Below are 57,671 nucleotides of genomic sequence, written 5' to 3'. Positions count from 1 at the left end.
TGCCGGCCGGGTCGCATTTGGATTCGGCGTAACTCCGAAAGTCTCACCCAAATGCACTGGCGCGGTTGAAGCCTTCACGGTATTAGTTTGCGCCGGCATGGCTGCGGTCAGCGCCGCTTTGGGCTGGGGAGCGAGGATGATGGAGGGCTTCGCAGCCTTAATCTGAGGAGTACTCAGCTTGGTTTCCATCTCCAGCGGCTTCAGTGCCGGTTTCGGCTCGATCTTCGGCATGTTGATCTTGGGCTGCTCCATTTGCAGCTCAAGCTTCGGCTTGGGCAGATCGGGAAGCTTGGGTGGAGGAGGAGACTTGAACTTCGGCTGCGGGGGCGGTGTCGTAGGAAAGATCAGTTCGGTCTGCTCGAACTTGTGTTCCTGAATGACGCGCTTGGCCGTCATGCCGACATAGATCATCAGGCTCAGAATGATCACATTAACGGTCACGCTGGTGACAAACGGCGCGGACCGGCCTTCTGGCTCCGGAAGCAAGCCAAACGTCGTACGACCTGGATAACCACTCATCTGCATCTTCATACCTCGGGGTTCGCCTCGGAGAGGGCACTTTCAGTCTGAAGAGAAGAACCAGGCAAAACACTGTTGAGGAGGGATGCCGGGAAACGACTCGATATTGCCATTTCGCCCCCAACCTCTTCAGGGCATGCAGAACGCATTTTCAGTTGCCGCAAGCGATCCTCGCTGATGGCGGCAACTGGCTGATTCCAAAAAGAAAAGCTTTGCGTGCTATACGGTGCTCGAAGGCAGGGGATGAAAGCGCCTATCAAACCCGCGTGCTGTGTCTGACGCTGCCCCCTGCCGTTCGGGACAAAAGGTGCGCGAAAGTCTCCCACTATGCTATCGGAAATGGAGTCAAGAGCGCTAGCCTGATTCCTTTTCGCCTCAAAAGTGCGCGAACCGTCCATAGACCCGATTTTGCGAACACGACCCGAACCCATCCGACCACTCCCCGGTAATACCAAATGCATCGAAACTCAAGTTGCAGATTCTCGTTTCGGAGAGAGGGGCAAAAAGGAACTGCCATCAGCAGATGTACCCATCCGCAAACCCCAAATGTGAAAACTTGTCGCGTTCACATTTTGCGTAGTTTGGGCAAGCCGCCTTACAGACGGTCTTTAGGTTGAACGGTGCAAACCGCTCCTGCTTGCCTGCTGTAATAGACTCACGGTAACCCAATCCGCTCTGGAAGGACAGTATTTTTGTGAGAACTTTGGTTACCGGCGGTGCCGGTTATGTCGGTGGAACTGTTGCAGCTCTGCTCGCCTCCATGGGTCACAAACCGACGGTCTTTGATAACCTTTGCCACGCTCGTCGCGAGATGGTTCCTGCGGGGATAGATTTCATCGAGGGCGATCTTGCAGACCGGGCTCTTGTTGCGAATATCTTCAAGGTAGCCAAGGACGACGGAAGCCCTTTTGAGGCAGTGCTGCACTTCGCCGCGCTGATCGAAGCCGGCGAATCGATGGTGCATCCTGAACTCTACTTTCGTAACAATACGGCCTCCACGCTGGCGCTCCTTGAAGCCGTGATTGCCGAGGGACCGCGCCGCGTTGTGTTTTCGTCTACGGCGGCTGTCTATGGAGAGCCGGAATCCGTGCCCATCCCGGAGGACGCGCGGCTGAAGCCGACCAACGTTTATGGGGAATCAAAACTCCTTGTGGAAACCATGCTCAACTGGTTCCACGCAATTCACGGGCTGCGCTCCGTTTCGCTGCGCTACTTCAATGTGGCGGGCGCGCCGGAAGGCCCCAACGGCATTGTTCGCGGCGAAGATCACGAACCTGAATCGCACCTGATTCCGCTGATCCTCGACGTTGCGCTGGGACGGCGAAAATCGATCAGGATATACGGCGATGATTACCAGACGCCCGACGGCACCTGCATTCGCGACTACATCCATGTTTCGGATCTGGCGGATGCGCACCTGCTGGCGCTGAAGGCGCTCGAGAGCGAGGCCGCGGCAAAATCGCGCCTGATTTTCAACCTTGGGAACGGCAAGGGCTTCAGCGTGCGCGAGGTAATCGAGTCGGCGCGGCGTGTGACGGGGCATCCGATTCCGGCGGAACTGCACCCGCGCCGGGCGGGCGATCCTGCGGTGTTGGTGGCTAGCTCAGAGAAGGCGATTCGGGAATTGGGCTGGAAGGCGCGTTACACGCAACTCGACGACATTGTGCGGACGGCCTGGGTGTGGCACCAGAAGCGGTATGCGGCCAAGGCCTGAGCGTTGAATTCGATATGAATTCACAGACAGAAACAGGTTCGCATGAAGCAGCGACCCACCGTTCCTTGAGCGGTGCAGAGATCAACCGATTTGTTGAGGAAGGTTTCGTTCGCATTGACGAGGCTTTCTCCTCTGAGACTGCGGCGGAAGCACGCGAAATTCTCTGGCGCGAGACGGGTTGCGACCCCAATGACCGCTCTACCTGGAAACAGCCGGTGATCCGTCTGGCCGATCTGGCGCAAGAGCCGTTTCGCCGTGCCGCGAAAACGCCTGTGCTGCATCGGGCGTTTGATCAACTGGTGGGCGAAGCAAGGTGGATGCCACGCGAGAGTCTGGGAATGTTTCTTGTCCGCTTTCCACATCGCGACGATCCTGGGGACGCAGGCTGGCACGTCGATTCAAGCTTTCCGCCCGATCCGCCAGTAGCGGATTACATGCAATGGCGCATCAACGTGCGTTCCAAAGGGCGTTCGTTGCTGATGCTGTTTCTGTTTTCGGATGTCGGGGATCCGGATGCACCCACACGCATCCGCATTGGATCGCATCTGACGGTGGCGAGAATTCTGGCTCCTGCGGGCGAACAGGGAATGTCGACGATCGAGCTGGCGAACAAGGCGACTCCCGCCACGAAGGGAATGAAGGAGTGCCTTGCGACGGGAAAGGCCGGCACGGTGTATCTGTGCCATCCGTTCCTGGTGCATGCGTCGCAGCCCAATCGCGTGGGAGCGCCGCGATTTATGGCGCAGCCGCCGCTGATGCCGCGCGTGCCGTTCGAATTGGCGCGATCCGACGGTGCATACTCGCCTGTGGAAACTGCGATTCGGATGGGGCTGAACCTGCGCTGATTGCTACGGAGGGCGCGGCGCTGCGAACTGAGCTGGGACCACGCTATACGCAACTTGATGACATCGTGCGCACAGCGTGGGTCCGGGATCAGAAGAGGCACAAAAACTGACTATTGCTTGTCGTACACAAGCTTCATTGTCATGGGCTTTCCATCGGCACCCACGCCCGACGCCGTGGTGGTCATGGTCTTGCCATCGCCGGAAATCACTACGCGTCCACTAGCGCGATATTTGGTTTTTGAGTTCTTAGCTTCGTAGGTGAAGGTGTTGGCGTCCCCCTGCTTGACCGACATGCTGTCATAGGGCGAGCCTTCGCCTGTCACTTCTGACGACGAGCCATCGTACTTGGCGGTATAGCTGGAGTTGATCGCCGAACCATCGGTGCGGGTGCCCGTATTGGTCACCTTGACGCCGCCAGGAGCCGCTTCGCGCGTGACAGTGAGGTCTTTCACCGGCCACGGTGCGGGCGTGTACTTACACTTCGCAACGTTAGCCTTCCAGGTTCCGAGGGAGTGGTCTGGACCAGCGGCCGACAAAGTTAATGTTGTAGCCAGAGCAAACAACGCAACGCAGAGTATCTTTCGCATATCATTTCTCCTTGTTCCTTTTGGGAATGTGCTGTCGCCAGCCGGGAGCGAGCATTTGAAGCGCCAAAGCCCGCTGGAAGCACTAACTGACGCCGGCAGAGCGAAATGAAGCCTCTGTCGGTAGCGGGGGAGAAGCTTATCACAGGGTTCTTGAAACTGAACAATCCTCGACAGGGAAGGTCGTCGATAATCAAGGTACGCCAAGTGATGGTGATTTGCCTGATGGTGCGGATGTTTGTGCGATGAATTCGCTTGACTCCCATGCCCGTTAGCCAGCAGAGTTGACGTTGAAGTCCGGTGCGCGCCCCCTGCTGATGACCCGGACACTTCGCGAGGTCGATCAGCGAATGTCTTCTCTGGCCGCAGGCAGCACAGGCTTTGCCGCACCCAAGGGCCTCGCCAAAATCATCCTCGGTGCGTCGACCGGGACGCTCATCGAGTGGTACGACTTCTACATTTTCGGCTCGCTCACATCGGTTTTGGCCGTCAAGTTTTACCCGCCCGGTAATGACACATTCGCGCTAATCGCTTATCTCGCAACATTTGCTATGGGGTTTCTCGTTCGTCCCTTTGGCGCTCTGTTCTTCGGTTGCGTGGGCGATCTGATGGGCCGCCGGATTGCCTTCATTGCCACCCTCGGCATTATGGGAACTGCAACTGCATCCATTGGCCTTCTGCCGACCTATCAGACAGCCGGCTGGTTTTCGCCCGTCGCGCTCATCGTGATCCGGATGTTGCAGGGCCTGGCCATCGGAGGGGAGTATGGCGGAGCAGCCGTCTATGTTGCCGAACATGTGCCCGACAACCGGCGCGGTTTCTACACCAGCTTTCTGCAGATGACTGCCGGACTGGGACTGGTGGTTTCGCTTGGCGTCATTCTTACCACTGAGCACTTTATGACTGCCGCAAGCTTTCAGCAGTGGGGATGGCGTTTACCGTTTCTGATTTCCATCGCGCTTGTGGGCATCTCACTCTACATTCGTTTCCGCATGAAAGAGTCGCCGATCTTCTCGCACATGAAGGCATCAGGGACCGGATGTAAAACGCCGATCAGGGACGCCTTCGGAAAATGGGTGAATCTCAAACAGGTGCTTATCTCGCTCTTCGGCGCGGCTGCAGGCCAGTCTGTTGTCTCTTACACGGGAATGTTTTTCGCGCTCTTCTACCTGCAGAACATCGTGCGCGTAAATGCCCACACCTCGAATGTCATTGTCGCCGTCGCCATCATTGCCGCCCAACCGCTCTATCCCATGGTTGGAGCACTCTCTGACCGCATCGGCCGCAAGAAGATCATGATGGCCGGAATGCTGCTGTTTGTTGTCTGTGTATTCCCGGTGTACAAAGCGATGCAGCGGGCTGCGGGCAACAACGTCGTGACGGTGGGCTCAACCAAGGACAGAGTGACCGGCGACATCCACCTCACGCCACTGATGCCCGACCCCTCTAGCGGCACACTCGTTCCAGCATCCGAGGCGTCCCATCCCAATGAGGCGGCGCTTATCTTTCTCATCTGGCTGCAGACGGTGTTTTCGATCCTGACGTACGCTCCCATTGCCGCATATCTTGTAGAAGCCTTCCCGGCAAGAGTCCGCTACACCTCTGTCTCTTTGCCCTATCACATTGGCAATGGAGTCTTCGGTGGTTTGCTGCCGATGATCGGCGTGAGTCTGTGCGCTTCAACGGGCAACATCTACGCGGGGCTCTTCTACCCGGTTGCCGTCACTTCGCTCAGCTTCGTGGTGGGAATGATTTTCCTGAAAGAGAGCCGCGGGACCTTGATCTGGAACGAAATGTTGACGGAAAGGAAGGAGTCCTGGCAGATTCCTGCGCCCGTGCCTGCTCCGGTAGCTGCCGAGTAGACGGCGAGCTAGCGGAGACAATCTAAAGAAATTAACTTGACATTCAAATTGCCGCGCCAGCAGAGTGGGCTGCGGACTCTTCAAAAAAACCAAGTGCCGCAGAACCGCGCTGATCTTTCATCGGACTTGAGCCACGCGGATTGTTTGAGGTCGAGAACGAATGGCATCGTCGGCATCTTCGCGCTCTGCGGCGGCAACACCCGTTTTCCTGGCTCAAATCATCCTGGGCGCGGCCACCGGAACCCTGATTGAGTGGTACGATTTTTTTATCTTCGGCTCGCTAACGACGATTCTGGCCCTCAAGTTTTATCCACCCGGCAACGACACATTCGCTCTGGTCGCCTACCTCGCAACATTTGCCGTTGGTTTTCTGGTGCGGCCCTTCGGGGCGCTTTTCTTCGGAAGCATTGGAGACCTGTTCGGCAGACGGATCGCTTTCATTATTACGCTCAGCATTATGGGCGCATCTACGGCTTCCATCGGACTGCTGCCGACTTTCAAGACCGCCGGATGGCTGTCGCCGATTGCTCTCATCGTGATCCGCATCCTGCAGGGGCTGGCGCTGGGAGGTGAATACGGTGGCGCGGCGGTCTATGTGGCGGAGCATGTTCCGGACAACCGGCGTGGTTTCTATACCAGCTTCATCCAGACCACAGCGTCTGCCGGCCTTTTGATGTCTCTTGGCGCCATCCTCGCTACCCAGCAGGGCATGAGCGCGGCATCGTTTCAACGATGGGGCTGGCGGCTTCCGTTTCTTCTTTCACTCGTGCTGGTGAGCGTTTCGCTATACATCCGCATCCGCATGAAAGAGTCGCCCATCTTCTCGCAAATTAAATCTGCGGGCATGCACTCCACCCAGCCGCTGAAGGACGCGTTGACGCATTGGTCAAACCTGAAACAGATTCTGATCTCGTTGTTCGGAGCGACCGCCGGGCAGGGAGTCGTTTGGTATACAGGATCGTTCTACGCACTCTTCTACCTGCAGACAGTTCTAAGGCTCAATCCGAGGACCGCAAATATTGTTGTGGTGTTTGCACTCATGGCCGGAATTCCGTTCTACGTCGTCTTTGGCGCACTCTCTGACCGCATCGGACGAAAGAAACTGATGATGACCGCCCTGGTGCTCACGGTCTTCACCCTCATTCCCATTTACAAAGGCATGCGATCCGCCGCAGGCAACAATGTAGTCACAGTCAGCTCAGTGAAAGACCGGGTTACCGGAGCCATCAGGCTCACGCCGCTCACTGTGGATTCGGCAACCGGCAAGCTGGTCCCGGCGCAAGAGGCGGTCAACGCCAATCTTCCCATGCTCAGCCTGTTGATCTGGCTTCAGGTTATCTTTGGCTGCATGCTCTATGGTCCTATCGCCGCATATTTGGTTGAAGCCTTTCCAGCGAAGGTTCGCTACACCTCCATCTCGCTCCCCTATCACCTTGGCAATGGCGTTTTCGGAGGCATGCTCCCACTCATCGGCTTGACCCTCTGCGCCTCGACTGGCAATATCTTTGCCGGCCTCTATTACCCCATCGGAGTTTCCGCTCTTTGCTTTGTCGTGGAATCGTCTTCCTAAGGGAAACGCATGGCACGCTGATTTGGGAGGAAGTTTCACTGGAAAAGAATGCGCTCGGGCCGCCCGGGGCACCAATTCCGTCCGTCACTGCTGGGGAATAGTCCCAAGAGCGACCATTTCTGCGTGCGCTACTTTCCTTGCCTGGTGGTGCCGAGGACAGGTTCTTCGTCGGTTGGTTGGCTTGCCGTCCCTGCCCCTGCCTCGATAAAGTGGCTTCCACAAGCAATATGCGCAGCCGCCGCGATCCAAATTGCGCCGGCCCGATATTGCGGCTTTGCTTTCTTCCTTGAAGGGACTTAATTTCATGTCTTCCGCGCACGTTCCCGCAGATCCCAAATCAGTCTCATCCCTCTCCAGCCAGGATCTCGAGTCGACTCTTCGCGAAAATCGCGTCTTTCCTCCGCCGGAGGAGTTTGCGAAGCACGCCCATATCCAGAGCCTTGAGCAGTACGAGGCCATGTACAAGAAATCGATCGAAGATCCTGAAGCTTTCTGGGCCGGGATCGCGGAAGAACTCCACTGGTTCAAACCATGGGACAAAGTGCTCGAGTGGAATCTGCCGTCGGCCAAGTGGTTCGTCGGCGGCAAAATGAACCTGAGCTACAACTGCCTCGATCGCCACGTGCACAGCGAGCGCGCGGGAAAGACTGCCATCATCTGGGAGGGTGAGCCGGGTGAGACTCGTCGGCTGACCTATGCCGAGTTGCACGCAGAAGTGCAGCGCTTCGCCAACGGCCTCAAGGCCCTCGGCATCAAGAAGGGCGATCGCATCGCCGTGTATATGGGCATGACGCCGGAACTGGCTATTGCCGTGCTGGCCTGTGCGCGTATTGGTGCCATTCATTCGGTAATTTTCGGCGGATTCGCCGCCAATGCCATCGCCGACCGCGTGAATGACTGCGGCTGCGTGGCCATCATTACGCAGGACACGAGCTATCGCCGCGGGAACGAGGTCCAGCTTAAGCGCACCGTGGACGAGGCGATGCCCGCCTGCCACACCGTCAACCATGTCATTGTCTACAAGCGCAGTGGCTCGCCGGTAAACATGGTTACGGGCCGCGACTGGTGGTGGCATGACATCGTTGCCGATGCGCCCGCAGAGTGCCTGGCAGAGCCGATGGATTCCGAGGATCCGTTGTACATCCTCTACACATCAGGCACGACAGGGAAGCCGAAGGGTCTTGTCCATACCACTGGCGGCTACGCGGTGCAGACCTACATCACGTCGAAGTATGTCTTCGATTTGCACGATGACGATATCTACTGGTGCTCGGCTGACATCGGCTGGGTGACCGGTCACTCGTATGTTGTTTACGGGCCGCTCCAGAATGGCGCCACTGTCCTGATGTACGAGGGCGCTCCGAACTGGCCTGACTTTTCGCGCTTCTGGAAGATCATCGACGATCATTGTGTCACTATCTTCTACACCGCACCGACGGCGATACGCGCTTTCATGAAATGGGGCGACCAGTACGTTGACAAGCACAAGCTCGACTCGCTTCGACTTATTGGAACCGTAGGGGAACCGATCAATCCCGAAGCGTGGATGTGGTATCGCGAACGGATCGGACACAATCGCTGCCCTATCGTCGATACGTGGTGGCAGACTGAAACCGGCTCCATCATGATCGCGCCCATTCCCGGCGCGGTACCCACCAAGCCCGGATCAGCGACGCGGCCATTCTTCGGCATTCAGCCCGAAGTCGTGACGAAGCCTGACGCGCAAGGGAATTTTCACGCTGTTCCTGCGGGCTCGGGCGGATTGCTGATCATCCGCAAGCCGTGGCCATCGATGGCACGCACCGTCTATGGCGATCCCGAGCGCTTTCAGAAGACCTACTGGTCCGACGTTCCCGGTTGTTATTTCACCGGCGATGGCGCGCGCATGGATGCCGATGGCTATTTCTGGCTGATGGGGCGCGTCGACGACGTGATCAATGTGAGCGGACACCGCCTCGGCACCATGGAAGTGGAGTCGGCGCTGGTCGCGCACCCCAAGGTCGCAGAAGCTGCCGTTGTTGGCCGCCCCGATGATTTGAAGGGCCAGGCCATCTCAGCCTTTGTTTCGCTTGAGAGCGGCAACCAACCCAGCGAAGCGTTGAAGGACGAGCTGCGCAAATGGGTCGCGAAGGAAATCGGAGCGCTGGCAAGGCCTGACGACATTCGCTTCACCGAGTCTCTGCCCAAAACCCGCAGCGGCAAAATCATGCGGCGCCTGCTGCGCGAACTGGCCACACACGGCGAAATCAAGGGCGACACGACGACGCTGGAAGACTTCACGGTGATTGCGAAGCTGCGGGAAGCGGAAGAGGGCTGAGCGAGAAGGAAACTGGGTGCCCCAGGTCTCGATGATGAGACCTGGGGATTTCCGACGATCTTCGTAGCCCTTCACTTCCTGAACCCAGCGGGTGCGTCCCCTCATCCTATTCATATCTGCTGAACAGGGAGAACCCATGGGTCGACGTTTCGCGGAGCTTGCCTTTACGCCGTTGGTGAAGGAAGAGCAGAGAGTGCATGGCAGCCGCCACCTCTACGAGCGCGTTGAGCAGTCACCTGATCCCGGCGACCGGCTTGGACCCGACGAGCAGGCGTTCATTCATGAGCGCGACGGCTTCTACATGGCGTCAGTCACAGAAACGGGCTGGCCCTACATTCAGTTTCGCGGCGGCCCAATAGGCTTCATCCATGTGCTCGACGACCGGACGCTTGGCTTTGCAGACCTGCGCGGCAACCGGCAATACATCAGCACCGCAAATCTGAAGCACGACGATCGCGTCGCACTGTTCTTCATGGACTATCCCACGCAGAGTCGGTTGAAGGTCCTGGGGCGGGCGACGATTCACGAGGGAGACGCCGAAGCGGAGAAACTCATCGAGTCGTTTCGCGTCGCCGAAGAGAAGACGCCACCCGAGCGCGCCGTCGTCATTCATGTCGAGGCTTTCGACTGGAACTGCCAGCAGCACATCACGCCACGCTACTCCGGGGTCGAATTGGAGACAATCCTGGCACCGATGCGCCGGCGGCTCGAAGCGCTTGAGGCCGAGAACAAACGCTTGAAAAGCGAGAGCTAGCGTCGACATTTGCACTCTACCTCCCGCTTTCCACCCATGGTTGCGCGCTAGCCTCTCACGAAGACCGGATTCGCGCGTCAATCAGAACAATGAAAGCGAGAAACCAGCAATACCGGCGCCAATTTCTCAGGTCTCTTGCGGCTTTTAGCCTTGTTGGAGGCGCAACCGCGTTTTCGTCTTCGCCCGAGGACGGCAGCCGATCCTCATCAGATCATGTGGCCTGGGTGGGCGAATCGTTGAAGCGCATGCTGACCGTCGAACCGGGAAGGAACCGCGAACAACTTATGCGCGTTTTCACTACGGAGGGTGGCATTTCTACGGCCCTACAGCGCACTTTTGTGAGCCGTGACTGTCCATTCTTCAAGGTCGATGTCACCTTGCGTCGAGCAGCAGGTTTCGATGCGAATGCTTCTCAAGATCAATGGATTCAGGAGCGAGATGACGATGTAATCGTCAGCATTTCGCGTCCCTACCTGCAGTTCAGCATCATGGATTGACGTCGCGTCGCAAGAAATAACCCGTTTTGCTAGACTGGTCGCCAACCATGCAGAAGAAGTTGTTTGTTCTCGTTTTGATGTTGGCCGGTGCGTGTCCGGCGGCCCTGGCAGGTTCCGACCAATGGACCGAAGTCAGCAGCAGCCATTTTAAAGTGGTGACGAACGCCAGCGAAAAGCAGGCCCGGCATATTCTCGATCAGTTCGAACGGATGCGGTGGGTCTTCCAGACTCTTTTCCCGAAGCTCAACGTCGATCCGCCGACGCCGATCATGGTGTTCGCGGCGAAGAACGGGAAGACGTTTCAGTCGGTAGAGCCGCAGGCTTACCTCGCCAAAGGACAGCTATCACTGGCTGGATATTTCCTTACCGCGCAAGACAAGAATTACATTCTCGTTCGCCTTGATGCGGAGCAGGAACATGCCTATGCGACCGTGTATCACGAGTACACGCACCTGCAGTTCCGGAGCGCCGGATCGTGGATGCCGCTGTGGCTCAACGAGGGGTTGGCGGAGTTCTTCCAGAACACCGATATTCACGAAAAGGATGTGATTCTCGGGCAGGCCAGCGTCGATGAGCTTATGTTTCTGCGCCAGCAGAGCCTGATCCCATTGCCCGTGCTGTTCAAGGTCGACGCCAGTTCGCCGTACTATCACGAGGAGCAGAAAGGCAGCATATTTTATGCCGAAGCCTGGGCGCTCACGCACTTCCTGATGATTACGGATCGGGAAAACAAGACCGACAGGCTCACCACCTATTTGAACCTGATGTCGCACCATGAGGATTCGGTAGCTGCCGCGGAGAAAGCCTTCGGCGATCTCAAACGGCTGCAGGCCGGCCTCGAGAACTATATTCACGCGAGCCAATACAAGCAGTTCATCATGCAAAGCGCCGCCGCGCCGATTGATGAAGCTTCATTCACGGTGAAGTCCCTCACGCAGGTGGATGCCGATGCCGACCGGGCAGAGATTCTCGCCCTGGTCCAGCGCGAAAAGGAAGCCCGCGAGATTATCGACGCGATTTTGAAGACCGATCCCAACAATGTTCGCGCGATGGAAACGATGGGCGGCATCGAGCTCCATTCCGGCAATTCCGCGGGGGCGCGCAAGTGGTACGGTGAGGCCGTCAAGCTTGACTCCAAAAGTTACCTGGCGAACTATTACTTCGCAACCATCTCCATGCGAAGTGGGGGGAATGGCGACGACGAGGCAATTGAATCGAGCTTCAGGGCAGCGATCCAACTAAATCCGAAGTTCGGGCCGGCGTATGACGGACTTGAGGCATTCCTTGTCATGCGTCATACGAAACTCGATGAGGCTTCCTCGCTGGCCAACAACGCAGTGAGGCTCGATCCCGGCAACCTGTACTTCCGAATGAATGCAGCCAACGTTGCCAGCAGCATGGGCCACTATACCGACGCGATTGCGATACTGCAGATCGCGTCGAAGCTGGCGCGCAATCGCAGTCAGGCCGATCTGGTGCAGATGCGCATCGATCAACTTAACCAGGTGCAGCAGGCGCAGGCTGAACGAGCGCCGCGCGATTCCGGAGGGCCGGGCCCGGGCCGGCCGGTTACAGAGGTCGTCGATGTGCCAAACACGCCAAAGCATCCCGCCGACGCCAATGGGCTGAAACACAGCTTCGTTGGCGTCTTGCGCCAGGTTACGTGCAGCTATCCCTCCGTGATGGAGTTTCAGGTCGAAGGCGCGAAGAGCGTGGTCAAGGTGTACAGCAACGACTTTACGAAGATCGACTTTACCGTTGTTGGACTCACGTTTAATGGATCCATGAATCCATGCAAGGACCTCAACGGAATGAAGGCGAAGGTGCAGTATGCCGAAACTACCGACAAGAGCGTTGACGGCCAGGTGATCGCGATTGAATTGAGGAAATAGGCGAGGATCTGGCGGTATTGTTTTTGAGGAATTTATGCGTCAGCTTGTTTATAGCGTGGCCACGAGCCTCGACGGCTTTATCGCCGGTCCGAAGGGAGAGTACGACTGGATCATCCAGGACCCCACCATGGAATTTGGCGAAATCTTCGGCCATTTCGACACGATCGTGATGGGGCGGAACTGTTACGAATTCATATTGCGCGAAGGCCGTTCGCCGAAGGAATTCGGCATGAGAGTCTTTGTCGCTTCCACAGCGCTTGACCCGGCGCAGCATCGCGATGTGACAATCCTGAATTCTAACCTGGCCGCCACGGTGGCGGAATTGAAGCGCGCATCCGGCAAAGACATCTGGCTCTTCGGGGGCGGCACGACCTTTCGCAGCCTTCTTGATTCCGGCGTGGTTGACCGTGCCGAACTCTCCGTCATTCCAGTGCTGCTGGGCGGCGGCGTTCCTCTCGTTCGCGAAGGAAGGCGCTGGCCGCTCCAGTTCAAGGACTCGCGAACTTTTCCCAGCGGCATCGTATCACTCACTTACCGTGTCGGGCCTGAACCAGTCATCTGACTCGACGCGCACATCCGCGCAGCAAAAAGGCGGAGGCCGTAGCCTCCGCCTTTTCGTTTTCCAATATCGAGGACGAATCAGAAGTGGTACACCACTCCGATGCCCGCGCGCGCATTCCAGCGCATATGCGGCGAGTCGCCTGGCTGGAAGGGAACCAGCGTGAACGATGATCCAATGTCATCCCCGTAGGCCCGGATCGACCAGCGCGCATTCTTGTTGTAGTCCACGCCCATGCCAAAGCCGCCCGCGAAGGATACTTTCGGTTGAATGGTGACGCCGCCCGTGTGCGCTCCGCCCAATAGGACTTCGGCGTAGGCGCTCCATTTTTCAAAGAGATTTGCATGGGCTACAGGGCCGGCTAGAAATAGATCCACGGTTGGACTTCCGACATTCGTAGCTGTCACGGCCCATGCATAGTGGCTACCGTCGACCTTCACGCCAAAGTGCTCGCCCAAGTCGCGCATGACCGAGCCGGTCACGCCCTGCAGGCCGCTGCGCGACTGGTTCACCTGATTCAAACTTGTATAGCCATAGCCGACGTAGGCCTCGTACTTGTAATCCGGCCCTGTCAAATCCTTGGGTGCGCGTTCAGGGGCGACCTGGCCTGCAGCAGAGAATGGAATAACAATGGCCGAAGCGGCGGCCAAAAAGGAAAGTAACCTCTTACTCATCAATGCGGATTCTCCTCAACACCATGGTGAGCCCCATCAGCCATTGCTGGCTTCCGCCCTCAGGTGCCGTCCATCAAAAGGTACCCTCATAGACTACCTGCTTACACCCGAATTTCCGAAACCTGTCTGTTTCCGAAACGCATCAAGGCGTCTCGACTGTCACCGGTGAAGCCAAACGAATCAGCGCGCCTGATTTCTCTGATACTGTGACGCTTGTCCCGCCGGGAAGGTAGCGGGCCATCGCATCGGGACTGGTCCAATCGATCTCCCAGCCATCCTCGATGGCGACCAAGGTGTACTGACCCGGGGCGACATTCTGTAGAGCGAAGCTTCCATCGGAGTCCGATTGATCGCGGCGCGTCAGCGCCTGCCAGAGCGCCGGACTCCGAGGCAGCAGCACGATCATCGCCCCGGCGAGTCCCTTTCCATTTTTCCGCGCGAAACCCTCGATGCGCGTCTCCGCGTCGCTGAGGGTTATGACAAGATCAGACCCGCGTTCGCGCAGAGTTGCGACATTTCCAGCTCTCTGCATGCCTCCGGCCGATACCGAAACCACAGGGATAAGTGTGCCGGTCCCGGTCGCCATTACCGCCCACTGGCCCGGCGGAACTGCGTCAAATGTGAATTGGCCCCGGTGTGCCTGCGTAGCGTACACGGGCTGCCCCGCTGCGCCATCCATGCGCGCGAGAGTAATGGTCGGATCTCCAGGCACCGGCGACCCTGACGCCATGCGCAGCCGGCCCGTCACCGTAAGCGCAGCGCTGCCCGCGTTGGGATCCACCTGCAGACTCGACAAAAGATCAAGGTCCACGATGCGCTGCGGATCGCCTTGCGTCAGTTCGTAATGGCCCGGTGCGATGCCCGAAATCTCCATCGTGCCGTGCAGCCCGTCCTCCGAAATGCTTCCGTCCAACCCTGCCGGCAAGCCAAAGACCGTTTGTTGCAAATTCGGTCCGACCATGCCGTGATCGGGCCTGCCCGGTGAATCCACGCGGATACGCAATGCCGGAACTGCGTGCATGCTGATGTTCGCTTCCTCACGGCTTCCGCCTGCCAGCACGAGCGGCGTCGCCGATCCTTCTTCGGTTGTCGAGTCAAAGTAGGTTACCGGATAGGCCACATCGAGCGCTGGGTTTCGTTTTGCGGGAGAGCCCTCGTGCACGGCGTACCATGGCTCCGCCATCACTGCTAACAGATACTCCCCTGCGGCAAGATCGCCAAACTCGTAGGCGCCGGTATCGTCTGTCACAGTTGCATCGACCTGCATCGTTCGCGCGCCGTCACTCGGATGCTTTGGTCTTTGAAACAACATCACACGCGCACTTGCTACTGGTTCGCCGTCATCGCCGGTCACCGCGCCATGCAATACCGCGCGGGGCATCAGCTTGAATCGTAGTTGCGTGGTTTCCTGATCGGGGCCGGTCACAATAGCAGTCGAAAACTGGTCGTGCTCGTCGTAAAAGGCGGTGCGAAATCCGCGCTTCGACGCCGTCAGTTGGTATTTCGCCGCGGTCAGACCTGTCAGCGCGAAATGCCCTTCGCTATCGGTGATGCATGAGGCCACGGCGCGACTGTCAGCTTCCTTCAGTGCTTCGACGGTCGCCCGCCGCACTGGCTCGTCTGTTTTCGCATTCACCAGGACGCCGGCAATCCGGTAAGAACCTGACGTTGCTTCGCCCGACACGACGCCTCTCGATTGGCTTTGCGAGTTCTGCGCGATGGCGTGTGGGGAACCGCAAGCCAAAACTCCGCCGAGTACGCAAGTCGCGGTGCGCAATGACAACCTTCTGGCCCTCATCGCTGCGGCACCTCAACAGTAAGTTCCGAGTCGGCGCCTGGTGCGAGCGTTACCGCTTGCCCCGGTAACGACGCCAGCACCACCGGATCGCGGTATGCAAGCGCAACCGGCCGGTCGAAGGTGTACACGTGATAATTGCCGGGGGTGAGTCCCGTCAGCTTGATTCTGCCGCCGGTGGAGGGCCGCAGCGTTTGCGGCACCACATCCTCCGTCGAGTCGAAGTCGGGGACCACGTACACGGTGTAGAAGGGCTCCTCTCCGGCAGCGAGGCCCACCGAGTCGGGCAGGGAGAGCGTGAGCCCGGCGCATTCATCCCTTAGCGTAAGCACCAGCGGAGCGGTCGTTCCCCCTTCGGTAATCACCAGCGGCTCGCGCACAAGACTTGCGCCGCCCTCCGTAAATGAACCCTCGCACACCGATTTCGAGCCGATGGCGGTGTGCACCCAGTATGAACCCGGCAGCGGCTGCTGCGTCTGCAAAGGGGTCAGACCGGAACCCTCCGCAAAGCTGCCGACCATCCCATCGCCCAACCATCCGCCGGGCTGGGTGAGTGTGACAAAGATGTGCGGATCATCTGTCTGCGCGCTTCCATTCGGATTCCGGGTCATAATCACCTGAATCGAATTGCCGGCCAATTCTGACATTGGCATTTGTAATCCGGAGACGGCGCGGCCAGCGACTGTGATGCTGACTTCGCCCCTGACGAGACGAGGAGAAAAGGAGGCCTGGTTTTCGGCTTCTCCGTTCCGGACAGACAGGACATGCGGGAAATTCGGTTGCAGACTCGCCAGAAACGTATAAGCCCCATCGGGCAGCGCCGCCTGCACCATATGGGTCGCGGGGTCATATTGGGCCGGGTAGGGCAGGAAGTGTCCTTGTGCATCGGTCACCTGCACCACAACATCGCCCGCCGCGCTGGAACTTATTTTCGGCATCGTTGCTGTTGCGGCCACTGAGTGAAAGGGCTCGAGCGCGAGACTGATGTTTGCCTGTGCCTTCTCGCCACCAGCCACACGGATCTTCGCAGCCCCATTGAGGTCCCGCGCATCGGGGTAGAAAGTGCTTGCGTATCCCTGGCGCTCCACCTGGTTTCCACTGCCGGTTTCGACGAGATTGGTGGCTGCGATGCTGTCCATCGTGGGCTCGGTGTAGACCGCATACAATCCGTCAGGAAGCTCACCGAAGCGATAGACGCCGTTGATGTTGGTCTTTGCGCTCGTCTCCATTTGCCATACCACGCGTCCATCCTGCACAGTGCGCCGCAGCAGGGCAAGCATGATCCCTTCGGCCAGGTCGCCGGTGGAGAGCTGAATCGTTCCCTCAATGGAATTCAACGGCACCATCGTGAACACCACATCGCCCATTTGGGAAACAACGATGACGTTGTGCCCATAGCCGTGCACATTGCGTGCGTCACTGTCCGCCGCGGTTTCTACCTGGTCCATGAACCCCGGCTTGATGATCGTGAACTCCTGCGGGCCTGAGGGAACGTCAGAAATCTCAAACCGCCCATCGCTATCGGTCAGCACGCCGGTCGAAGCGTCGCCATTGATGCGGACCAGCGCGCGCGGCAGCGGTTCGCCGGATGAGCCATTGCGCACCACGCCGTGAACGGTAGTCGGTAGCCCAGGGGACACGCTCGGGTTTTCAACCTGGCCTGGAGGCTGCTGATCCTGGCACCAGGCAGTTCCGCCCGCAATCGCAATGAGACACGGAAAACCTGCGAGCCAGAATCGCAGCGGCAGGCGGGTGCGACATTTCCTGTCGCTCATGCGTTCAGATGTTGTGCTGGATACCACTCTTCATTCTGACGGTTTTAGCCGGGGAAGGGAATCGGCATCACACGAAGAACCGGTCGATTGCGTTCTCGAAGCGCATCATCCCCGCTCAAGATACCAGGGGATATTGATGACGATAATCCGCCGGGTGCCGCGAATGAGGAGGATGGCCTTGAGCAGATCGGCACGGCGGTTGTGCAGCAGATTCTCCCACCAGTGCCTTACAACAAGCTCGGGCACAAGGACGCAAACCTTGCGGACCTCGGACTCTCTCTCCGTCTTCAGAATGTAGTCGACCATCGGCTGCAGCACGTATCGATAGGGTGAGCGCAGGATTTCGAGCTTCGGTACGCATTTGCCAGCCACTTTCAAGGGATCGGCGATGTAGCGGTCCCATTGCACGCAGATGTCGTCCGGTTCGTCGGCAACCTGCACATGCAGGCAGCGAATGTCATTCGACATGGAGAGAGCGAACGACAAGGCCTTCTCGGTGATGCGGCTCCAGCGATCGATCGGTACCACAACAATGGGCTCGCTCAGTTCGGCCGGCACAATGGGCCTGTCGAGAAAGACCTCCCGATCGACGCGCACATAGTGGCGCTTTACCATGTGCATGAACACGATCATCAGGGCGACGAGCAGGGCCGTGATCCAGGCGCCTTCCACAAACTTCGCGACCAGCACTACGATTGCAGTAATGCCGGTAGACACGGCGCCCAATCCGTTGGCAAACATCCGAAACGGGTGCCCGCCCTCGCGCTTCCAGTGCATCACCATGCCGGCTTGCGAGAGTGTGAACGCCAGGAAGGCGCCAATTGCATACAGCGGAATCAAGCGATCTGTGACGCCGCGAAAGACGATGAGCAGAGTCGCCGTGAGCGCTACCAGTACGTAGATACCCCACGAGTAAAGCAGCCTGCGCCCACGCAGCATGAAGACATGCGGCATGTAGTCGTCGATCGCGATGGCGCGCGTGAGCCTTGGGAAATCTGCAAATGCCGTATTCGCCGATAGCGCCAGCACCAGCAACACCGACCCGATAGTGATGTAGTAGAACCATCCGTGGCCCATGACCGCGCGCGTAAGCATGGAAAGCACGCTTTCGTAGTGCGATCCATACGGATCGGTCGCGCCGATTCCGTATGCGCGGCACAGAACCGCAATCCCGATGAGAAGTACCATCAGCAGCGCGATGATGATGGTGAGGGTGATCTTTGCGTTCCTGCGCGTGTCGTCGCGAAAGGCCATCACGCCGTTGCTTACAGCCTCGACGCCCGTCATCGCGGTGCAGCCCGACGAGAAGACTTTCAGCAACAGCCATGCGGTAACCGCAGCCGTCGCCGGAGGCAATGCAGGCAAGGATGTAACTGGTTGCGGATGCCCGCCGCTAGCCAGCGCATGGAACATACCCACAGCGATCACAACGAGCAGCGTGCCCGTAAACAGGTAGGTCGGAATCATGAACACGACGCCGGTGTCGTGTACGCCGCGCATGTTCACGATGGTGAGAATGACGAGCACGCCGAGACAAAGCTGCAGAGTATGCGGCTGCAGAGTCGGCACTGCGGAAATCAGCGCGCCCACGCCGGCTGAAATGCCCACCGCCGCGGTGAGGATGTAGTCGATCATGAGCGCTGCAGCCGCCAGCAGGCCCGCGCCTTCGCCCAGATTTTGTGAGGCCACGGTATACGACCCGCCACCCCTTTGATACGCATCGATCGTCTGCCGGTAGCTGACGTAGACAATCGCGAGCAAGATCACGATCGCGATACTGACCGGTACGATGTACTTGACGCCCAGCAGGCTCAGCGGCAGCAGCAGTGTGAGCGCAGCTTCAGGACCATAGGCGGCGGAACTGAGGGCATCGAGACCAAAGATAGGAATGCCCGCAATTGGGCCGATGTGTTCGGCGCGTTCCTCGCTGGTTGCGAGAGGACGCCCAAGCAGCAGGGTGATCAGGTTCCTGGAGACATTCATAGAAGAGTCGTGCGGCTGTCAGAGTTAGATGCGGGGAACACCGTCGAGCGCATTGTCTCACGTCGATGATGAACAATGCGTAACGCGCAGTTTTCCCGAAACCCTATGCCGCGGCCGATTGCTCTCAGCGTGCCACGAGATCTCCGAGCAGCCAGATGACGCCGATTGCGGTGGCTAGTGCGGAGCCGGCCATCTGGATCCAGCGTGAATATGAACGCGAAACCAGCGTAGCCTGGATCAACGGTGTGGGGTTGTCCTTGTCGCCGAACAAGGTGATGGGCCCGCTGGTCGATTTTGCCGTGGTCACCTGCGACTCGATGCGGGATAGCTCGACGTAAGGCCGCAGACCACGCCGATACCATCCTTTGATGGTGACCTGCTCGCCGATATAACGATCGACATTGGAGATTGCGAACCACAGGCGGCCGAAGGGAATCGATGACCTGTAGAGCACGAACATCAGCCCCGTTTTGTCGCGGATCACGAGGTCAGGGCTCCAGAAGGCACCCGGAACGCCGTTGCCCACGATCTCGCCTTGCAGCTCGACGGCGCGGGTGCGCATCTGCGAGACGGCCATGTCTTCCAACAGTTCTTCCACCTGGATCGATTTGAATTCGCCGTGATAGCGATAGGCAATGCGCACCATCCATGTGACGCCCATGACCAGAAAAAGCACGGGAGCGAAGTGTGGCGGAAAATGGAAACCGAGTTTTGCCAGTGGCCGTCCGATCCAGAGCCAGCTGAAGAGCAGAAATCCGCAGACCAGCGGAGCGGCCCAAACCGCAAACTCCACGGGAAAGCCGGCCCAGCGCATCCGCGCATCCAGCGGCAGGGCGTACATCACGTTCTGTCCCTGTGCCTGCGCTTCGCGGTTGAGCGCGCACAAACGCATCGCAGTGAGCGGGTGTGTCGAACTCAGTTCGTAGAAGCGGGCCCATGGATTCACGAGGTCCCAGCGCATCACGCGCGCGGCCGCTTCGGGGCTCGATTCGCCTAGTGCAATCGCATTTGCATTGCTCGCTCCCATGATGCCCATCAGGCCAAGCGCACGCCCCAACTGAGTTGCCTTGCGCGCATCCTTCTTTTCGTCTTTACTGCCTTGCTTGGCGAGGCGCGCCATTTCGCCGTTCTGCTTCACCATGCCATAGGCAATCTTCACCAGCGCTGATGAAAGCGCATTGGGCGCATGGGCTTCGCAGGCAGAGAAGTGATCGGCGCCAAACTCCCGCTGGCGATTGAGCGCCAGGACCATGAACTGCCCGACCAGGTAGCAAATGTAAGCGGCGTAACTCACAATGCGGGTGTTGTTGTTGCCGCGCGTCCACACATAGAGTTGGTAAAGCAGCAGCGGCGCCATGGCGGCCACTGCCATCACGGCGAAGTCGTAGTGCGCAATGTGTCCCACCTCATGCGCAACCACGGCTTCGGCTTCTTCTTCGGTGAGCAGGTCAAGCAGTCCGCGCGTGACTACGAGGCGCGCATCGCTGCGCAGTCTTCCAAAGGCAAACGCATTCGGCGTCCCGCTCTCGATGATGCCGATCTTCGGCATCGGCAACCCGCGCTGCTTGCAAAGCTGCTCAATGTAGAGGCGCAGGCGTGCCGGGATATCGTCTTCATACCAGGTGATATCGAAGCACCACTCGATAAACCACGGCGAAAGCAGGTACTGTAGTCCGACGATGCCGACCGCAAACGCAATCCCCACCCAGATCGGCGCTCCACCATGTAACAGGTAGGCATCACCAACCGCGAACACAAGGCCATACAGCGCAAACAACAACAGCAACGAGCGACTAACGAATCCCATGGGCCCGACCCCCTGCTGAAAGTGCCGCCAGAATACACAACAAACCGCTTCCACTCAATCGGAATCGCGCCGATCAGGGCTCTTTAGCGCATGTTCTTTGGTTACTTGCTGCCCGATTACCGGCTAAAGCAGCCTGCGGAAGAACGGGCAAATCGTTCGAAAGATCTTTCCTCAGCGGCTAAAGCCGACGAAGACTCTATGCCATTTACGGCACGGTCGAAACCGTGCCCTTTCTAAATAGGTGTTTTTCCGCGGTCTATAAAGCAACGCACGGATGCAGGTCGTCTCACATCCCGCCCCAGTCAGGCTTGTTCAAGAAGCTTAAGGAGCCTTTTTGGCGCAGTTTGCATGTAGCTGCCATGCACTAGCTCTTTGACTTCAGACCAATCGACGGTCGGCCGGTCGAGGCGCAGCCCGACCCATCCGCGAGGGCCGATGTAGGCCGGCATGTAGAACTTTCGGGGATTGGAGGCAATCAGGCGTTCGTTGTCGCCGGGCAGCGCCTTGCAGCAGATGCTGACGATGCCATCGCTATGGTGATCGTTCAGATAGTAAGCGAAGACCTTCTTCGCAACCCTGAAGCTCGCATGAGATCCCTGGTCTTCGCGCACAGCCTCGGGAAGCGCGAGGCAAACCACGGATAACTTCTTCAGCCGCTCTATGTCTCGAGTTGCATCCGTCATACGCATCTCCATTGAGGGCTGTGCGGACCATCTGTGGACTCAACTGGGGCCGACGTAACTCAGGAATTCGGCAGCTTGCAGCAATCGCCGGCAGAGGCAGGCTCGTTGGCGCCGGCATCGAGCACCACCTTCCAGTTCCCGTCTTTCTCTCTGCGCCACACTGTCATGTACCGTCCCGAGGTCGTCAGCGGGTTGCCGGCGGCATCCTTGCTGTGGCCTTCAAAGTGTCCCCACGTATAACCCATGTCGCCAGAGGGGCCCATCTGCGCATCGGTGGGAGTCCAGGTCAACTGGTAGACCTTCGGATCCCAGATCGCCCCCTTCACGATCGCAACCCGACCAATCAACGGCGCCTGCCCGTTGTTCAGGGCTACGCCATCTTCCGCAAACCAGTCGGCAAATGCCGCGCCGCCGCGCTCGCGTACATCCTTGGCGAACCGTGCCTCAAGGTCGAACAGCACGACTTTTCCGGGTTTGGCGGTAGGGTCGGTCAGAGGATTCGGCGCCGTCGGCTGTTCTCCTCCCAGGGGCAGCTGTCCCCAACTGGCACATGTACCAGCACATGCCAAAAGCCCCGCGATGACTATTCCGCACAGAAATCCTCGACTTGTTTCTCTTGCAACCTGCAACACCTTCATCGGCCCACCTGTCTTCATCCAAGATCGTACACAATCGGGCTGGATCGTGCTCCATGCCAACTGCCGTTTTGTCCCATCAAAGCAATACCTTAGAGCTGAAAATAGCGTCTAATACCACAACGCCGGAAACTGCCCCATTGGTATACTCTTGGTTGGCAAAGCTGGCTTCTAGAGCGGTAGCCCGGTCAGGGCTGATTGCCACGAACGCCCGGCTTTACCCGGGGGAAGGGTGAACATGGGAGCATTGCTTGAGACGATTCATTCGCCTGCGGACCTCAAGCGCCTCAACCCCGCCCAGATGACAGAACTGGCCGAGGAAATTCGCGCGTTCCTCATCCAGACGCTTTCGAAAACAGGCGGCCATCTCGGGCCAAATCTCGGTGTTGTCGAGCTGACACTCGCACTCCACTCTGTCTTCGATACTCCCTCTGACCGCATCCTTTTCGACGTCAGCCACCAGGCATACATTCACAAGATTCTTACCGGCCGCCTCGATCGCTTCGCGACGATCCGCCAGCCCGGCGGACTCAACGGATTCATGCTCCGCACTGAAAGCGAGCACGACTGTTACGGCGCTGGCCACGCGGGCACAGCGCTCTCCGCTGCGCTGGGCATGGCTGTTGGGCGCGATCTCGCTGGCGGCAACGAACATGTAATTGCCGTCGCTGGAGACGCCGCCTTTACCAACGGCATTTCGTTCGAAGCGCTCAACAACATCGCTGACCAGACCAAGCGCCTCATCGTCGTGCTCAACGATAACGAGTGGTCCATCGATCGCAACGTGGGCGCCATCGCGCGCTACTTCCACCGGATCGTCACCAACGAGCACTACAACCGACTGCACGACTCAGCGCGCCGGATTGTAGAAAAGATCGGCGGCAAGACCGCGGTCCAAGTGGTGCGTCGCGCCGAAGAAGCTGCGAAGAGCATGCTGTGGCCTTCCATCATGTTTGAGGAATTCGGCCTGCAGTATTTCGGACCCATAGACGGACACAACCTTCCTCTGCTGATCGAGACATTCAAGTTCCTCAAGGCTGAGAATCGGCCCGTCCTGCTGCACGTGCTCACGCAGAAGGGGCGCGGCTTCCAGCCCGCCCTCGACGGCCAGAAGAAATTTCACGGCCTCGGCCCATACGATCCTGAAACCGGCATGACCAAGGCTGCCGGCGTGCCGACATATGCCGAGGTGTTTGCGGGCACCCTTGCGAAGATTGCCGACAAGGACGAGCGAGTTGTTGCCATCACCGCCGCGATGCCCAATGGCACCGGCCTCGATCTTTTCCGTCCGCATCATCCCAAGCGCTACTTCGACGTCGGCATTGCGGAGGAGCATGCGGTGGTGTTTGCCGCCGGCATCGCGACGCGCGGCTTTCGCCCGTTCTGCGCCATCTACTCCACATTTCTTCAGCGCGCCTTCGATCCGGTTGTGCACGACGTTGCGCTGCAAAAGCTGCCTGTGACCTTCTGCATGGACCGTGCCGGCCTCTCCGGCGACGATGGTCCCACACACCACGGCTTGTTCGATATCAGCTATCTGCGCGGCATTCCCGAGATGGTGCTGATGGCCCCGCAGGACGAAGACGAACTCGCCGACATGATGGCGACGTCGCTCACTATCGACGGTCCGAGCGCGATCCGCTATCCACGCGGCGCGGTGGCCGGTGTCGACTGCAAGCCCTATCCCCAACCGATCCCCGTCGGCAAAGCAAAGGTGCTGACCGACGGCTCCGACGTTGCAATTCTTGGACTCGGTCCCATGACGATGCTGGCGCGCGAACTTGGCGATCGCCTCGAGCGCGACGGCTTCTCCGCCGCTGTCATCAATCCGCGCTTCGTGAAACCAATTGACCGCGAGATGCTTGCTGCGTATGCGCGCCGCGTCGCCGCGTTCGTCACCATAGAAGACCACGTCAAGATGGGTGGGTTTGGCTCAGCGGTCATCGAGGCGCTTCAGGAGATCGGCAGCGCCGTCCCTGTCGTCCGCATCGGCTGGCCCGATCAGTTCATCGAGCACGGAAAGATCGAGTCGCTTCGCGCAAAATACGGCCTCACTGTCGACGATGCGTACACGCAGGTGCTGCCGCTGCTGCACTCGCGCAAGCGCCGCACACTGGTCGCCAGTTGAGAACTTCCCGCGATCAACGCACTGCTGGTAACGCGGTTCATTGCTTTGCAACCGGGTCTTCGGTGCAGCTGAATCAACGAATCATTCCCGAAATGGGAAATCGTGCCATCTAACCCGACATGACCGTGTGCGACAATCCAGAGCATAAAGAATCTCGTATGCGACCACATCGTATTGTGCTGACATGGATGCTCCTGACGCTATCGGTCGGCATCCCAGGCTCAGCACAGAATACCGTCCAGGTCGTTCCCAAGCCAGCACCGCCGCCGCTGGTTCTGATTGGCGGCACGATCGTTGATGTCACCGATTGGGGCCGCTCCGCGCTCGATCAGCAGAACTCGATCGTCATTATTCAGAACGGCAAAATCACCGACGTTGGCTCACGATTCCTCATTCCGATTCCCAAGGGCGCGGAGGTTATCGACTGTACCGGAAAATTTCTTATCCCCGGACTCATTGACGGCTTTACCGGGATGAACAGCCAGGGACAAGCGAACGCCGATCTCTATATGGGTGTCACTACGATTGTCGCGAGTGGCGACTATCGTCGCGGGCACATCGATTTTTCTGCCAATCCCAGCCCGCACGTCTATCTGCTCGACTCCGTCGGAACCACCGACAACTGGAGTCTGCTGATGGGCCACGGCGAGTGGACAGAGAAACTCCACGAAGGCGCGCATCCCGCGGAACTGAGCCCTGAAGATACTGCGAGCCAGATCAATGCCACTGCGCATCTCGGCACGCGCGTGCTCTGGCTGGGGTGGGATATCACTGCCGCCAACGCGCAATGGATCATTACCCGCGCGCATCAGCTCGGCCTTGTCACGTACGGTGAATTCATCTCGACGCCGTACACGGTGAGCATCGATTCCGGGGTTGACGTGCTGCTGCATATGGGTCGCTACGAACTGGGCGTAGTCCCTGACGAACTGCAGCGTCCCCTGGTCGAGGATCCCTACGGCGCTTCGGCTGCCACGGCGTACGACTACGCGGAGCACCTGCCACCTACCGATCCGCACTTTCGCAATTACGGCCACTTCATCGCAGCGCACCACTCCGCGCTGATGCCCACCTTCAGCCTCAACTACCTCAACCTTCCCAACCATCGCAACCTGTGGAAGGAGCCCGCGGCGTCGATCCTCAATCCCGTCAACATGTATATGCCATCGAATAATACGACAGGCGAACTTGATTACCCGCTCTCGCCCTGGACGCGTCATCTTCCCAACGTTTCGGTACGGTGGATGGAAGAGAGCCAGCGCAAGAAAGCCGACCAGACAGCCATGCGTCTTTGGCGCATCAATCAGACCATCTTCAGTGCCTATCCGCATTACCTGGCGGCCTCGGGCTCGGCCGCATTCGGCACAATGCCGGGCATCTCCCTGCACACCGAACTGGAAATGCTGGTGCGGATCGGACTGTCGCCGCGCGAAGCCCTCGCCGCTGCCACCAATAATTACGCCATTCAATTCGGCTGGAATGAGCTTGGGCAGATTGCGCCGGGCCGGCGTGCCGACATCCTCGTTCTCGATGCCGATCCCACATCGAACGTCTGGAATGCGCGCCGTATCTCTACCCTCATCTTCGACGGCAATGTGATGGACCGCGACGCCCTTCTGAAGCTGCGCAGATAGCTCATTGGCACTGCGGCCAGGATTTGTGCGAAAACCATGCAAGTCTGCAATTTTGATCGCGGGACGCCACCTTCTAAGCCGGCTTTATCCACGGAAAAGCCCTGAATATTCCTCTGGAGCCAATGGCACGGTACCCATATCGCGGTCGTTTTCGGCCATCAGGGATGCCGAAAGTGAAGGAAAGCGTGACTGGCATTACCGCGGTTACAAGTTTCCTGCGCGCATGAAGCCTGTCTTGTTGCGTCCGGGTAGGGGAATTGACTACTCTCATGGGACACTTCAGCGCATCTATGAGGTTGGGGGATCAGGCCGCACTTTGACCCAGTCCACAAAACAACTCGGTTTTGGCGGTCGGGAGAAGGCTGCTGTGCTTCAGGCGGAGCTGGTAGCACCACTGCGTCCCGGTGAACTCGCGGACGAGCGCTCACGTAAGATGAGAGTGACGGTTCGTTCAGGTTCCGAACTGCCGGAGAGCATGACTGATTCGAATCGGAAGCTAGATCAGGAGCGCCAAAAACACAATCGATGGCTGGTGCTCATCGCAGCTTACAAGTTCCTTCTTGCCCTGGTGTTTATTGCCGTGGGCGTAGGTGCGTTGCGTCTTCTGCACAAGGATATCGACGACGTGATCAGCCATATTGGCGATCTGCTCCGGTTCAACCCTGAATCCAAATTCGTCAACTTCCTCTATGACCGGGCATCCCTCATCAACGATCCGCTTCTCAAGCGAATCGGCGCCCTGGCCTTCAGCTACGCGGCGCTCGGCATGGCCGAGGGTATCGGTCTTTATCTCGAAAAAGCCTGGGGCGAATTCCTTACCCTCGCCATCACCGCATCGTTTTTACCCTGGGAGATCTTCGAGATCTTTCACCGGCTCACCTGGGTGCGCGTGGGACTTCTGGTAGTGAATGTGCTGGTTTTCGTGTACCTGCTGAAGATCGTCACCGGCCGCCGCAAGCCCGTCGAACCGGAGACAGCGGACTAGCTACGCTTTTTGTTCTCCTGCAGCCAAGTCGAACCCTTCTCTTCTTTCTTTTGCTTTCTGCGATTGCGACGCGGCTTCTTTGAGGGTCTGCTTGGCCGAAAGTTCTTACACTGGCAGTTTCGTCAGCGAATTGTTGGGCAGTCCCACGACACCGAGTTCGCACGATAACTTAGAAGAATGGGCAACTCGTCGCTTCACATTCACGCATTGAAATACCGCCCCGATATTGACGGTTTGAGGGCGGTAGCCGTCCTCAGTGTCATTGCATTTCATTTCGGCATTTTTCATCTAACTGGCGGTTTTGTCGGGGTCGATGTATTTTTCGTGATTTCTGGATACTTGATCAGTTCCATCGTCTTTTCTGAAGTCGCAAACTCCCGTTTTTCAGTGATTGGTTTTTATGAGCGGCGTATTCGGCGAATCTTTCCGGCGCTCTTCGCCATGCTGCTGGTGTTCTCCGCCTTTGCCCTGGCGTTTTTCCTCCCCTCCGAATTGGTCGACCTCAGCAAATCGACGCTTGCGGCCACCTTCTCCGCATCGAATTTCTATTTCTGGCAACATAGCGGCTACTTTGACGTCCACAATCCGGATCCGCTGCTGCACACGTGGTCATTGGCCGTCGAGGAGCAGTTCTACATCCTTTTCCCCATTTTCCTCGTGCTGGTACGCCGGTTCTTCGCTCAATGGCTCAGAGTGTCGGTGGTGGCCCTGTTTGCTGCCTCCCTGTTGAGCAGTGCGGCGGTCGTGATCTACAGTCCCGCAACCGCATTTTTTATGCCATACACGCGCGCATGGGAGCTGCTCCTTGGGACCATGCTTTCGCTGGGGATGTTTCCCGGGATGCAATCGCGTTGGTTGCGCAACCTGGCTGCGCTTGTGGGAGTCGGTATGATCGCATGCTCGGATTTCTTGTATACCAGCGGAACGCTCTTCCCGGGGCTGAGCGCACTACTGCCGTGTGTTGGTGCCGCGCTCATCATTGGGGCAGGGGAATCAGGGCTAAGCGCCGTCTACGCGTTGCTGGCGTGGCGTCCCTTCGTGTTTGTCGGACTAATCTCCTATTCGCTTTACCTGTGGCATTGGCCGGTCCTCCTGGTCTACCAGATGGGACTGATTGATCTGAATTCTGTATGGGACAGGCACTTCGGCAGGTTGCTCTCGGTAGGCCGCTTCGAACATCTCGTCATCCTGCTGGTTTCATTCGCATTGGCAATTCTCTCGTGGAGATTCGTGGAACGGCCGTTCCGCAAGGGAAGGTTGCGTCTAGCGGGGTCGCAACTGTTTGCAACGGCCGCCGGGGTCATGTTGGTCTGCGCCGCTTTTTCATCCCTTGTGCTTTCATCTCGAGGTTTGCCGGGGCGATTTTCCGCTCAGACCAACCAAATCGCATCATACCTAGACCGCGGAGCCGCGCTCGAGAATGCAGAGAAAGCTATGCGCCTGGGAACGTGCTTTCTTGATCAGAACAAGGTAACTACCTTTAACCTGGACTCTTGCCTTCATGAGGACCCGGCGAGTAAGAACTACCTGCTTCTGGGCGATAGTCACGCCGCAGCTCTTTGGCTAGCACTTTCCGAGTCTCTCCCGAGCGCCAATGTCATGCAGGCCACCGTAGGTGGTTGCGAGCCGACCCTGCACCATGCCGGGCCCGGTCTTTGCCGCGATGTGATGGATTATGTGTTCCAGACCTACCTGCCCACTCATCCGGTGCAGGCAGTAATTCTTGAGGCGAATTGGAATGGAGGGAGCATCGCACCGCTGGAAGAAACGTTGGCCTGGGCCAAGGTGCACCAGGTTCCGGTCGTCGTCATAGGATGCGTTCCGTCTTACGACGCGCCGCTTGCGCGCCTTCTTGCCTACTCCGTCGCCTGGCACCAGTCAGACCTCGCCAGCAAACACCTTGTGCAAGCAGAAGGAACTCTGGAAGCAAGTTTGCGCGCCGTCGTGGAAGACAAATGGCATGTGCCGTTCGTGTCGCTGTACGATTCGCTGTGCGAGGGGGGCACGTGCCTCGAATACGCAGATGCCGCGCAAACCATTCCCCTGATGAATGACCGAGACCATTTCAATCCGTCCGGGGCGCTGTTCGTTGTGCGTCGCCTGGTCGCAAGCGGGGAACTGCGATGAGCGCAACGCCGCCTGGAAGCATCTTCGAGCGCCTTTATCTCAACTAGAATCCTGCCATGAGCAAAGTACGCTACCTGGGCGTTCTCCTTTGTGTTTCACTTCTGGCAAATCTTCTCTTTTTGGCATCTGGCGCGCTGTATGTGTTTTATGTGCGCAAGCACGGGGGAGTGGCCCGCTTTGTCGAGCGCTTTGGTGCCCCTGCTCCCATCACACTCAATGGCACAATCGACAGCGTTGTACGCAGGTCCCTGTTTGAAACGCTCGAAACCTCGTCGGTTGATTCTCCGACCGTTTTTCTCGGCGACAGCCTGACGGAATTGTGTGAGTGGAATGAATTGCTTGATCTCCAGGTTCTCAACCGCGGCATCAGCAGCGACACCACCGTGGATGTCCTCGATCGGCTCGATGCCGTCCTGGCTCTTCACCCCAAGGCCATCTATCTCATGATCGGAATCAACGACGCCGTAGAAGGATCAAGCGTCGCCGACACCGCCGGAAGGTACCAGCAAATTCTCCAAACGATTCACAAAGCAAGCCCCACCACCAGGGTCTACATGCAGAGCGTGCTCCCCGTGCTCTCTACTGGATCTCTAGTTGAGGCACTTGGTGGGACTGGCGGACCCAGGCTAAATCAGTGGGTCCGTCAGATGAACCAGACAATCAGCGGCTACGCCGACAACAAGTCCATCTTCTATATCAATGTTCATGACGATCTACTGGAGAACGAGGAACTCGCTCCGCGTTTCACAGTTGACGGCATACATCTGTCGGGAGCAGGGTACATCGTCTGGAAGCAGCGAGTCCTTCCTTTCCTCACCCGACCTTAGCCTTCACCTTCAGTCATTCTGAACCGAGCAAAACCAGCAGCTCGCTATAGTTTCGCTTTTTGTTCACCTATAAAGGCAGACGACTCATTTGAGAAGTGTCTATCCGGCCATGGTACTCAAGCGAGTAAACACCACATCTTGTGGTCTTTGAGTTGGTCCACCTATTAGGAGTTTCCAGGAAACGGAATCCTAGCCCGTTTTCCACCTAACCCTCTAAAGTTGCAGGATTTCGACAGAAATTGTCGTAGGTGTGGAAATCTCCATGGGCTATTATCGTGTCTGAAGTGGAGTGAAGTGGAGCAAAAGGGATCTAATAGCTCACTTCCAAACAAAGATTACTCTCTCTCAGGTCGATTCCGAAGCTCCAACCCAGGTTCGGAACCAGCCTTTACACCGAGTACGAGGCGAACGACAAAGCATGTTTCGTGGCAATCATCCAGCGAAAGTCGATGAAAAAGGAAGGCTTAAGCTCCCTTCCGCTTTCAAGCAACTGGTCGATGCCACCAGTGTAACCCAGTTTTATGTCACTTCCACCGATGGCAAAAGCGCCGAGATCTGGCCCCTGCCTGAGTGGGAGAAAAGGGAGCAACAGCTCGCCGACTCCAGCACCATGGACGACGCGGTTCGCAAGTACCTCAATGTGACCAGCTACTACGGGCAGCAAGTGGAGATGGACAACCAGGCCAGGCTTCTCCTCCCCCAGATCCTCCGCAATGCTGCCCAGCTCGACGGGGAAGTCACAGTTTTTGGCATGAGGACGTACCTCGAAGTTCATAACCGGGAGATCTTCGAACAGAATCTGGCGGCCAATCAGTTGACCGCCGACGATCGCAAGGCAATGGCGGAGATTCTTCGCCACAAGGGATGATTTTTCGGGCCGATGGCCTGACACACCCCTCAGGGGGAGCACATGTCGAAGCAAAGTGAACGTCATGTGCCAGTTCTTTTACAAGATGCGATTCAGTTTCTCAATGTACGCGCAGGCAGCGTCATTGCAGACTGCACCCTCGGCCTTGCCGGCCATGCGGCAGAGATCATCCGCCGCCTCGGCCCGGCGGGACGTCTGATCGGTTTCGATCGCGATCCCGAGGCACTCGAGCTTGCAAAAGGCCGCCTCGCACAGGTGGCAAGTGAACTCGGCAATCAGGCGCCTCAAATGACGTTCATCGGCGAGGCGTTCAGTTCGATTAGCAATTACGTTGAACCGGCCTCGCTCGATGGCATCTTGGCCGACTTCGGTGTCAGCAGCCTGCAGATCGACGAAGCGCGCAGAGGATTCAGTTTTATGGTGGACGGACCCCTGGATATGCGGCAAGATACGCGATCCGGTCCTACCGCCGCACAAGTGGTGAATGAGGCGAACGAGCGCGAGCTTGCCGACCTTATTTACGAATACGGAGACGAAAGGAGGTCGCGGAGAATCGCCAGAGCCATTGTTCGCGGGCGGCCAATCTCAACCACCGGGCAGTTGTCCCGGATTGTTGCTTCAGCCGCCCCGGCAATGAAACAGGACAAGATTCACCCGGCGACGCGCACGTTCCAGGCGCTCCGGATTTACGTGAATCGCGAGTTGGATGAAATCAAGGCGCTGCTGGAGGCCGCACCACCATTGCTTAAGCCCTCCGGACGACTGGTCGTCATCAGCTTTCACTCGCTGGAAGATCGCATCGCGAAAGATATTCTGCGCGAATACGCGCACAAGGGAATTATGCGGGCGCTGACAAAGAAACCGGTCACCGCCAGCGACGAAGAAACGGATCGCAATCCACGCTCAAGAAGCGCCAAGTTGCGAGCGGCGGAAAAGCAGAGAACAGGGAATAGGGAATAGGGAATATAACAACGGCGCGCCCTGTTACTTGTTTACTGCGATGGGTCGAAGGAAAGAATTCAGCAAGATTGCGGCTAGCAGCTAGAAGCTAGCGGCTAGAAGCTAGGAGAAACAACATGGCTGCATGCACTGCGACACTATTCGATTCGAAACCCGGCTGGACCGCTCGCGTGGCCGAGCGCAATGCCGCACTGTTGGCCCAGCAGCCCATGCGCCGTCGCGGAGTGCGCACGCCAGAAGTGATCTTCGCGCACCACATCGACAACACGCGCCTCGTCAAGGCTTCCGATCCGGTGCGCGTGCGCCAGATGCGCATCTTCTCCGCAGCGGCCACCGTGCTGTTCTCGCTCATCATGGTGTACGGCCTGCAGCATTTCTACGCGATTGAGAACTCTTATCGCATCGAATCAGAAAAGCAGGTGCGCGAACAGCTGCGCGAAGAGAATCGCCAGCTCCGTTTGACCGAAGCGCAACTTTCGCAGCCTGGCCGAATCGATGGCATGGCACGTCAGCTTGGAATGAGCGAGCCGCAGCCCGGACAGGTTGTCCGCGCAACCGCGCACTTCGACTCGAGCGCGCCGGTGATGGCCCAGGTCAACACGCCGCAACCGAATCCGGCGAACTGAGCAGCGCCGATTATCCATAAGATACCTCGTCGCGCACATCCTGTGATTCGTCACGGTGTGTCACACCTTGATGCTCTAATCTGAAACTCGAATCGCCGAACAACAATGCAGGCAGCTCTACGCGCAACTCGTCCGCTTACTGTCACACAGCGCGCCACGCCCATGAAGCTGGCGCGTTTTTGGCTTGTCTGCGGCTTCTTTTTCTTCTGGGCGGTTGCCATTGCGGCGCGCCTCTTCTGGCTGCAGGTGATCCGCCACAGCGACTACCTGGAACGCGCTGATAAGCAGCAGCAGCGCACCTTTGAGGTCGCGCCACGCCGGGGCATTCTCTACGACCGCAATATGCACGAGCTCGCCATGACCGTGCAGGTCGAGTCCGTTTATGCCGTTCCTTCGGAGATCGACGACCAGAAGGGCGCGGCCCGCGTGCTCGCCGCCATCGTCCACACCGATTCTGAAGACAGATTGACGCGTGAAGACCAGATCGCGCACCGCCTCGACGAGGGCAGGAGTTTTGCATGGATCGCACGGCGCGTTACGCCCGAGATTGCCACCAAGATTCGCGGCCTCAATATGAAGGGCATCTATTTCCAGAATGAGTTCCAGCGTTTCTATCCCGACAACCAGATTGCCGCCCAAGTGCTCGGGTATGTCGGCGTCGACGATAACGGTCTTGGCGGTCTCGAAGGCAAATTCAATGGTGCGCTCCACGGCGTCCCCGGGCACATGTTTACCGCCATGGACGCGCGCCGCCGCGTGCTGGGCTCCGTCGCCCATGAGCCTGAGCCCGGCCAGAATCTGCAGCTCACCATCGACGAGAACATCCAGTTCATGGCCGAGAAGGCCCTCAACCACGCGATGGAGAAGACAAACGCCGACAACGGAACCATCGTGGTGCAGGACGTACATACTGGCCAGATTCTTGCCCTCGCGATTCGGCCCACATTCAATCCCAATGATTTCCGGCACACCACGACCGCACTATTAAAGGACCACGCTGTCAGCGATGTGTACGAACCAGGATCGGTCTTCAAGCTGGTCACGTACGCCTCAGCGCTTGACTCGAACGTCACCAAGCCGGATGACATGATCGATTGCCAGGGTGGGCAGATCAAGATGGCCGGCGGACGCATCATTCACGACAATCAAGGCGAACACCTGGGGGTAGTTACCGTCCATAAGGCGCTCGAGGAATCGAGCGACGTGGCTGCCGTCAAGCTCGCGCTCAAGATCGGACCCGACCGCTTCTACCAATACATGCGCGACTTCGGCTTTGGCAGCCGAAGCGGCGTGGAAGTCCCCGGCGAAACCCGCGGCCTGCTCCGTCCTACTAGTAAATGGAATGGGTCATCAATCGGGTCCCTCGCCATCGGGCAGGAAGTCGGTGTCACGCCGGTGCAGCTTGTGTCCATGGTTTCCACTATCGCCAACGGCGGCACGTACCTTCCGCCCCGCGTTCTGATGCCGGATCAGTTGACGCACAATGCGAAGCCTGCGGCGCTCGAGGCCGCCGCTTTCAGACCCGGCGAAGACATGCCCAACCCGCTGCCTTCTGGCGCGCATCGCGTCATCTCAGAGATGGCTGCCGCGCAAATGCGCAAGATGATGGAGGGCGTCGTCCTTTTCGGAACCGGCAAACCCGCACAGCTTAACGGCTACTCATCCGGCGGGAAAACCGGAACCGCGCAAAAGGTTGATCCGGTCACACACCTCTATTCGAAGACGATGCACATCGCCTCCTTCGCCGGAATTGCGCCGGTCAACAATCCGGTCATCGCCGTCGCCGTGGTCATCGACAATCCCCGCAGCGGCCCCTCATACTATGGCACCGCAGTCTCTGCACCTGTTTTCGCGGAGGTTGCGCAGGAGGTACTTGAATACCTGAACGTTCCGCACGATATCGATGTGCGCCCGGCGAAGACCACTCTGCAGCAGGCCAAGGCGGAGAAGCCCGTTGAGGAAGACGACTCCGATGCGGACCAGGCGGAGGTAAACGCATTGTTCGCGGCCGCCAATGACCTGCCGGCCGACGACCCGCTGCGCCAGCAAACCCCAGCGGCACCCGTGCAAACAGCGGCAGCACAACCGGACGAGTTCGCGCCGGCAGGCGCCACTTCTCAACCAACAGCGTCGAATCAGCCGGCGGCTTCGCCATCTTCGCCGCCGCAGGACCGCGTGTCCACCTACGTCAGCGTCAGCGACGGCAAAAAACTCAGCGTGCCTTCGCTGGTTGGCTTGCCCATCCGTAGCGTGATCGAGATGATTGCCGCCGAAGGCCTGCAGGTGGAGATCACCGGCAGCGGCACGGTCCGAGAGCAGGCGCCGGCTGCCGGTACCCAGGTTCCCAGCGGCACTAAGATCATCGTGCGCTGCGGGCGGTAGGCCATGTGGCAACCCTTCAATAATGGAACGACTCTTGGTCTGAAGGGCTCTGAGAGCGGCGAGACGATCCGCGACGAAGAGCATGTTCAAGGCGCGCGCATCACTCTCGAGCAAAACGCGAATATCGCACCTTTCACCATCACCTGTGGGATTTACGGATGGATGGTCCACACCCGCTTCTTCGCGACAGAGGATGAAGCCGTTGCCGAATACGACAAGATGAAAGCCAGCCTCTCAGAAATCGTCGAGCGGTTCAGCGACCCGAACTACGACGATCGCCGAGGCACCGAAAAGGCAATGGAAGCTTTCGTCGAAACCTATCCTTAGTCCAACGGGCGTCCCACGCATTGGCCCGAAGTCACAGAACAAAATCACCTCCGCAATCTACAATCAACCAGACATGCATTGGCACGAACTCATCGCCGAAGTCACCGCCGTCGGCACCTCCGGCTCGTCCTACCAGCCCATCGCGGGTATCGAATACGACTCGCGTCGCGTCCATCCCGGTTCCGTGTTTGTCGCGATGAAGGGCGGCACCAACGACGGGAACCGCTTTATCAACAAGGCCATCGCCGCCGGCGCCATCGGCATCATCACAGACTCATCGCCAACCTACGATCACCTCGTTGTTTACAACCCCGACATCGCCGTCGTTGAAGTTGAGCACGGTCGCCGCGCTCTTGCTGAAGCATCCGCCGCCTTCTTCGGCCATCCCGAGCGCACGATGGCCGCTACCGGCATCACCGGCACCAACGGAAAAACGACGACGGCCTTCCTCACCGAAGCTCTGCTCAATGCCGCTACGCGCAAAACTGTTCTGATCGGCACGATCGAATACCACCTTGCCGGCGAAGTGTGTCCCTCTCTCCACACCACGCCCGAGTCTCGCGATCTGTTCGAGCTGATGGCCGAGGGATCCAGTCGGGGCGCTACCGAACTGGTCACCGAAGTCTCGAGTCACGGACTCGACCAGGGCCGCGCTTTTGGCATTCCGTTTGACGTTGCCGTCTTCACCAATCTCACGCGCGACCATCTCGATTACCACCAGACGATGGACAAGTATTTCGCCGCCAAGCGCCTTCTCTTCGACGGCACCATGTATCCTGCCCCGCGCGTCGCTGTCCTCAATGCGCACGACGAGCGAACGCCCGAACTGATTGAAGCGGCACGCAAGGCCGGAGCCGAAGTTCGCACTTACGGCATCGGCCTTGGCGACTTCCGCGCTGCGTCGCACACGCTCACACCCGGCGGTGCAAGCATCCAGCTTGAAACACCCGCCGGATCCGCGCACGTCGCCTCGCGTCTCGCCGGCGAAGTGAACATCCTTAATCTGCTGGCCGCCTTCACGGCCGCACATGCGCGCGGCATTCCGTTCGATCAACTGGTGGCGTCGGTTCCACACCTCGCTCCAGTGCCCGGCCGCTTTCAGCCCGTCGACGGCGGGCAGCCCTTTGCCGTGATCGTGGATTACGCACACACCGACGACGCGCTCCGCAACCTGATAGCCCTTGCGCGTCAACTCGTCGCAGGATCCGGAGGCCGCGTCATTACGCTCTTCGGCTGCGGCGGAGACCGCGATCGTACCAAGCGCCCCAAGATGGGCTACGCCGCGGGCGAGGGAAGTGAATTTGTCGTCGCCACGAGCGACAATCCTCGCTCTGAAGATCCGCGCGCCATCCTCAACGAGGTTGAACCCGCGCTCAAGGCCAGTGGCGTCCACTACACCATCGAGCCCGATCGGGCGTCTGCGATCCATCTCGCGCTCAAATCCGCCACGTCCAACGATGTCGTTCTGCTGGCAGGTAAAGGTCACGAAAAAGAGCAGATTCTCGCCGACCGCACCATTCCCTTCGACGACTCTGAAATAGCACTCGCCGCGCTGCGCGATTTGGGTTACGGTGGTGTGTCATGAGGTTAACCCTCGCAGAAGCGGCCATTGGGGCGGGCGCGGTTCTCGAAGCGCCGTCCAGCATTTCGAGCCCAGGCATGCTCCCTGTCACCGGCTATTCGATTGACTCGCGCACTGCATCGCCCGGCGATCTCTTCTTTGCCGTGCGCGGAGAGCGCCTCGATGGCCACGATTTTGTTGCTGCCGCTCTTCAACGTGGCGCCGTCGCTGCAGTTGTTTCGCGCGCCAAGGCCGCGACTCTGCCGGATGCTGCGCTCGCCGTTCCGCTCCTGATTGCGGAAGACACACTCGTCGCGCTTCATGCCCTTGCTCTTAGTGTGCGTCGGCAGTGGGGCAAGCGTGTTGTCGCCATCACCGGGTCCGCCGGGAAGACCACCACGAAAGAAGCGATTGCCGCCGCGCTTGGAGCGAAGTTCAACGTGCTGAAGTCGCAGGGAAATCTCAACAACGCCTTCGGCCTGCCGCTCCAGTTGCTGCGGCTTGAGCCTGAACACGAATACGCTGTTGTCGAAATGGGCATGAATCACCTGGGCGAAATCGCCGCCCTCACCCGCATCGCCGCTCCCGACTGGGGCGTTGTGACCAACGTGGGCACGGCGCACATAGAAAACTTCAACGAGGGCCAGGCCGGCATCGCACGCGCTAAATACGAACTGATCGCCGCTCTGCCTGGAACCGGCGTTGCGTTTCTCAATTGCTCTGATGCCTATGTTTCGCAGTTTGGCCGCGATTTCCACGGAAAGGTGGTGTATTTCGGCATCGGCCCATGCGGCGATCCGGCCATTCTCGATGTGAAGGAAGATCCCTCCGGCCTCGACGTGCATTTTCGTACCGGCGAGCGCGAGGGAAGCTTCCACCTCAATCTTCTCGGTGGACACAACGCGCAGAATGCCGTCGCCGGCCTCGCCGTAGCGCTCGAGGCCGGAGTTGCACTCGATGCTGCCGTCGCCGCACTCACATCGCTGACGCCGGGCAGCAAGCGCGGAGAGGTGTTGGAGATTGCCGGCGCCACCATCCTCAATGACAGCTACAATTCCAACCCCGAAGCCTTGCAGTCGATGATCCACACGCTCGCGATGCATCCAGCACAGCGGCGCATCCTGATCGCGGGGGAGATGCTCGAATTGGGCGAGCATGCCTCGATGCTGCACGCGGCCTGCGGCAAAGCCGCCGCTGATGAGGGCATCGATCTCGTGGCGGGCGTGCGGGGCAATGCGCAGCATCTCGCCGCCGCAGCATGCCTCTGCGGAGTGGCTTCGATTTTTCTGGCCGATGCGTCCACTGCGGGCGAGTGGCTGGTGAAGAATCTGCAGCCGGGCGATGTTGTCCTGGTCAAGGGCTCGCGCGGAGTCCAGCTTGAACGCGCCATCGAAATCCTGAAAACCCACTTCGCCTCAACGGAGAACCAGTGACTGGCCGTATCCTTCCCCGCATCGTACCTGCATTCATTTTTGTGATCTTCGGCCTGCAACTCGCAGCCCAGATCCCCGCTTCCTGGACAACACCGGTTCCGCCTTTCCGGATCGCCGGAAATCTCTATTACGTCGGCAGCCAGGACCTCGCCGCATATCTTATCGTTACGCCGCGAGGCAACATCCTCATCAACAGCAATCTCCAGTCATCGCCGCCTTTGATCAAGAAAAGCATCGAGGCACTCGGCTTTAAGTACGGCGACACGAAGGTATTGCTCATCAGTCATGGCCACTACGACCATTGCGCCGGCAGCGCCGAGATCAAGCGCGAAACCGGAGCGAAGTACGATGTGATGGCGCCCGACGTGCCGGTCGTCGAATCCGGCGGCCACAACGATTTCCATTACGCGACGGACAAATCCCTGTGGTTTCCGCCGACGAAAGTCGACCGCATCCTTCACGATGGCAGCATTGTTTCCTTGGGCGGCACCACGTTGATCGCGCACCTGACCGCCGGCCACACCAAGGGCACAATCACCTGGACGCTCGACGAGCGGGAGAATGGCCGCACGCTGCACGTCGTCATCGTCGGCAGTCCCAACGTGAATCCCGGCTACAAGCTGGTCGACAACAAAACGTATCCGCGGATCGCTGCCGACTACAGTCACCAGTTCGCGGTCCTCAAAAAACTTCCCTGCGACATCTTTCTCGGCGCCCACGGCGCGTACTTCGACATGTTGGGGAAGTACGACCGCTTCAAGCAAGGCGACAAGAATGCCTTCATCGATCCCGCGGGCTACAAGGCTTATATTGCCGATCGTCAGCAGGCGTTTGAGGCAGAGTTACATAGACAATCGATATCCGCACACCAGTAGGGGAGCGTATCATCCCCCGGCAGATGCCCGCCTTATCCCCAAGTGGTCTAGTCAGGTTGCATCATTCTCATCAGTCTCTCGCATTCGAAGCTTATTTGATTTAACCCGCTCGAGTCGTTCAGTTGGGGATGGGAGACCCATAGATCATCGAGCTGCTTCACCGAGGCGAGGGCATCCACGTTCAGAGTCTTTTGAAGACCGATGATGAGCTGATATGTCTGCGAATAGTGCAACCGGAGCGGCGCGTCAGCCCCGTTCCACCAGCCCTGCTGCAAAGACGGTCCCGTAGACTCCCAAAAGGCGACCTCGCGCTTGAAGCGTTCGTTCAAATCCGCTCCCTCCGCAGGTCCACCTGCTTTCACCACTGCTTCAATCAAACCCGGCGCCTCCTCCGCATAACTGGAATCGTCCAGTATCTGTCGAATGATCGGAACCGCTGCCGGCCCTGACTTGCCCAACTCCTCCAACGCCAATTTTCTTGCGTCGGACACGTCTGACTTCAGGTAGAGCTTTAGCAGTTGTGCTCTCTGCACAGGGTCTTGAACACTAAGAACCGACTGAATTTCCTTCTGCGTCTTCAACACCTTTGTGACTCGCTCTTTCAGGTTCTGGAGGGTACCCGTGCGTTGAAGAATGGCTGGTCCCGCATTGATCACTTGTACAAACGACCAAAGTTGATCACCCTCAATCCACACGACGGAGGCCTTCATCGAACCCATCCAATTCCCCGGCTCCCACCTAGGTTCTTGAGAATTCGACGGCTTGCTTTCGAGGAACAGAATCATTTGCGAACCCACGGGCTCTCTCGGAATCTTCTCTGCAATGGAACCTCTATCCGCATTGGTCCAAACGCCTGACAAATTCTGCGAAAAATTCATATAAAACGAGAGAGAAACAGCGTCATCCGACGGAATCAGCACGGGGACCGCAAGCCTCGCTCCGGGGCGAAGATCGCCCTTCCACACCTCATCTACCACAAAGGTGCCCTCGTTGGGCAAGGTTGAAACCACGACAATCTCGGTTGATCGCCACGCTTCAGAGTCACCAGTGAAAGATGGCCTGATGCCCCCGATAACTGCCTGGGGAAAAACTGCAAATAGCACGATTGCGAGGACCGAACTAAGAAGTCGCATAGCGCGTGCAGCCCTCCCAAAAACACGTTCAAGCATATACGGCCAAATCGCAAGCTTTCGGCAACTCCAGGAAAGACGCACCAACAGGCTATCTGTCATCGATTGCCCCAGGTGCGTTCAGGCCCATTCACTCCCCAGATTCAGGGACCGTCAACTCACGTCCGTCCGCCAACCACCCCTAGTAGAATCAACCTGAATCCATCTGATCCGGCTACTGGAGTCCTCTTGCTTTACTGGCTGCTTTACCAAAAGCTGTACCCGGTGTTTCACCCCTTCCGGATCTTTCGCTATCTCACGTTTCGTACTGTCTTTGCGTCGCTTACCGCGCTGCTGATCGCGATGTTCATCGGACCTTACGTCATCCAGAAGCTCCGCGAATTCCAGATCGGGCAGTACATCCGCGAGGACGGGCCCCAGTCGCACCAGAAAAAATCGGGCACCCCGACGATGGGCGGCGTACTCATCGTCATCGCTATCCTGCTGCCGACGGTGCTCTGGTCCGACCCCAGCAATCTCTTCGTCTGGATTGCGGTCTGCTCCACGCTGGCTTACGGTGCCATTGGGTTCGCGGACGACTACACCAAGGTGGTTAACCGGCGCAATCTCGGCCTCACCGCGCGCGCCAAGCTCTTCTGGCAAGGGCTGGTCGGGGCCGGCGTAGCGGTGGCTCTCATTGGACTCACCCGGTTCAAGTTGTTCTCGACGCAGCTCAGCGTTCCATTCCTCAAGGCGTTCCACCCTGACCTTCAGTGGCACCACTGGCCAAGCACTTTGCCGCATCTCGGCTTACTAGCCTTTGTGCCCTTCGTCTGCTTCGTCATCTTCGTGCTGATGGGAACCTCCAACGCCGTCAACCTCACCGACGGCCTCGACGGACTTGCCATCGGCTGCACCATCATCGCCGCCGGCGCGCTCACGGTGCTCACCTATGTCAGCGGCCACGTGGTCTTTGCCGACTACCTTGAATTGCAGCGTATGCCCCTCGTCGCCGAGCTTACCGTCTTCGGCGGATCGATGGTCGGTGCCTCGATAGGATTTCTCTGGTATAACGCCCATCCCGCTGAAGTTTTTATGGGCGACGTGGGCTCACTCGCGTTGGGCGGCGCCATCGGCACGGTCGCCATCCTCATCCGGCAGGAATTCCTGCTCCCCTTCATCGGTGGCATCTTCGTACTCGAGGCGCTCTCGGTCGTTCTGCAGGTAGGCAGCTACAAGCTCCGCAAAAAACGCATCTTTAAGATGGCGCCACTGCACCACCACTTCGAGCAGCTTGGCTGGAGCGAGTCCAAGGTCATCGTCCGCTTCTGGATCATGGCGCTGGTCTTCGCTCTGTTTGCCCTTACGACGCTCAAACTCCGCTAATCCCGCGCAACTCCGCTTTGGTATTGACACCAAGCGACCCCACGGCGCGATAAAGTATCCTTGGACAGAATCATGATGGAGCTCAAAGGCAAAAAGGTACTCGTCGTCGGGCTGGGCAAATCCGGCCTGGCCGCAGCCATCTTCCTGCGTCGTCGCGGAGCCCAGGTCACCGTCTCCGACATTCGCAGTGCCGAAGCCTTAGCGAAAGACATTCCAGCGCTGCTCGAAGAGGGTATCAACGTCGAGGCTGGCGGGCACGGCCTGCTCACCTTCCGTCGCCAGGACCTCATCATCGTCAGCCCCGGCGTGCCGCTCGATACACCCGAGTTGGTGCAGGCCCGCAACTTCGGCCGCCCCATCATCGGCGAGCTCGAACTGGCCGCACGCTTTCTGAAGGGCAAAATCCTCGCCGTCACTGGTTCCAATGGCAAGACAACCACGACCTCGCTGCTTGGCGAAATCCTCGAAGAGGCCGGCATGCCTACCCTCGTCGGAGGCAATATCGGCGTGCCCGTCGTCGCGCTGATCGACGAATCGACAGACGACACCTGGTCGGTCCTTGAGGTCTCCAGCTTTCAACTCGAATCGACCGAGCAGTTCCACCCCGCCATCGCCGTCATTCTCAACATCACGCCCGATCATCTCGACCGTCACGGCAGCTTCGAAAACTACGCTCTCGCCAAGGAACGCATCTTCGCCGAGCAGGACGAGCACGACTTCTGCATTCTCAATGCCGACAACGTCCGCGCCGCCTCCTCTGCCAAGCGTTCGCGGGCGAAGGTCTACTGGTTCTCTCTTGAGCACGCGGTCGATCAGGGCGCGTGGGTCGATGGTGGCGCCATCCTGTTCCGCTCAGCGCCCGATGCCGCGCCCGAAACCGTCATGCCCCTCTCGAGCATCCCGCTCAAGGGCGAGCATAATGTTGAAAATGTGCTGGCTGCCGTCTGCGCCGCGCGCCTCGCTGGAGCCTCTGCCGAATCTGTCCGCACCGCCGTCGAGCACTTCAAAGCCGTTGAACACCGCCTCGAATACGTCGCCACGCTGAACGGCGTCGAGATCTACAACGATTCAAAAGCGACGAATGTCGATGCGACTGCCAAGGCGATTGCCGCCTTCCCCGGCAATATTCATCTCATCCTCGGCGGCAAAGACAAGAACTCCGACTACACCGAGCTTTCCGAACTGCTTCGCTCGCGCGTGAAGGCCGTCTATACCATTGGCTCGGCCGCAGCCAAAATCGAGTCGCAACTGCGCGGCGTGGTCACCATCCACTCCTGCGAAACGCTGGACAAGGCCGTCAGCGCCATCGCTACCGCCGCTCACCCCGGCGACACTGTGCTCCTCGCTCCGGCCTGCTCCAGCTTCGACCAGTTCGAAAGCTACGAGCATCGCGGCCGCGTCTTCAAGGAGTTGGTCAACGAGTGGCGTGGCTGGAAAGTCTGGCAGAACGCGTAGAGCGGAAGACATTTCAATTCATTGTCATTCTGAGCGCAGCGTAGCGCAGTCGAAGGATCTGCGGTTGCTCTTCGCCCTTCCTGCGCCGGCGAATTGATCACTTTGGTCCCCGCCATCACTCCCCCGCGAATCTCCACAGCCCACCCGTGAAACCATACCTTCAGACTCTTTCAAGTCGAGAAGAAAAATGGCAAAGCGCGTTGGCGTCGACAAGTGGATATTCTTTACCACCCTGCTGCTGGTCGTCGCCGGCCTGGTCATGGTTTTCTCCGCCTCCGCCGTCGTTGCCGAGGAGCGCTACCACTCCCCCTACGGCTTCGTCACCCGCCAGGCGCTATGGGCCGTCGCCGGCATCTTCACCATGATCGTGCTCTCGCGCATCGATTACATGCGCTACAACTCCCCGCGCTTCATCTATCCCGCGCTCACCGTTACCACCCTGCTGCTGGTCATCGTCCTCTTCTTTCGCGACTCCCACCACACCCATCGCTGGATCCGCTTTGGCGGTTTCTTTACCTTTCAGCCTTCTGAGATCGCCAAGCCCGTCATCATTCTTTTCCTAGCATGGTTTCTCTCGACGCGCCTCGGCCAGATGCACGACTGGCGTAACACCCTGCTGCGCGCCGCCATGATGCCCGTCGTCTTCATGCTGCTGATCGTCAAGCAGCCCGACCTCGGCACCGCTCTTGTGGTTGGCGGAGTCTCCGCCATGATGCTCATCCTCGCCGGCATGGACTGGAAGTATCTCTTCCTCGCCCTCGCCGCCGCCGCGCCGCCCCTCGCCATGCTGCTTTTCTGGGTGCCGTGGCGCCGCGCCCGCATGCTGGCCTTCATGCATCCCGACCTCGACCCCCAGGGCGCCGGATTCCACATCAATCAATCCCTCATCGCCGTTGGCACCGGCGGCTTCACCGGCCGCGGCTACATGGAGGGTATGCAGAAGCTCTTCTATCTGCCCGAAGCCCACACCGACTTCATCTACGCCAACATCGCGGAAGAGCTCGGCTTCGTCGGCGCCATATGCATCCTCGCGCTCTTCGTCGTTCTCGGATACCGCGGCCTTCGCACCGCCTACCGCTCCACCGATCCATTTGCCCGCCTCACCGCCTTCGGACTCACCACCGCCATCCTGCTCCAGGCTTTCTTCAACATCAGCGTCGTCCTCTCGCTGCTGCCCACCAAGGGAATCCCCCTTCCCTTTATCTCCTCCGGGGGAACAAGCCTCTTTTTCACGCTGGCTGGCATCGGCATCCTGCTTAACATCAGCAAGAAAGTCGATTGAACCTCTTTCGCACCTTGCGTCAGGCCGGGCTGATTCGCCCCATTTTTTCTTGACAACCCACCTTGTTCCCTTCATTGTTGCTCTTGCTTCCATAGCTCGCGCGTGTTCCGTAACGTGAAGCGTTCGCACTTTCAAGTCCTACAATTTCTTGATTCCAGGCCTCTCAAGGAGATTTCCCCCATGCGTATTCCCCCGCGTGTTCTGTTGCTCTGTGTCTTGTGTTGTTTTCCCACTCTCAGCTTTGCCCAGGCCGTTAGTCTCGTCTCTGGCGGAGCTCACCCCGCCCATCCCGGATATGCGGAACGGGCGCCCGTCCCGGTCTCCAGCGTTTCCGCCGGCTACTCCATCAACGCCATCACCATCAATGCCGCTACCGGCAAAGTGATCAGCGGCGCCTCAGGCACCGCGCACATTACCGCCAACCGCAACGCCGCCACCGAAGCCGCCAGCAACAACAACTTCGACCTCGGCGACACACGCAACAACCAGCCCACCATCGATGGCCTCAATACCATCGCCACCTTTGACGGCGCGTTCGTCGCCGAGGCCGGCGGCAGCCAAGACGGGAATTTTCGCTTCACCATGATCGGCAACGATCCCAGGGTCGGCGGATCCACCGTCTACCCGGCGAATATCGACGAGGTTTCCCTCCAGCTTCTGAACGCCGACGGCAGCGTATTCAAAACTGTCCCCTTCGGCCCCTTCGAGCAGAAGGTCCTCAACTCGCCCAACTTCGTGCCTCTTAATTACCGATCGGGCCACAATATTGAGTATGCCGACGCCGCCCACCGCGCCGAGTTCTTCAACATCATGAAGAGCAACTGGCACACCGTGATCTCTCCCCAGGTGGTCAACCGCGTCACCATCACGGTTCCGTTCACCGTCGACATCGAGCTTGAGAACGGCGACACCGTGCAGGCCCGCGCGTACTTCACCGGAACGGCCGCCGACGGCAGCACCTTCGTCGAAATGTTGTCTCCGCTGTTTAACTTCTTCTTTGACAACGAAGTTGTGAACGAGATCAACCTCGGCAACTTCACCACCAACAGCATCAACATGACGCTCTTCCCCAACACCTTCCTCTTCGATCTCAATACGAGCAACCCGAACACACCCGGCAGCTGCTGCGAACTCGGCTTCCACACGTATTTCCTCGAAGGCGGAGTCTTCCCGCAGCCGCGCTGGATCACGGAATATGCAAGCTGGATCTCGCCCGGTCTCTTTGGTGCCGGATTCCAGGACGTGACCGCACTCTCGCACGAAACCAGCGAGTCCTTCGACGATCCGTTCATCGATAACTCGACCCCGAACTGGCAGTTCCCGGGTCAGCCCGCGAACTCCACCGTGTGCCAGGCCAATCTTGAAATAGCTGATCCCATCGAGGGACTGGCCAACGCAACCAGCGCCATCGAGGTCAAGCAGCACGGGACCAACACCACCTACCACCCGCAAAACGTCGCACTCTACCAGTGGTTCGAAATGGGAGCAACCTCCAGCGCGATCGACGGCGCCTTCAGCTTCCCCAACGAGACGGTGTTGCCCACCTCAGCCATTCCGTGCCCGGGATCGTAAACACAGAAGTGTCATCCTGAGCATCGCGAAGGACCTGCTTCTGAAATCCTGACCCCTTTCATGCGTGCGGTTTGCGCTTGAAGGGCACGAATGACTTCATCGTCAGCGAACCAGAGCCAGGCCGGAGATCGCCAGTTACAGCGGCCGGCACCGCCAATCGGTCCACCGACCCCTTCAGAAACCACGGAAGTGTTTTTCCTGAGCGCAGCACGCATACAACCCCGCAAACGCTTTGTTTGTTGAGTAGTGGGGCGAAGGATCGTCTTATGATCGGGGGTACCCCGGCCAGATTATCTCCATTTCACTGACCCATAAGTAACTCTCGTTGGTGTTATTGGCACCTTTTCCACATGTGGTAAGCTCTCACTACTACGCGGCCCCCGAACGAGAAAAAGAGATAATCCCCGCAGGAATTGCGGCTCGGGACGCTTCCTCCGGACTCAGCATGTTCAGCCGCTAAGTCCCGTTCCCCCATCGCTTGCAGGCGATGCTGATGGGGCGTTTGTGTCCAGCAGTTTTTCCAGCACCGTGTACCCCACGGTTCATGGAGGAGAGTGTATGTCTTCCGCGACTTTCGCGCGCACTGGCGCACCACTGACTATCTATCTGGGCGATCTCACGTACACCACGCTCTCCCTCGCCACGGACGCCTTTCCGCTGAACGTCGGCTTTATCGCTGCCTATGCCAAAAAGTGCTACGGCAACGATATCGATATCCGCCTGTTTAAATACATTCCCGATCTCGAGCAGGCACTCGCCGAAAAGCCACCCCATATCCTCGGGCTCAGCAACTATCCCTGGAACTTCAACCTGGGATTGGAATTCTTCCGCATGGCGCGCGAGAGCTGCCCGGCCACAATTCGCGTGATGGGCGGCCCCAATTTTTCGCTGGAAGACGAACCGCGTAAGCAGTTCATCCGCCAGCATCCTGAGATCGATTTCTATTGTTATCTCGAAGGCGAACAAGCGTTTGCCAACCTCATCGCACGCGCCATGGAAACGGGCGTCAGCCGCGAGAAAATGAAGAGCTCGCCGATCGACGGATTCATTCATGGCGTCGGTGACTCGGAAGTGATGTGCGGCAGCGTGTTGCCGCGCCGTCGCGAACTCGATGAGATTCCTTCTCCTTATCTCACCGGGCTCATGGACAAATTCTTCGACGGCATCCTTTCGCCCATGATGGAGACGAATCGCGGATGCCCATTCTCTTGCACCTTCTGCCATGAAGGCAATTCGCTCATCTCCAAGGTGAATCAATTCAGCCTCGAACGAGTGAAGGCAGAGCTGGACTACATTGCAGACGCTGTCGAGCGCGCCCCCAACTTCATTTCAAATCTCATGTTCGCCGATCCCAATTTCGCCATGTACGAGCGCGATTACGAGATCGTGGAGCATATTGAATCGCTTCAGCAGAAATACAACTGGCCTCGCTCCATCTTCGCCTCCACAGGGAAGAACAAGAAAGAGCGCATCGCCAAAGCATTGCGCAAGCTGAATGGTTCAATGTCGATGTGGCTCTCTGTGCAATCGATGGATCCTGTCGTACTGAAGGAAATTCAGCGGGAGAACATCAGCACATCGCAGATGCTGGCTTTGTCGAATGTCTACCAGGAGTTTGGACTCCCTACGCTGTCGGAGTTGATTCTGGGCCTGCCTGGTGATTCTTACGAGCGCCACGTCAAATCACTTTCAGATGTTGTCGAAGCAGGCATCGACATCATCGATACCTACACATGCATGCTGCTCATGGGCACGAAGCTCAACACCGCGATGAGCCGCGCCACCTATAACATCGGCTCACATTTTCGCATTCTACCCCGAGATTTCGCCAGGCTCTCCAATGGACGCATCGCCGTCGAGATCGAAGAAGTCATCAGCTCGACCAACACGATGTCGTTCGACGATTATCAGGAAGCCAGAAAACTGCACCTCATGGTTGCTGTCGTTTACAACGGAGGTGGTTTCGGGCCCCTGCTGAGATTCCTTCGCTACAAGAAAACGCCAATCATCAGTTTTCTCCAGCGCGTTCTTGCCGAAATGGACACCGCCCCTGCCTCGGTCCAGAAGATATTTCACTCCTTCACGCGGCACACGAAAGAGGAGCTATGGACCTCAGAGGAGGATCTGCGCGCCTACGTGTATGCAGAGGGTAATTACGACAAGATGCTGAATGGAGAAATCGGCATCAATCTAATTCAGACCCATTCGGCAATGAGTCTCGCCGTGATGGATGATTGGGCTGAGTATGTCTTTCGCATCGCAGGATTGGTTCTTGGCGACAAGATGGGCGAGGAGTCAGAGGACGACGCGGAGTTCTCAGAAATCAAAGCTTTTTGTGCGGGAAGAACCCACAACCTCTGGGGATCTTCTACAGACGATCTCAACCCCGGCGCCGTTTTTCAATACGACATCGAAAAATGGCTGCAAGCTCCAGGATCCGCGCCACTCTCGGACTTCAGAGTCGAGGAACCGATCGTTATTGAATTTGGTTTCTCTCCCGAAAAGCAGGTCGAGCGGGCAGCGCTCATCCAGCGATACGGCACCACTCCCACGGGCGTTGGACGCATCATTATTCAGATGGGCCGCAACCGCATCTGGCGAGAGCCTCTCGTAGCGCAGGGTCCCGTGCATTTACCAGCAACGGAAGCCGCCGCCCGTCGCTGGCCCACGTAAGTTGGTTGACTGTACAAGGTCCCCGGGTCCCATGCTCCTATTGAGCTGAGGAGACCTCTCTGAGACATGCAATCGCTATATAGCGATCGCATCCTCACGCCTGCTTTCATGCTCGCCGCTACTTTCCAAAGACCTGCGCCAGCAATGGTCCAGCTTCCGCCGGGTGCCCCAGAGTCTGCCCAGAGCAAAGTCGAAGGGTCTCGTCCCTGAGACTTGGGAAAACCTGGAGCACACGCTTGGGTCTCCTTCCACTTGCCCACCCAGACCCCGCTCGAAGAAACTCTCTCCATGAAGAATCTCTACGAGCCCGGTGTGGCCAAACGGATCGACGAGCGTCTCGCGCAGCTCAAGCACGACAGCCCGCGCCAGTGGGGCAAAATGAACGCGGCCCAGGCCGTGGAACACTGCTCGCGCGCAATGGAGCTTGCCCTCGGCGACAGCCGCCCGGAGCGCATGTTTGTCGGGCGAGCCATCGGATGGGTCATTAAGCCCATGGTCGTTGGGAACGAAAAACCGTTGCGTCCCGGCTCGCCCACCGCCCCAAGCCTGGTTGTGGCCGACGACCGCGACCTCGACGTGGAGCGCCGCCGCCTCTCTGAGCTAGTCAACCGCTTTGTCGCATGTGGGCCTGCGGGTTGCACCTCGCATCCCCACACCTTCTTTGGCCGCCTCACGCCGGACGAGTGGGCGATTCTGATGTACAAGCACCTCGACCACCATCTCCGCCAGTTTGGTGTCTGAACCGTTCGGTGGCGCTGCCATCCGATCGTTCCCTCTTCTTGCACAAACTGAGATGCTGGGTGCCCCAGGTCTCGCTTCTGAGACCCGGGATTCGGTAAACCAACAACCTAATCCTCGCTTCAAACCTCAGCAGAGGTCGCATCATGGAACACAGCAGGATTCTGTTCATCGCGGGCTTTGGCCCTATTGTTCCGGACAGAGCGGCGAGTCGCAAACTCTACGGCGATGTTCTCGGCATTCGATTCAAGGAGGAGACCGGCGGCTATCTCCACACAGAATCCCTGGAAGGCGCAAAAACCTTCGCTCTGTGGCCGCTCTCTGAAGCCTCAAAGTCCTGTTTCGCCAAAGATACGTGGCCTCACGACATTCCGATCCCGCAGGCCTGGCTTGAATTCGATGTCGACGACGTTGAACAAGCCACGGCGGAACTGGAATCGAGAGGCTACAAAATGCTCGTCAGGAACAAGAAGGAGCCGTGGGGACAAATCGTCAGCCGTTTCCTCGCGCCCGAAGGACTACTGATCGGAATCACGTTCACCCCCTCGATGCGCAAAGAGAAATAAGGCACTCTTAGGTCGCTGCGGGGCTTCAGCCCCAACCCGTCCGCTGTGCAAGCCCGCTGATCCGTTTTGTAACTCACGATCTTTCACCGCTTGTTCGTCGCAGACCGTTTCACTACGATTGATCCTCCAAATTTCCCGACCGCGGGAGCGATCATGAAACTCGGCGTATGGGTTCTCGGGCTGGCATCCATTGCCGCCGGCGTCCTCGACCTTATCTGGGGCGAGTTTGAGTCGGCGCATCAGCCTGTCCAGGCATTTGGCGATCACATTCCCGGCGTCACCTTCTTCGCCTACGTTACCGCCATCTGGCTCATCGTGGGAGGCGCGGCCATCTTGTATGAACGCACCGAGCGCATCGGCGCTGTGATGCTGGCCGTCATCTACACCGTCTTCGCCATCTTCTGGTTGCCGCGCTTTTACACGGCGCCCCACTACCGCGGATATCGCCTCAGCGTCTACATCGGAGTACTGGGCGGGCCCGGCGGGCAGTTGATCGTCACCATCGGCGCGCTCCTGGTCTACGCAAAGCTGTCCGCACGCGCTCTCTCTGCACGACAAGCGACGGTGGCGCGCTGGGTCTTCGGATTATTCGTAGCCGACTTCGGTATCGTGCACCTCCTCGACATTGCGGAGCCCGCCGGCATGGTGCCCGCGTGGATGCCGCTGGGAGGAGCATTCTGGGCGGTGGTCAGCGGCATCGCCTTCATCCTCGCTGGCCTCGGAATCGTTTCGGGCGTTCTCGACGTGCTGGCCGCCCGGCTGCTCGCCCTTATGTTTCTGCTTTTCAGCATTCTGGTGCTGACGCCGAACGCCTTCGCCACTCCGCATGAACACACGACGTGGGGCGGCGACGCATACAATCTCGCAGCCGTAGGCGCAACCTTGATCTTCACCGACTGGCTCGCCACGCAGCGCGAGAGTACCCGCGCCCACTTCCGCATGAACTGAAAACCCGGATCTCCAGCGACGCTCACTCACCACTTGCCTGGGTGCCCCAGGTCTCGACTTTGAGACCTGGGAGGCTAGGAAGGCGCGTTTACTTTCCGTAGTACTTCGCCATCGAGGCGCCTGCGGCATTGTCATCGACAACAACGTGGCCGTGGATCTCCAGCACGTCGGCCCACTTCACGGCTCCTTCAAACAGGGCTTCGGGGCTGCTGGTTTCGAAGAGGGCGAATCCTCCGCTGCCATCGGCATTGTGCCAGCGTCCCAGCAGGGTCGTACCTTCCACGGGTGCGGCCTGACCGGCGAGGAACCGTGCAGCCGCTTCCTTCAGAAAGCCGGGCCGCACACTAAACGTAGTCATCACTTTCATACAAACCTCCAGATGAGAATTTCTTCGGGGAAAAATGCTCAGCAATGTTCGAAGGCCAAAAGTATAGCGCAGAGGCATTGCACCGCCTGAAAAATTGAGCGCCACGAAGGGCTCACCGAGTCTGCAAAAAAATAAATCCCAAAAATCGACCGAAGATTTGCAGGTTATTTCGCCGGCTTGTTCATAATGGAAATAGGAGAACTTCGGGACGCTGAGTGGCAGCCGCCCTCGGTCACGAAACTTCCGTAAGTCATTTCAGAAGAAGAATCTATAGCTATCGTGTTTGTTTGGGATAATCTGCAGAGAAGTCCGCCACCGGGCCATTGAAAACAGATAACTTCTCAAAAGAGACGGGTATAGACCCCCCTCTTTAAGTATGGGGACCTTGAAGCTGGAATCCTGCCGCACCATCAATCCCCGGCCAGCGATACCAACCGGTTGGCGATGTCCTCCGCAGCCTGTGGATGAGATTGAGTCAACGCCGCGGCAGACATGGCCGTTAGCCGTTCATGCGACCCAAGCAGCTGTATGAGGACGTCGATGACCTGGTCGTGATCGGCGAGATCGGATTCTTTCAGCATCACCGCGGCTTCGGCCTTGACCATCTCTTCGGCGTTGCGGGTCTGGTGATCGTCGGCCGCGGCGGCGAAGGGAACCAGCAGCGCCGGCTTGCCCGCAGCAGCGAGTTCAGCGACGGTAGAGGCTCCACTGCGCGACATCACTAGATTGGCCTGAGCGAACCGCGCGGGCATGTCATCGAGAAATCCGCTGACTTGCCATTGCGCGGGATTGGCGCCGCTCGCCTTGTAGGCAGCTTCGGTGGCGTCGACATGGCGCACGCCAGCCTGGTGGAGAATGGTGAGTCCAGGGACAGACGCAAATAGGTCAGGCGCGATGGATGGCAGCGTGTTGTTGAAGAGCCGCGCACCCTGCGATCCCCCAAAGACCAGCAGGTGTGGAGCCTCCCCGGTCGCGGGTGGCAGCTTGAAGAAATCCGGCCGCACCGGGATGCCGGTCACCTCCGCATTACGAAAGAAAATTGCCGCCGAAGGGAAATTCACTGCCGCAGCCTGCACGCGCTTTCCCACCAGACGATTCGCGAGCCCCGGCATCGCGTTCGGCTCGAATACCATCGCAGGCACGCGCATCATCACCGCAGCGGCCATTCCCGGACCCGAAGCGTATCCTCCGACTCCGAACACGACATCCGGCTTGAATGTGAGGATGAGTCGCCGACACGCAAAGAGGCTGCGCGGGATATCGAGCATAGTGCGGATTCGCGTTGCCAGTGAGACGTTCTTGAGCGGTCCCACGTCGATCAGCCGCAGAGGAAAACCGGCTGCAGGAACCAGGCGCGACTCCATCCCACGCGATGTACCAACAAACAGCACTTCAGCCTGATGATGCGTGACAAGTTCATGGGCCACAGCGAGCGCCGGGATGATATGACCACCTGTGCCACCGCCGGCGATGAGGACGCGGAGGGACGAACGACTCTTGTTATCTGAGCTTGGTGCGGCAATGCCCATCTCTTCTATGGTATTTCGCGGCAGGGAGAGGGCGCATTGTGCGCCAGCGAGCCAGAACTCCGAAGGTTAACAGCGCGTCGCTGCCGACAGGTCGCATTGCGCCTTTGCTAAAGCTTGCTCGGCCGCAAAAGCAGCGATGCGCTCAAGCAGGACTTTGGGATGAACCGGCTTGGGTAGGATTTCCAATTGATGCCCTTTGCGCCAAGCGCCGGGCAGATGATCGGCAGTGTTCGCCTGGCCGGAGATGAGGATTACGAGACAAGCGGGGATGAACTCGAGAATACGGATTGCGGCTTCGATTCCGGTGATACCGCCCATCACAACATCGGTGATGAGGATATCGGGCTTGCGCTTTGCCGCCGTTGCCACCGCCTCCTCTCCGCTGCTGACAGTTTCGGTTTCGTAACCGTTTAGTCGCAGAATCTGCGACAACGTGTTCGCGATGACGCAATCATCATCTGCAATCAGGACGCGAAATCTCGGGGGAACTTCTTGCATTGAACTCTCCACGTGCTAAACGGAGGTTGAAGGGCACAACGGCCGAGCGTGTCTGCGGCACACCCGGCATGCTGCGCTCTGCGGGGTAATTCAATCAGGAGGGTAAGACTGAAGATCTTTCAGGTTGTCATTCCGGTGTAATTGGTTGGTCATTTCTCCTTGCATAAGGTTTCTGAAAAATGACGAGAAGATGACAACGCGCTGACACGCATTTCGCCTTTCGCGTTCATGCTGGACGCATTAGGAGGTCCAATATATGGATTCAAGCTGGACGAGCATGAAGGCGGAAATCAACCGCCGTTCATTTATAAGAAACGGACTCACGGCAGGCGTTGCAACGGCCGGTGCGGGACTTGCGATCGGGAGCCCAACCCTTTTGGGGGAGGATGAAGACAACGAGCACCGTGGCCGGTTAAGTCGCGGTGATGCTGCATTGCTTCGCTTTGCGGCAGCGGCGGAGATATTGGAAACGGATTTCTGGGTGCAGTACAACGAACTCGGCGGTGTGCAGGACAAGGAAGTGCCGGGCGGAAGCGGAAACCCGGCGTATACAGCGGCGCTTAGCGTTCTTGATGAAGATATGGCGCAGTATATTCACGACAACACGGATGATGAATTCACACATCAGAATTTTCTGAATGCCTATCTCAGGTCAAAAGGTGAAGAGCCGATAAGCCTGGAGGAATTTCGAACGCTTGATGGCAGTACGGCGACTGGTTCAAGCGGGAAGCTCCGGCTGACCAACCTGATGCGCCTGACGCTGGATACAAGTTGGTGGACACGCTACCGCAGCAGCAACCACAACCCCGATCTCGATCCGCATTTCACATTTCCGCAGGCCGTACCGAGCCTGGCGCTTGGCGAGCACACGGCGATTCCGCGTACGGATGACGACACGATGGATGCGAACTTTCTGCAGGCCATTGCGAACACCGCGGGTTTTCATTTCCCGACGATTGAGCAGGGCGGCAACAGTCTTTACCCGTCGATGGCGCAGCGTGCGACGAGCGTGGAGGTCCTCAGAATTCTCATCAGCATCGGGCCGACGGAAACGATGCATTTTCAGACATGGTCCGATAAGGCCGGTAATGCGCCGCCTCTGAGCGCCACCGATCCGAAGACGGGCGTGGAGGTCACGTTTCCCGATCTGAACTCCGCTCCTTTTGGAGGCGAGACATTCCAGACCAACCTGATCATGCCGGAGCCTTGTCCTTTTCTGAGCCGAAAGCTTCCGCCGTGTTCCATTATTCGACCGACTGAAACCAACGGTGTGGCAATGGGCGTGGTGAGTTTTCTTACCGCAATGGGCCTTTTCAAGGGGCAGTCGTCGGCCTTCATTGAGTTATTGCACGACCTGGCAAGGGATGCTGATCGCGCCAGGCGCGGGCAATAAGGCGTGCACTGGGGTGGTTCTCGACCTGGCGACTGAGGGAGGAGCCAACGAGAGCCTGCACGCAGCGAGGGGACAGACGGCTCTGTCCGCACCACAGGGTCGTCTGCCACTCGTCTCCAGGGAAAGACTATGAGGACGACGGAATGATCTACCTTGCGGTTCGACTGTCTCAAAACTCGGCGACGGTGAGGAATTTGTTTTCTAAGCCAGGTACGTTTGACCAGTTCTGGCTCGATCCCTCGTCGGACCATGATGAGGAAAGTCAAATTCGATTGCTCGATGACGAACTCGATCACGGGAGCGTGAAGTGGTATCGATCCCCCAGAGTCTCTTATGTACTAAGGACTCCCAGCTCCAATTGAGTTGGGTTGTCAGTTGCCGATGGATTGGCAGCAAACGTAAGGTGGCTTTCTTCACGGCACCTTCGGGGCCCGGTAGCCGGCTGCGTAGCGGACCCTTTCAATTACTTGACCACTGGGAAACGGCGCGGCGCATATGTTGACTGCGTCTTCGCCGTCAGCCTTCGAACACGCAAGGGAAGGGCATTGGAGACCGGTGGTGAATGCTTCCGGGTTGGGTTCCAACACCGGGGGACAGGAGACGATTCCTCCAGCGGGTCAGGTTGTAGCACAAAAGTAGTTTGCTGTCGCACGGTTTGTGCAATAGGATTCACGCTCGCTGCAGGGCTAGACTCCTTTTCATGGAGGTCGACATGAACCATCAAGCATATGCAGCCACTTATCACGCGGCAATGGAAGCGGCGACGGGCGAATTGGACAGTCTGTTCGAGGAGGCCAAGCGGCTGCGGAATCGCATGGAGCAGATCGACTCGGCCATCAGCGCACTGAAAGTCCTGGTTGGAACCGGCTCGGAAGCACCATCCGCAAGCTTGCTGGCGCAGGAGATGAGCTCCGACCCAGTCCCGATGAAGCAGCAGATCGACTCGGCACTCGGACTGGTCTTCGCATAAGCGAATGCGCGTAGTTCTGTGGCGCAGCACGCGACCGCACAGGGGCCTGAACTTCAAACCGAGCTGGTACTGAATTTCTTCTTCTACGCGAAGCGCAGGCACTTTCCAAATTTCATGGTGGCCAACGTGGCTGCGACTGGCCTCTTCATTGTTGCCACGACCGCCGCAATCAATTTGCTGTTTCCGGACGCAAGCATGACCCCCAGCGACATTAGCCTGGTGCGGTCATTGCTTTGGGCGGGTGCGATCATTCCGTATTTGCTAACGTCGGGCGAGATCAAAAGCCGATTTGTGAACTAAAGGCGCCGAGGCGCGAGCGCGTCGGACCATTGTCTCGATTGGTAGCGCTCATTTTTGCCGAACCGGCCGGGCCCTGACGAAATGTGTCAGTTCGTGGGGTAATTGCACATGCCGCCTCCGCAGCAGGCACCGGACGCGCAGGCAGGCGCCTGTGGCTGGCTCGCACCCTTGGTGATAGCGCCGGCACCGCCGCTGATCAGCCGTTTGACGTGGCCGCCGCACTGAGGGCATTGGTCGATCGCGGCGTCCGACATCTTCTGGCGCTGCTCGAAATGGCAGGCACATTCTTCGCAAAGATACCCGTATGCTGGCAAGAAATTTCCCTTCGGCACCATTCTAATAGTGTTCAGGCACGCTGGCATGAAATGACACAAAATGGCCTCTCATTTCTTCTGAGACTTTACCCATTTCCCGTGATAGGCTTTGCGCACTGAACCTCAGAACCGCCCACGGTCCTGCCAACTTCAAAGGGCAAGTTCTGTCCAGCCAACAAGGAGTGATGATCGTGCTTAAGCGCAAAACAGGAAATCTGTCACGGGTGAACCTGATTTCAACGAGCTTGGCCGCCATTATCGGCGCGACGCTCCTGACCGTGACCGGGGCGATGGGACAAGCTCCGGCACAGGGAGCACCCTCATTGACGTCCTATACGGCGCCGGATCAAAGCGCACAGGCCGGAGTGCCGCCGGGATGGAACGTGACCAAGGGCGCGGAGACGGTAATCCTCATGACCGGCCCCAACGGGGAGACGATCAATCTTGGTCTCACTTTTGTGGTCAGAAACGCAGCGTTTCAACTCGGGCAGCAGCCAAGCAATGGGATCGATCTTTCGATGCCCAATTCGGCAAGCCTCGATCAGAAGTTCACGATGCTGGAGCAGTGGGGCGCATCAATGAACAATAAGCCGGATCCCCAAATGAAGATCGCGTCGAGTACACCAATACAAGTGCCCATGCCAAATGTGCAGTGCGGCAGGCTCGCCGGCTCGTTCAACAGCATGACTGGTCCGGTCGCATTCGGCATGCTGATGTGTTCTCTACCGGTGGATACCGGTGGAACGTACAAGGTGATGTTCAAGCTGGCACAAGCTCCGCCAAATGTGGCAGCGCAGGAGAAGGCGTTGGCGGGGGCGGTTTTTGCCAGCTATAAGATCGCACCGGCCATGTTGCAGAAGAAACTCGCGCCTCACTTTGCGCCACCGCCGCCGATGCAGATGCCGCCGTCGGGTCCGGGCGGCGTGGGGGGGGGAGGGGGGATACCGGCGATACCGGATTCCACCAATTCGGAATGCTTTGACCTGGTGGTGATCCGCGAGACGCCGAAGTATCAGTTGCCCAGAAAGTGCGGCGGAACTGCGCCGGATTAATAGACTACGGTGGTGCGGGGGGCCCTTGACTGATCCGCCATAATGAATCGGTGGGCGACCGGAGACTTCAGCCACGCCCGCTTTGAGGGTGACGGATGGACGTTGCCACGGCAATCGAGCAGACAACAGCAGAAGGTGCGGCAGAAGATTGGAGCGCGGGCAAACGGCTCGCGTTCCGATTCTGTTTTGCCTACTTCGGCCTCTATTGCCTTTGCGGGATGTTTCAGGCCGTCATCCCGATTCCCAAGATCGAAGTGCCTGATCCCGGAACATTGTGGCCCTTTCGGCAGGTTGTCTTCTGGGTCGCGGCACATCTGTTCG

Annotated in this window: 49 protein-coding genes (1 of these 49 running past the window's edge); 35 read left to right on the top strand and 14 right to left on the bottom strand. The window is 58.3% G+C overall.

The window, feature by feature from the left end; all coding sequences use genetic code 11:
- Positions 1-519: the 5' portion of an energy transducer TonB gene (locus tag VK574_RS03605; RefSeq protein ID WP_472798441.1), read on the bottom strand. 534 nt of this gene lie to the left of the window's left edge; only the first 519 of its 1,053 coding nucleotides appear in the window; the start codon lies at positions 517-519; the stop codon falls past the left edge of the window.
- 694 nt (positions 520-1,213) lie between these two features.
- On the opposite strand from VK574_RS03605, the gene galE reads away from it, so the two are divergent.
- Both galE and VK574_RS03595 read left to right on the top strand, forming a co-directional pair.
- Positions 1,214-2,233, top strand: a complete 1,020-nt coding sequence (galE, locus tag VK574_RS03600) for a UDP-glucose 4-epimerase GalE (RefSeq protein ID WP_472798440.1) — start codon at positions 1,214-1,216, stop codon at positions 2,231-2,233.
- A gap of 14 nt (positions 2,234-2,247) precedes the next feature.
- The gene (locus VK574_RS03595) at positions 2,248-3,078 is read left to right on the top strand and encodes a phytanoyl-CoA dioxygenase family protein (RefSeq protein WP_472798439.1); all 831 of its coding nucleotides are present in this window, start codon (positions 2,248-2,250) and stop codon (positions 3,076-3,078) included.
- 110 nt (positions 3,079-3,188) lie between these two features.
- On the opposite strand, the gene VK574_RS03590 is transcribed toward VK574_RS03595, so the two are convergent.
- Positions 3,189-3,665, bottom strand: coding sequence for a hypothetical protein (locus VK574_RS03590; RefSeq protein WP_472798438.1), 477 nt, complete (start codon positions 3,663-3,665; stop codon positions 3,189-3,191).
- Between the two features lie 347 nt (positions 3,666-4,012).
- On the opposite strand from VK574_RS03590, the gene VK574_RS03585 reads away from it, so the two are divergent.
- From VK574_RS03585 to VK574_RS03555, 7 genes are all read left to right on the top strand, one after another.
- Complete coding sequence (locus VK574_RS03585; protein ID WP_472798437.1) at positions 4,013-5,524, top strand: MFS transporter; 1,512 nt, start codon at positions 4,013-4,015, stop codon at positions 5,522-5,524.
- A 160-nt stretch (positions 5,525-5,684) separates the two neighbouring features.
- Positions 5,685-7,094, top strand: coding sequence for an MFS transporter (locus VK574_RS03580; RefSeq protein ID WP_472798436.1), 1,410 nt, complete (start codon positions 5,685-5,687; stop codon positions 7,092-7,094).
- Positions 7,095-7,398: 304 nt separating this feature from the next.
- Positions 7,399-9,411: an acetate--CoA ligase gene (acs, locus tag VK574_RS03575; protein ID WP_472798435.1), complete on the top strand. Its 2,013-nt coding sequence runs from the start codon at positions 7,399-7,401 to the stop codon at positions 9,409-9,411.
- Between the two features lie 136 nt (positions 9,412-9,547).
- Entirely contained in the window at positions 9,548-10,165 is a 618-nt protein-coding gene (locus VK574_RS03570; protein ID WP_472798434.1) for a pyridoxamine 5'-phosphate oxidase family protein, read from the top strand.
- Between the two features lie 236 nt (positions 10,166-10,401).
- Positions 10,402-10,662 carry a hypothetical protein gene (locus tag VK574_RS03565; RefSeq protein WP_472798433.1) on the top strand — a complete coding sequence of 87 codons (261 nt, stop codon included), beginning with the start codon at positions 10,402-10,404 and terminating at the stop codon, positions 10,660-10,662.
- A gap of 59 nt (positions 10,663-10,721) precedes the next feature.
- Positions 10,722-12,554: a DUF1570 domain-containing protein gene (locus VK574_RS03560; protein WP_472798432.1), complete on the top strand. Its 1,833-nt coding sequence runs from the start codon at positions 10,722-10,724 to the stop codon at positions 12,552-12,554.
- 34 nt (positions 12,555-12,588) lie between these two features.
- Entirely contained in the window at positions 12,589-13,116 is a 528-nt protein-coding gene (locus VK574_RS03555; protein WP_472798431.1) for a dihydrofolate reductase family protein, read from the top strand.
- A 77-nt stretch (positions 13,117-13,193) separates the two neighbouring features.
- Here VK574_RS03555 and VK574_RS03550 read toward each other — a convergent pair whose 3' ends face one another.
- The 7 genes from VK574_RS03550 to VK574_RS03520 form a co-directional block, all read right to left on the bottom strand.
- The gene (locus VK574_RS03550) at positions 13,194-13,787 is read right to left on the bottom strand and encodes a hypothetical protein (RefSeq protein WP_472798430.1); all 594 of its coding nucleotides are present in this window, start codon (positions 13,785-13,787) and stop codon (positions 13,194-13,196) included.
- Between the two features lie 142 nt (positions 13,788-13,929).
- Complete coding sequence (locus tag VK574_RS03545) at positions 13,930-15,564, bottom strand: MSCRAMM family protein (protein WP_472798429.1); 1,635 nt, start codon at positions 15,562-15,564, stop codon at positions 13,930-13,932.
- Between the two features lie 17 nt (positions 15,565-15,581).
- The gene (locus VK574_RS03540; protein ID WP_472798428.1) at positions 15,582-17,357 is read right to left on the bottom strand and encodes a carboxypeptidase regulatory-like domain-containing protein; all 1,776 of its coding nucleotides are present in this window, start codon (positions 17,355-17,357) and stop codon (positions 15,582-15,584) included.
- A gap of 105 nt (positions 17,358-17,462) precedes the next feature.
- Positions 17,463-19,340: an APC family permease gene (locus tag VK574_RS03535; RefSeq protein WP_472798427.1), complete on the bottom strand. Its 1,878-nt coding sequence runs from the start codon at positions 19,338-19,340 to the stop codon at positions 17,463-17,465.
- Positions 19,341-19,464: 124 nt separating this feature from the next.
- Positions 19,465-21,147: a M48 family metalloprotease gene (locus tag VK574_RS03530; RefSeq protein ID WP_472798426.1), complete on the bottom strand. Its 1,683-nt coding sequence runs from the start codon at positions 21,145-21,147 to the stop codon at positions 19,465-19,467.
- 302 nt (positions 21,148-21,449) lie between these two features.
- Positions 21,450-21,830 carry an MmcQ/YjbR family DNA-binding protein gene (locus VK574_RS03525; protein ID WP_472798425.1) on the bottom strand — a complete coding sequence of 127 codons (381 nt, stop codon included), beginning with the start codon at positions 21,828-21,830 and terminating at the stop codon, positions 21,450-21,452.
- A gap of 59 nt (positions 21,831-21,889) precedes the next feature.
- Positions 21,890-22,291 (bottom strand): YybH family protein, encoded by a 402-nt coding sequence (locus VK574_RS03520; RefSeq protein WP_472798424.1) that lies wholly within the window; start codon positions 22,289-22,291, stop codon positions 21,890-21,892.
- A gap of 412 nt (positions 22,292-22,703) precedes the next feature.
- Between VK574_RS03520 and dxs the strand changes: the two genes are divergently transcribed.
- From dxs to bla, 13 genes are all read left to right on the top strand, one after another.
- Positions 22,704-24,593, top strand: coding sequence for a 1-deoxy-D-xylulose-5-phosphate synthase (dxs, locus tag VK574_RS03515; RefSeq protein WP_472798423.1), 1,890 nt, complete (start codon positions 22,704-22,706; stop codon positions 24,591-24,593).
- 158 nt (positions 24,594-24,751) lie between these two features.
- Positions 24,752-26,227 (top strand): amidohydrolase family protein, encoded by a 1,476-nt coding sequence (locus tag VK574_RS03510; RefSeq protein WP_472798422.1) that lies wholly within the window; start codon positions 24,752-24,754, stop codon positions 26,225-26,227.
- Positions 26,228-26,702: 475 nt separating this feature from the next.
- The gene (locus tag VK574_RS03505) at positions 26,703-27,212 is read left to right on the top strand and encodes a DUF2127 domain-containing protein (RefSeq protein WP_472798421.1); all 510 of its coding nucleotides are present in this window, start codon (positions 26,703-26,705) and stop codon (positions 27,210-27,212) included.
- Positions 27,213-27,389: 177 nt separating this feature from the next.
- Positions 27,390-29,339, top strand: a complete 1,950-nt coding sequence (locus VK574_RS03500; protein WP_472798420.1) for an acyltransferase family protein — start codon at positions 27,390-27,392, stop codon at positions 29,337-29,339.
- A 56-nt stretch (positions 29,340-29,395) separates the two neighbouring features.
- Positions 29,396-30,166, top strand: coding sequence for a GDSL-type esterase/lipase family protein (locus tag VK574_RS03495; protein WP_472798419.1), 771 nt, complete (start codon positions 29,396-29,398; stop codon positions 30,164-30,166).
- Positions 30,167-30,584: 418 nt separating this feature from the next.
- Complete coding sequence (locus VK574_RS03490; RefSeq protein ID WP_472798418.1) at positions 30,585-31,034, top strand: division/cell wall cluster transcriptional repressor MraZ; 450 nt, start codon at positions 30,585-30,587, stop codon at positions 31,032-31,034.
- 42 nt (positions 31,035-31,076) lie between these two features.
- Positions 31,077-31,994, top strand: coding sequence for a 16S rRNA (cytosine(1402)-N(4))-methyltransferase RsmH (rsmH, locus tag VK574_RS03485; RefSeq protein ID WP_472798417.1), 918 nt, complete (start codon positions 31,077-31,079; stop codon positions 31,992-31,994).
- A gap of 116 nt (positions 31,995-32,110) precedes the next feature.
- Entirely contained in the window at positions 32,111-32,620 is a 510-nt protein-coding gene (locus tag VK574_RS03480) for a cell division protein FtsL (RefSeq protein ID WP_472798416.1), read from the top strand.
- A 105-nt stretch (positions 32,621-32,725) separates the two neighbouring features.
- Complete coding sequence (locus VK574_RS03475) at positions 32,726-35,002, top strand: penicillin-binding protein (protein WP_472798415.1); 2,277 nt, start codon at positions 32,726-32,728, stop codon at positions 35,000-35,002.
- 3 nt (positions 35,003-35,005) lie between these two features.
- Complete coding sequence (locus tag VK574_RS03470; protein WP_472798414.1) at positions 35,006-35,329, top strand: hypothetical protein; 324 nt, start codon at positions 35,006-35,008, stop codon at positions 35,327-35,329.
- A 73-nt stretch (positions 35,330-35,402) separates the two neighbouring features.
- Positions 35,403-36,914, top strand: a complete 1,512-nt coding sequence (locus VK574_RS03465; protein ID WP_472798413.1) for a UDP-N-acetylmuramoyl-L-alanyl-D-glutamate--2,6-diaminopimelate ligase — start codon at positions 35,403-35,405, stop codon at positions 36,912-36,914.
- The gene (locus VK574_RS03460) at positions 36,911-38,323 is read left to right on the top strand and encodes a UDP-N-acetylmuramoyl-tripeptide--D-alanyl-D-alanine ligase (protein ID WP_472798412.1); all 1,413 of its coding nucleotides are present in this window, start codon (positions 36,911-36,913) and stop codon (positions 38,321-38,323) included. Before VK574_RS03465 ends, VK574_RS03460 begins: the two co-directional genes overlap by 4 nt.
- 8 nt (positions 38,324-38,331) lie before the next feature.
- Positions 38,332-39,198 (top strand): subclass B3 metallo-beta-lactamase, encoded by an 867-nt coding sequence (gene bla, locus VK574_RS03455; RefSeq protein WP_472798762.1) that lies wholly within the window; start codon positions 38,332-38,334, stop codon positions 39,196-39,198.
- Positions 39,199-39,245: 47 nt separating this feature from the next.
- Here the strand turns inward: bla and VK574_RS03450 are convergent, their stop codons facing one another.
- On the bottom strand, positions 39,246-40,208 hold the full coding sequence (locus VK574_RS03450) for a hypothetical protein (protein WP_472798411.1): 963 nt from the start codon (positions 40,206-40,208) through the stop codon (positions 39,246-39,248).
- 348 nt (positions 40,209-40,556) lie between these two features.
- On the opposite strand from VK574_RS03450, the gene mraY reads away from it, so the two are divergent.
- The 8 genes from mraY to VK574_RS03410 all read left to right on the top strand — a co-directional run bounded on the left by mraY (position 40,557) and on the right by VK574_RS03410 (position 50,927).
- A complete protein-coding gene (gene mraY, locus VK574_RS03445) occupies positions 40,557-41,693 on the top strand; it encodes a phospho-N-acetylmuramoyl-pentapeptide-transferase (RefSeq protein WP_472798410.1) in 1,137 nt (378 codons plus the stop codon).
- A gap of 75 nt (positions 41,694-41,768) precedes the next feature.
- Positions 41,769-43,148, top strand: a complete 1,380-nt coding sequence (gene murD / locus VK574_RS03440) for a UDP-N-acetylmuramoyl-L-alanine--D-glutamate ligase (protein WP_472798761.1) — start codon at positions 41,769-41,771, stop codon at positions 43,146-43,148.
- A 187-nt stretch (positions 43,149-43,335) separates the two neighbouring features.
- Positions 43,336-44,430 carry a putative lipid II flippase FtsW gene (ftsW, locus tag VK574_RS03435; protein WP_472798409.1) on the top strand — a complete coding sequence of 365 codons (1,095 nt, stop codon included), beginning with the start codon at positions 43,336-43,338 and terminating at the stop codon, positions 44,428-44,430.
- 180 nt (positions 44,431-44,610) lie between these two features.
- The gene (locus tag VK574_RS03430; RefSeq protein ID WP_472798408.1) at positions 44,611-46,002 is read left to right on the top strand and encodes a hypothetical protein; all 1,392 of its coding nucleotides are present in this window, start codon (positions 44,611-44,613) and stop codon (positions 46,000-46,002) included.
- A 558-nt stretch (positions 46,003-46,560) separates the two neighbouring features.
- Positions 46,561-48,675, top strand: coding sequence for a B12-binding domain-containing radical SAM protein (locus VK574_RS03425; protein WP_472798407.1), 2,115 nt, complete (start codon positions 46,561-46,563; stop codon positions 48,673-48,675).
- A 288-nt stretch (positions 48,676-48,963) separates the two neighbouring features.
- Complete coding sequence (locus VK574_RS03420) at positions 48,964-49,416, top strand: DUF1569 domain-containing protein (protein ID WP_472798406.1); 453 nt, start codon at positions 48,964-48,966, stop codon at positions 49,414-49,416.
- A gap of 143 nt (positions 49,417-49,559) precedes the next feature.
- Positions 49,560-49,979: a VOC family protein gene (locus VK574_RS03415; RefSeq protein ID WP_472798405.1), complete on the top strand. Its 420-nt coding sequence runs from the start codon at positions 49,560-49,562 to the stop codon at positions 49,977-49,979.
- A 153-nt stretch (positions 49,980-50,132) separates the two neighbouring features.
- Positions 50,133-50,927: a hypothetical protein gene (locus VK574_RS03410; protein ID WP_472798404.1), complete on the top strand. Its 795-nt coding sequence runs from the start codon at positions 50,133-50,135 to the stop codon at positions 50,925-50,927.
- Positions 50,928-51,015: 88 nt separating this feature from the next.
- Here VK574_RS03410 and VK574_RS03405 read toward each other — a convergent pair whose 3' ends face one another.
- The 3 genes from VK574_RS03405 to VK574_RS03395 form a co-directional block, all read right to left on the bottom strand.
- Entirely contained in the window at positions 51,016-51,294 is a 279-nt protein-coding gene (locus tag VK574_RS03405; RefSeq protein WP_472798403.1) for a DUF3303 domain-containing protein, read from the bottom strand.
- A 410-nt stretch (positions 51,295-51,704) separates the two neighbouring features.
- A complete protein-coding gene (gene murG / locus VK574_RS03400; RefSeq protein WP_472798402.1) occupies positions 51,705-52,823 on the bottom strand; it encodes an undecaprenyldiphospho-muramoylpentapeptide beta-N-acetylglucosaminyltransferase in 1,119 nt (372 codons plus the stop codon).
- Positions 52,824-52,889: 66 nt separating this feature from the next.
- Entirely contained in the window at positions 52,890-53,321 is a 432-nt protein-coding gene (locus tag VK574_RS03395; RefSeq protein WP_472798401.1) for a response regulator, read from the bottom strand.
- A 256-nt stretch (positions 53,322-53,577) separates the two neighbouring features.
- On the opposite strand from VK574_RS03395, the gene VK574_RS03390 reads away from it, so the two are divergent.
- The 3 genes from VK574_RS03390 (at position 53,578) to VK574_RS03380 (ending at position 55,984) form a co-directional block, all read left to right on the top strand.
- Positions 53,578-54,714 (top strand): ferritin-like domain-containing protein, encoded by a 1,137-nt coding sequence (locus VK574_RS03390; protein WP_472798400.1) that lies wholly within the window; start codon positions 53,578-53,580, stop codon positions 54,712-54,714.
- Between the two features lie 712 nt (positions 54,715-55,426).
- A complete protein-coding gene (locus VK574_RS03385; protein WP_472798399.1) occupies positions 55,427-55,684 on the top strand; it encodes a hypothetical protein in 258 nt (85 codons plus the stop codon).
- Between the two features lie 18 nt (positions 55,685-55,702).
- Positions 55,703-55,984 (top strand): DUF2569 family protein, encoded by a 282-nt coding sequence (locus VK574_RS03380; RefSeq protein ID WP_472798398.1) that lies wholly within the window; start codon positions 55,703-55,705, stop codon positions 55,982-55,984.
- A gap of 86 nt (positions 55,985-56,070) precedes the next feature.
- Here the strand turns inward: VK574_RS03380 and VK574_RS03375 are convergent, their stop codons facing one another.
- Positions 56,071-56,298 carry an FmdB family zinc ribbon protein gene (locus tag VK574_RS03375; RefSeq protein ID WP_472798397.1) on the bottom strand — a complete coding sequence of 76 codons (228 nt, stop codon included), beginning with the start codon at positions 56,296-56,298 and terminating at the stop codon, positions 56,071-56,073.
- Positions 56,299-56,489: 191 nt separating this feature from the next.
- Between VK574_RS03375 and VK574_RS03370 the strand changes: the two genes are divergently transcribed.
- Together VK574_RS03370 and VK574_RS03365 are read left to right on the top strand one after the other, a co-directional pair.
- Positions 56,490-57,350, top strand: a complete 861-nt coding sequence (locus tag VK574_RS03370) for a hypothetical protein (protein WP_472798396.1) — start codon at positions 56,490-56,492, stop codon at positions 57,348-57,350.
- 95 nt (positions 57,351-57,445) lie between these two features.
- A partial coding sequence (locus tag VK574_RS03365; protein WP_472798395.1) for a hypothetical protein occupies positions 57,446-57,671 on the top strand: 226 nt, incomplete at its 3' end.

The sequence above is a fragment of the Occallatibacter sp. genome (assembly GCF_035317045.1).
Classification (GTDB): Bacteria; Acidobacteriota; Terriglobia; order Terriglobales; family Acidobacteriaceae; genus Telmatobacter.
Note: the sequence above shows the minus strand (reverse complement) of the source record. Positions and strands in the feature narration are given on the sequence as shown.

Coding starts and splice junctions, on each gene's coding strand:
- VK574_RS03595 (WP_472798439.1), top strand. CDS start 2,248: ATGAATTCACAGACAGAAACAGGTTCGCATGAAGCAGCGACCCACCGT.
- VK574_RS03590 (WP_472798438.1), bottom strand. CDS start 3,665: ATGCGAAAGATACTCTGCGTTGCGTTGTTTGCTCTGGCTACAACATTA.
- VK574_RS03585 (WP_472798437.1), top strand. CDS start 4,013: ATGTCTTCTCTGGCCGCAGGCAGCACAGGCTTTGCCGCACCCAAGGGC.
- VK574_RS03580 (WP_472798436.1), top strand. CDS start 5,685: ATGGCATCGTCGGCATCTTCGCGCTCTGCGGCGGCAACACCCGTTTTC.
- acs (WP_472798435.1), top strand. CDS start 7,399: ATGTCTTCCGCGCACGTTCCCGCAGATCCCAAATCAGTCTCATCCCTC.
- VK574_RS03570 (WP_472798434.1), top strand. CDS start 9,548: ATGGGTCGACGTTTCGCGGAGCTTGCCTTTACGCCGTTGGTGAAGGAA.
- VK574_RS03555 (WP_472798431.1), top strand. CDS start 12,589: ATGCGTCAGCTTGTTTATAGCGTGGCCACGAGCCTCGACGGCTTTATC.
- VK574_RS03550 (WP_472798430.1), bottom strand. CDS start 13,787: ATGAGTAAGAGGTTACTTTCCTTTTTGGCCGCCGCTTCGGCCATTGTT.
- VK574_RS03540 (WP_472798428.1), bottom strand. CDS start 17,357: ATGAGCGACAGGAAATGTCGCACCCGCCTGCCGCTGCGATTCTGGCTC.
- VK574_RS03535 (WP_472798427.1), bottom strand. CDS start 19,340: ATGAATGTCTCCAGGAACCTGATCACCCTGCTGCTTGGGCGTCCTCTC.
- VK574_RS03530 (WP_472798426.1), bottom strand. CDS start 21,147: ATGGGATTCGTTAGTCGCTCGTTGCTGTTGTTGTTTGCGCTGTATGGC.
- VK574_RS03525 (WP_472798425.1), bottom strand. CDS start 21,830: ATGACGGATGCAACTCGAGACATAGAGCGGCTGAAGAAGTTATCCGTG.
- dxs (WP_472798423.1), top strand. CDS start 22,704: ATGGGAGCATTGCTTGAGACGATTCATTCGCCTGCGGACCTCAAGCGC.
- VK574_RS03510 (WP_472798422.1), top strand. CDS start 24,752: ATGCGACCACATCGTATTGTGCTGACATGGATGCTCCTGACGCTATCG.
- VK574_RS03505 (WP_472798421.1), top strand. CDS start 26,703: ATGACTGATTCGAATCGGAAGCTAGATCAGGAGCGCCAAAAACACAAT.
- VK574_RS03500 (WP_472798420.1), top strand. CDS start 27,390: ATGGGCAACTCGTCGCTTCACATTCACGCATTGAAATACCGCCCCGAT.
- VK574_RS03495 (WP_472798419.1), top strand. CDS start 29,396: ATGAGCAAAGTACGCTACCTGGGCGTTCTCCTTTGTGTTTCACTTCTG.
- VK574_RS03490 (WP_472798418.1), top strand. CDS start 30,585: ATGTTTCGTGGCAATCATCCAGCGAAAGTCGATGAAAAAGGAAGGCTT.
- rsmH (WP_472798417.1), top strand. CDS start 31,077: ATGTCGAAGCAAAGTGAACGTCATGTGCCAGTTCTTTTACAAGATGCG.
- VK574_RS03480 (WP_472798416.1), top strand. CDS start 32,111: ATGGCTGCATGCACTGCGACACTATTCGATTCGAAACCCGGCTGGACC.
- VK574_RS03475 (WP_472798415.1), top strand. CDS start 32,726: ATGCAGGCAGCTCTACGCGCAACTCGTCCGCTTACTGTCACACAGCGC.
- VK574_RS03470 (WP_472798414.1), top strand. CDS start 35,006: ATGTGGCAACCCTTCAATAATGGAACGACTCTTGGTCTGAAGGGCTCT.
- VK574_RS03465 (WP_472798413.1), top strand. CDS start 35,403: ATGCATTGGCACGAACTCATCGCCGAAGTCACCGCCGTCGGCACCTCC.
- VK574_RS03460 (WP_472798412.1), top strand. CDS start 36,911: ATGAGGTTAACCCTCGCAGAAGCGGCCATTGGGGCGGGCGCGGTTCTC.
- murD (WP_472798761.1), top strand. CDS start 41,769: ATGGAGCTCAAAGGCAAAAAGGTACTCGTCGTCGGGCTGGGCAAATCC.
- ftsW (WP_472798409.1), top strand. CDS start 43,336: ATGGCAAAGCGCGTTGGCGTCGACAAGTGGATATTCTTTACCACCCTG.
- VK574_RS03430 (WP_472798408.1), top strand. CDS start 44,611: ATGCGTATTCCCCCGCGTGTTCTGTTGCTCTGTGTCTTGTGTTGTTTT.
- VK574_RS03425 (WP_472798407.1), top strand. CDS start 46,561: ATGTCTTCCGCGACTTTCGCGCGCACTGGCGCACCACTGACTATCTAT.
- VK574_RS03420 (WP_472798406.1), top strand. CDS start 48,964: ATGAAGAATCTCTACGAGCCCGGTGTGGCCAAACGGATCGACGAGCGT.
- VK574_RS03415 (WP_472798405.1), top strand. CDS start 49,560: ATGGAACACAGCAGGATTCTGTTCATCGCGGGCTTTGGCCCTATTGTT.
- VK574_RS03410 (WP_472798404.1), top strand. CDS start 50,133: ATGAAACTCGGCGTATGGGTTCTCGGGCTGGCATCCATTGCCGCCGGC.
- VK574_RS03405 (WP_472798403.1), bottom strand. CDS start 51,294: ATGAAAGTGATGACTACGTTTAGTGTGCGGCCCGGCTTTCTGAAGGAA.
- murG (WP_472798402.1), bottom strand. CDS start 52,823: ATGGGCATTGCCGCACCAAGCTCAGATAACAAGAGTCGTTCGTCCCTC.
- VK574_RS03395 (WP_472798401.1), bottom strand. CDS start 53,321: ATGCAAGAAGTTCCCCCGAGATTTCGCGTCCTGATTGCAGATGATGAT.
- VK574_RS03390 (WP_472798400.1), top strand. CDS start 53,578: ATGGATTCAAGCTGGACGAGCATGAAGGCGGAAATCAACCGCCGTTCA.
- VK574_RS03385 (WP_472798399.1), top strand. CDS start 55,427: ATGAACCATCAAGCATATGCAGCCACTTATCACGCGGCAATGGAAGCG.